Origin of the sequence: Sphingomonas sp. QA11 (assembly GCF_028473665.1) — a bacterium.
In the GTDB taxonomy this organism is placed as follows: Bacteria; Pseudomonadota; Alphaproteobacteria; order Sphingomonadales; family Sphingomonadaceae; genus Sphingomonas; species Sphingomonas phytovorans.
Map to the genome: position 1 here is coordinate 2444366 of NZ_CP098774.1, position 57671 is coordinate 2502036.

A 57671-nucleotide genomic window follows, 5' to 3' on the forward strand; every position below is an offset into this window, starting at 1 on the left:
TGGAGCAGGACATAGGCGCTGCCCGGCGTATCGACGCTGGCATAGTTGCCGACCACGGCATCGAAGCCGAACGCGGCCTTGACGTACTCGTCCTCGTACCAACTATCGAGGAAGTCGCGCGCGGACTTGACGAACAGGTCCATCACATCGCGCTGCGCCTCGATCGACATGCCGGCGAGGCGCTTGCCCTGTGCCGCAGCCGCCAGCAGCGCGCGGATGCCACCACCGGCATTCGGCGGGGTCTTGAGCGCCATGTCACGCAGCACTTCGGCGACGCGTTCCAGCGCTTCTTCATATTTCGGGAAGGTGTCCGCATCCTTTTGCGAATAACGGGCAAACTCCGCCCGGGTGCGATCCTCGCCTCCGCCAAGCTTGAGATAGCCGTTCTCGTTCGGGAAGAAGTTGGAGATCGTCCGCTCGATGATCCTCCAGCCGCGCTCGTGGAGGCGCATGTCCCTGATCACTTTCGGGCGAAGCAGGCTGACGGTGTAACTCGCGGTCGAGTTACGGAAACCGGGGTGGAACTCCTCGGTAACGGCCGCGCCGCCAACGATGTCGCGGCGTTCCAGCACACGGACCTTCAATCCGGCGCGCGCGAGGTAGAAGGCGCAGACAAGGCCATTATGGCCACCGCCGATGATGAGCGCGTCGTATTTCTGGGTCATTCAGCCAACCATTCGTTTCGAGCGAAGTCGAGAAACCGCGCCGGGCGCGCCCGTGGCCGTGTCTCGACTTCGCTCGACACGAACGGGGTGGGTCGGGGCTATTCCACGACTCTCGGCCGCCGGCTCCATCCAGGTGCCGGCGCGCGAGGCAACCGGGCCTCGGGAATCAGGCCCCGGATCTTCTTCGCAAAACTCCGCAGGCACACCTCGCTCGCCCCGATCGGCCCGACAGTGTAACTTTGAGACGCCATGCCCTGCTGCACACGGGTGATCAGCCAGGTATCCTCGGCATTCACCGTCCGGTTGATCCGCCAGTTGGCGTAGCGCACCAGCTTCATCTCACGCCGCTCATCAGGCAGCGCGAAGGCCATCTCGCGTAGCACGCAGGTGGTCGGCGACAGCGGCAGCCACTGCATGAAATCGACCTGGTCCGGATAAATGTCGAACGCCATGTTCGGCCACAGCTTGTAATAGAGCCACAGCTTCTGCTGCGCTTCGGGCAGATGCTCGGCACGCGGCAGATAGGCCTGGTACAACCGCTCCCACCGGTCGTTCGATGGCTTGTCGGCGAGATAACCCGACATCTTGTCGACCCAGGGCTTCGCCTCGATCGCATAGCTCTTGCCGAACAGACGAGTCAGCCCGGCATGGGCGACCGGGATGTGCAGGTTGTCGGAATAATTGTCGCCGACATTCTTCCAGTTCACCGCCCGCTCGCGCAGCCGCACCGGGCTGAGCGTCCGCATCTCCTCGAACCGATACGGCTCGATCTCCTCCTCATAGGGAGTCATCATGTCAGCGACCGATGGACCACCATTGTCCTCGAGCCGGACAAAGACGAAACCGCGCCAGATCTCGATATCGACCGCCGCCAGGCCGTTCCTGGTCATGTCGAGCGCCGGATAGTCGCCCTTCATCGGCACGCCGGTCAGCCGGCCGTCAAGCTCATAGGCCCAGGCATGGTACGGACAGACCAGCTTCCTGGCGCACCCCGCCGGCCCTTCGACCAGCCGCATCGCGCGGTGGCGGCAGACATTGGCGAACGCGCGCACCGTGCCGTCCTCGCCGCGCACCGTGATCACGCTCTCACCGATATAATCGAGCGTATGATAATCGCCGGGCTTCGGGATGTCGCTGACATGGCAGACGATCTGCCACGACGGCCGGATCACCCGAGCCACCTCGACGTCGAAATATTCGGGATCGGTATAGAGCCAGCCCGGCAGACTGAAGTCGGCGTCAGGATCATGAGACTCGGCCTTCAAGGCTCCTTCGCCCGTGTTCGCGTAGCGATGCGCCATGCCGGCCTCCTCTGCTTGTTGGACGATCGTATAACAACGCTGCGCAAGACGCAACCACCGTTCGTTTCGGATGAGTCGAGAAATTAGGACCAGCTCAGCGCAATTGTTTCTCGACTTCGCCTGGCACGAACGGGAGAAGGGGCGCGTGCACAAACCCGCCTTCACCCGCGCCGAACCCGATGCGCGCCGCCTCAGCCTGATCGAAGCGACGGCGCGCGTGCTCGCGAGCCACGGCGCGGCCGGCGTGTCGGTACGGACGATCTCCGCGGAGGCCGGCGTCTCGTCCGGCCTGCTTGGTCATTATTTCGACGGCATCGATGCGCTGATCGCCGCAACCTATGCCCATGTCGATGCGCAGGTCTCCGCTGCCTTCGAAGGCGCCATGGCGGCCGCCGGAACGGAACCCCGCTCTCGCCTGCTCGCCCATGTCACCACCAGCTTCACGCCCCCAATCGCCGATCCGGGGCTGCTCTCGACCTGGATCGCCTTCTGGAGCCTGGTGAAGAGCAACGCCGACATCGCCGGCCTCCACCGCGATCTCTACGCGGCGTACCGGCGCGACCTCGAAAGCCTGCTCGCCGCCTGCGGCGTTCCCGAACCCGACCGCCGCCTTGCCGCGATCGGCATCAGCGCGATCGTCGACGGGTTATGGCTTGAACTCTGCCTCGCGCCCGACGCCTTCACGCCCGCCGAGGCAAGCGCGATCGCTGAGCGGCACATCGACGCGCTGCTTCAGATCCGGCGATGAGAAAGAGGCGAGAGCCGGTTTCCCGTCACTACCATCGCGTCGATAGACTGCGTTGTGCAGCGATTGAATCGAAGCCCCTGACACGTCGCGCCTGTTGGAAATGTCAGGAGGGTCACTGACATTTTGCCTTATTTCCAGCAAACTAAAATTCAATATTTACTTTATTTTCAAATAGATAATTGAATTTCGTTCACATGGCGGCCGACGAAAATGTCAGCCGCCATGTGACACACCACGCGATCCCGTCGGCGAGCGAGCGTTTCCGTTCGGCCGTCTCGAGGCACCTCAGGCGAGACGGATCGACAATTCGACATCGTCAGTAAACGGCATCGACCAATAGCCGTTCTCGGCCGAGCTGACTCGCTCAAGATAGTCGGGGCAATAATCGGTATTGTCGGCGATGATCACCGCACCCGGCCGCAGGCGGCTTTCGACCAGTGCCAGCACATCCATGTACAGCGACTTGGCGCCGTCGAGCAGCAGCAGGTCGACCGTCTCGGGCAGATCGGACGCCAGCGTCTCCAGCGCGTCGCCTTCGCGAAACTCGACAAGGTCCGACAGGCCACCAGCGGCGAGGTTCTCCCTGGCCCTGGCCAGCTTCGACGGTTCGAATTCGGAGGTGATGAGCCGCCCGCCGCCATTGTCCCGCAGCGCAGCCGCGAGGTGAAGCGTCGACAGGCCGAACGAGGTGCCGAACTCGACGATCGATCGGGCATTGCCCGCGCGGGCCAGCATGTAGAGAAGCTTGCCGGTCTCGCGCGAAACGGGGAGCGCGAACTCCTTCAACTGGCCGTAAAGCTCTCGATAGCCAGTCTTGCTCGCCATGAGCCGGCGGCGCTCCTCGCCCGACAGGGAAGCGAAGGCAGGGCTCGCCATTGGAGAGGCGGCCTCGGCCTCGGCGAACAGGCGATCGAGCAGCGGCGCCACAGGCGCGCTGGTGAGGATAGTCATAGATTTTCTCCAGTTTCGAGCAGGTGTTTGCTCGCCCGAATAAATACGACTAGTTCGTCATGTTTCCTATTCGCATTGGTCAAGCCGCACATGACGACCCGACAAAGCGCCCGCGTCTCCTCGCGCAAGCAGCCCAAACAGGCCCGCTCGAACGACCTCGTCGCGGCGGTGCTCGATGCCGCTGTTCAGGTTTTGGCAACCGAGGGCGCGCAGCGATTCACCACCGCTCGGGTGGCGGAGCGCGCTGGTGTGAGCGTCGGATCGCTCTACCAATATTTTCCCAACAAGGCCGCGATCCTGTTCCGACTGCAAAGCGACGAGTGGCGCACGACCAGCAACATGCTGCGCACTATCCTGGAGGACGCCTCGAATCCGCCGCTCGAACGCCTGCGCATCCTGGTACATGCCTTCCTCCGCTCGGAATGCGAGGAGGCGCAGATCCGCGGTGCGCTCAACGACGCGGCACCGCTCTATCGCGATGCGCCCGAGGCGATCGACACCCGCGCGGCCAGCGCCCAGATCTTCCAGTCGTTTCTGCACGAGGTGCTGCCGGATGCCACCGAGGACGCGCGATCACTGGCGGGCGATCTCATCGAGACGACACTGAGCGAGGTGGGCAGCAGCTTTTCAGCGACACCACGCACGACGGCAGAGATCGACGCCTATGCGGGTGCGCTGGCTGATATGTTGTGCGCATATGTGGAGCGGTTGATCAGCGCCTGAGGTCATGCCCCTCAGCGAACGTTCTGCGGCGCATATATTCAACGCTCGCTCGCTGCATCAATCTCAGCCTCCATTGGCGCGCCAGCGACCGATGACGGAGAGCCCTCCATCGCAATCAACATCTGACCAAAAGCATGGGCAGCTTGCGACTTGCCACCGTTGCTCCAGATCAGCATGAAATCAGCGTCGGGTAGTGCCGGCAGGCCATATTCACCATCGATGACCCTCATTCCCGGCTCGAGATCCTCCCGCATCAGTATCGCGGTGGCGAGACCGGATCGCACCGCCGCCCGCAGCCCCTGCTCGCTGGGCGACGTGAAGGCGATATGCCACGGGATCGGCGCGCTCTCCAGCGCAGCAACGCCCACCTGCCGGTTGATGCAATGTGGCGGGTGGAAAGCGAGCGGTAGGGACGCGCCGCGCGGAAGCGCGAATGTATCGGCTGCCACCCAGGCGAATTGCGTCCGGCGCAGCCTGATACCCCCCTCACCGCCCGCGATCGACAACGCAACGGCGAGGTCCAGTTCTCCGGCGGCAACCATCGTCGCCAGATCCAGGTAACAGCTTACATGAACATCGAGCCTTACCGCGGGAAAGGCCCGGGCGAATTGGCACAGGAGCGTCGGCAGCCGTTCTCCCATGAACGTCTCGGGGGCGCCGAAACGCACTATCCCCGAAACGGAGGATTGGCGAAAACGCAGCGCCAGCGCGTCATGGCCCGCCAGAATCTGACGCGCATGATGGAGCAGGTCCTGGCCGTCCTCGGTCAGCCTCAACTGACGCGTCGTGCGGGACATCAGCGGTCGCCCGACCTGTTCCTCCAATCGCCTGATTTGATGACTGACCGCTGACTGGGTGAGGTTCAGTCGCCGTGCGGCACGGGTAAAGCCGCCAGCTTCGGTGACCGCAACAAAAGCGCGCAACAGAACCGGCTCGATATCCATCGCTCCGCATTAATGAGAGATCGTAATAATTCCCAGAAAATAAAATCATTTCCATCATGGGTTATGCACCGCCAGATACCAGGCCGAATTTCCCAGTCCCGGAAGGCCAATCGTGACCGCCCTATCCCACCGCAACGATATGACCGCCCTGGTCGCCATCTGTCTTGGCGCACTGATGTTCGGCCTGGAGATCACCAGCGTCCCGGTGATCCTGCCGACGCTCGAGCGGCTGCTGCATAGCGACTTCACCGCCATGCAATGGGTGATGAACGCCTATACCATCGCCTGCACGACAGTCTTGATGGCCACTGGAACGCTGGCGGACCGTTTTGGCCGCCGGCGCATCTTTCTCGTCAGCGTCGCCTCGTTCGCCCTGACATCGATGATGTGTGGGCTGGCCACCGATATGCCCCTGCTGATTGCCAGCCGATTTCTGCAGGGCATGGCCGGTGGCGCGATGTTCATCTGCTCGATCGCCCTGCTCTCGCATCAGTTCGAAAATCCGCACGAGCGAAGCAGGGCGTTCGCCGCCTGGGGCATCGTGGCCGGCGTCGGCCTCGGCTTCGGCCCGCTCATCGGCGCCGCGATCACCGCTCAGCTAAGCTGGCACTGGATCTTCCTCGTGCACGTTCCCCTTGCCGTCGTGACACTGGCGCTGGCCGCCAAGTCGGTGTCGGAATCGCGAGATCCGCAGGCACAGCGACTGGACCTGGCCGGCGTCGTCACCTTGTCGCTTGCCGTGTTTGGCCTCACATTTTTCATCACCCAGGGGCCCTCGCTAGGACTCGCGAGCCCCGGCGCTCTCGCTATCCTTGCCGCCTCGGCGGCATGTGCAGTCGCGTTCATTGTCGCCGAGCGGCGACAGTCACGTCCCATGTTCGATTTTTCCGTCTTTCGTATCCGCCCATTTACCGGGGCGATCCTCGGCTGCGTGGGCATGAACTTCAGCTACTGGCCCCTGATGATCTACTTGCCGATCTATTTTCAGATCGGCCTGGGCTACGGCACGATGGCCGCCGGCCTCTGCCTGCTGGCCTATACGCTGCCCACCCTGCTGTTTCCGCCCCTGGGTGAGCGCCTCGCTCTTCGTTATGGAGCCGGGCGCATCATTCCCACCAGTCTGTTCACGATCGGCTTCGGCTTCATGGTCATGAAGCTCGGCATCGCTGCGGATCAGCCAAGCTGGCTGACGATGCTTCCCGGCCTGCTCATCGCCGGAATCGGGCTCGGCATGACCAACACGCCGGTGACCAATACGACGACCTCCTCGGTCCCGTCCGATCGAGCCGGAATGGCGTCCGGTATCGATGTCAGCGCTCGATTGATCACCCTGGCGGTGAACATCGCCCTGATGGGCTTCATCCTGATCGAAGGAATCACTTCCGCGCTCGACCGCGCCTGGGTCGGGCCCGTCAATGCCAGCCAACTATGCGCCCTGGCCGAGACAATAGCGGCGGGAGATGCCGCTTCCATTGCGGGAGGGGCACACGGAATATCTCGTGAGATCATCCGGGCGGCGATCGCCCAGGGATTTGGCGCCGTCCTGCTCTACGGCGGCCTGGGTGTCTGGGTCCTGGCCGGCCTGAGCTTCGCCTTCTTTCGTGCAGAGAGAACGCCGGCGATGCTTCAGACAAGGGAAGACGTCCGATAGACCGCCGCTGATTTCCGGGCGTTCAAGCTCGATCACCCGCCGTATCGGTTAGTCGCATCGGGCCCTGCCCATCGGCCCGAGATCGCCCGGCGCATGCCGCATCACGTGAAAAATCTTTGTCCGGATCGTCTCGGTTTCCCGTCTTCTCCTGTGAGGGCGCGCGGGACCGATGGCCAGCGACCGTGAAAGGTTTTTCGAACTCGACTTCCGCGCCGTTCCGAATGCGGAAGTGAGTGAGTGAGTGAGTGCGTAGATCACCTTCTGCAACGGGAGTTTGTATGAAAAGCCTATTTCAAACGGCATGTGGATCGCATGATGACAGGTCGCGAACGAGTATCGCCGCCTCCCCGGTTCGGGCGTGGTCAGGCGCTACCCTCGCGGCGCTCATGCTGCTGAACGCCGGATCGGCAATGGCGCAGGGATGGCCAGCGCCGGTCACGCCGCTGCCGGAACTGGCGACCGCGCTGGACAAGCGGTTCCAGCCCGCGGTCGACTTCGACACCGACGTCTGCTTCAACGTCTCCGCCGTCAATGCGTCGGGCGGTATCAGCGCGGGTGCCTCCACCTATGCCACCCGGCCGCCAGCCTCGTGCCGCAACCCCAATTATCTCGCGCAGAGCAACGTCTATTCGCGGAGCCGCTGCAACAACGGCTATTGCGCACGCGTCTACAGCTATTTCTGGCAGTCGGATTTCTCGCACGCCTATGACTGGGAATCGATCATCGTCTGGACCACCGACCAGGGCACCAGCAGTACCGTGGTAGGCGTCACGCGCGGCGATCATGGCAATTGGGACACCCGTGCCACGAGCGGGGGCCAGTTGCGCTTCCTCAGCGATTCGACCGGGCAGCACGTCAAGATGGTCTATCACTACGAGACATGGGGCTTCTCCCATCTGTGGCGCTTCTCCAAGACCGACAATGGCGACGAGCCGCCCGAGAACGGCACGGGCGGCTGGGTGATCCAGCCGCTGGTGAGCTGGAACGGCTATCCGTCGGTCAGCGTTCGCAACACGGTGTCGAACTATAATTTCGCCGGCACGAACTTCGACAACAAGGATGCCCGCTTCTCCAGCGTGCTGACGGCTGCCTTGAACACCAGCATCACGCCGGGGTTCAATCCCAACCTCGATTCCGGCGCCAATTCCCCGGGCTGCCCGTCCGGATCGACCATCTGCTGACTTAATATCCGCCCCGCGTCGCCTGATCCGGCGCGGGGCGGACTTCACGGTCCTGCCCGCTCTTTCCACGGAGATCGCATGCCAGAGAATTCGAAGCGAGCGTCGTCGCCTGGATATGTGCTGATCGCGGTCGTGGTCGCAACACTGGCCGTCTGGTCAGTTCGGCAGACATTCGAGACCAGCCGGGCGCCCGCCGCAGATGGTGCCGTCGTGGTTCAGGTACCGACTCCCGCCCCCAGCATTACCGCACCGTCCGCAACGGCAATTCAAGCGCCGTCGGCAAACCTTCCCGTCGCACCCGACATCGCGGTCGCGCATGTCCGCCGGGCCTATCCCAGGCTGATGGAAGTGGCCCTGGCCTGCGACGTCAACGAGTGCGCCCTGACGGCAACGATCCCGCCGCCGACCGGGGACGACGATGTGAAGAAGCGGGAGGAACTGCTGCTCGGCGGGCTTGCCGCAACGCTCGGTGCCGACGGATACAGGATGCTCGCGCCGGTTCAGATGAAGGAGATCGACGACAATAAATTCCGCATCCGCGCGTCGATACCGCGCGAACGGAAACCGCCCGCGCAAATCGGAGAAGGCTCGCGATTCTAACAGCGGCGCGCGGGGCTATCCCCGCGAGCTCTACTCCAGGAACGAGCCGAAGAGCCTACCGCCCTGACGGAGACAGCACGTGCGTCGCGGGAAGGAAGGCGGATGCAGCAAGCGTGCATCCGCCGACGCTGGCCCTATTTCGACAGATCCGTGAACAGCGACAGATAATAGCTGATCCCCGGGGCGATGTTCGACACCTGGGCGCGCTCGTTCAGGCCGTGGCTGAAATCGTCCGAATCCTTGCTGAAGGTTGGGCTCGCGCCATAGCTTGCCACGTTGCGCGAGCGGAACCACATGCTGTCGCTGGCCCCCGAGGACATGGACGGGAACACAGGCACACCGGGATAGGTCGCCTTCATCGCCTTGTTCACCGCGGCGATGAAATCGGGCCGCATCGGTGACGCGTCGTTGGGGATCGAGCCTTCGGTGACGTCCTTGAAGGTCACCGCTGGCTCGGCCGCGACCTTCTGCAACTCCGCCATGATGTCGGCCGGCTTGTGGCCGGGGAAGATCCGGCAATTGATGTTCGCGGTCGCCTTTTGCGGCAACGCATTGAGCGCATGGCCGCCACTGACCATGGTCGACACGCAGGTCGTCCCGATCTTGCCGATCGTCGCCGGATTGGCGGTCAGCGTGGCGATCGCCGCCTTGTCGGCCGGGTCGGCGGCAAAGGCGCGCATCGCCGCCCCGGTTTCCGGATTCTCATATTTCGCCGCCTCGACGAAATAGGCGCGGGTCAGGTCGCTGACCTCCGGCTTGAACTGATACGCACCGATCCGTGCCAGCGCCGCCGAAAGCTGGTTGATCGCATTAGCCTTGCGTGGCGCCGAGCTGTGGCCGCCCGGATTGGTCACGGTCAGTTCGAAATCGGCATAGGTCTTCTCGGCACCCTGCCAGGTCCACAGCACGGGCTTGCCAGTCTTCTCGTCGAGCAGCCCGCCACCCCCGTCGATGTTGAGCACGATATCGGCATTGGACAGCTTGTCGGCGATGATGCCGGAGGTTTTCATCGTCGTTTCCTCGTCGCCCGAGAATTCGATGATGATGTCGCGCCTGGGCTTGTAGCCCGAGCGCTTCAGTTCGATCAGCGCCGCGATCGCCGTGGTCCCATCAAGCTTCATGTCGCTCGCCCCGCGCCCGAACAGATAGCCATTCTCGACGACGGGGGTGAACGGATCGCGCTGCCAGTCGGACGGCTTGGCCTCGACCACGTCCATATGGCCGGAAATGACCAGCGGCTTCGCCTTGGGATCGGATCCGCGCCAGCGCCCGATCAGATAGGCGGTATCATCGACCGGCGTGATCTCGACATCGCCATCGGCGAACCCGCCCTCGACCAGCGCAGCCTTGTAGAGCGCGGCGACCTTGGCCGTCTCATTGCCCGGCCCGCGCACCGATCGAAGCGCGATCGCTTTCTTGGCGAGATCGAGCGCCTGCGCCTCCGCCTGGGGATGGCCGGTCGTCTTTGCCTGGACCGGGCCGGTGGTCGCCAGAATCGTGAGTGCCGCAAGCGCGATATGCCGCATCGAAAAACCTCCCTGAGTTGCGGGGCGAGGCTAGGAGCCCCGCCGCCGTACCGCAATGGCCGATCGATGCGCCCGCGATCCGATCAATAACGGGCGCGGATGCTTGCGTAGAAGCTGCGGCCGGGCTCCGGGAAGCCGTCGACCAAAGTGTAATTCTGGTCGAACAGATTGCGGGCGCCCACACCGATATCCACGCCTTCGCGCACCGTCACGTCGACCCGCAGGCCGGCATTGGCGTAGCTGCCGGTGCGATAATAGACGATCGGTGCGATGTCGGTAACGGTCCAGCGGTCGGACGCGATATCGACGCTCGGCACGATATGCACCGCGCTGACCGGGGACCAATCGGCATAGAGGAACGCCTTGTGGGTCGGCACGTCGGTTGGCCGGAACGCACTATTGGATGGGTCCCGCAAAGTGCGGTGAGTCCAGGTGTAGTTGCCACCGACGGAGAGGTTTGGACCGAACCGCGCATCGATCGACAGTTCCGCACCGTAGTAGTCGCCCGAACCCAGGTTGCGGCTCTGCACGAGGCTCACCTGGGTGCAGCCGGGCACCGGTGCGGGCGGCGGCGTGGTCGTGCCGGTACAGCTATAGGCGAGAGTCGGATAGGACACGATCGCATCGTCGATATGCGAATAGAAGGCCGCGCCCGACGCGCGGACAATGCCGAAGCGGCGCGACGCGCCGATCTCGTAATTGGTCGCCCGTTCCGGATTCAGCTCGGGGTTGGGAATCGAGGTACCGAAGCGCTGGCTGAACCGTTCGAAGATCGTCGGAAAGCGCGCGCGCGACGAAACGCTAGCGTGAAACCGCGTATCGGCATCGGCCTGCCAGGCCATCTGCCCCTGGAGGCTCCACGCCCCGGTGTTGCGCAGCGGATAGGAGAAGATACGGCTTGGCGTCGTCGCCGGATTGGAACCGAGCGGAGCGCCATATTCCTCCGCCTTGATCAGGTTTCGCCAGTCATAGCCGGCACCCAGCGTCAGGATCAGCCCCGGCGCAAGCGTCAGCCGGTTCTCCGCGCCGAGGCTGTAGGTTTCCTCAAGGCTCTGCTGGTCGGGCTCGGTGGTGCCGTTAGGCAGGGTCGCCGGAGAAAAGCTCTGCTGCGCCTCGATATGCTTGTCGCGGCGATATTGCGCGGCAAGGCTGAACAGGTCGGCCCCAGTGAGCTGGACCGCGAGTTCGGCCGACCCGCCGATCGCATCGTCATGATAGGGGCTGTTGAACGCCTTGGGCGTGACCTGGGTGTTTTCCGCCGCGGTGCTGAACGATCGAAGCAGATTGTAGAAGCTGTTGCGATAGACCCGCGTCTTCAGCGTCGCCTTGTCGCCCAGCGCGGTGGTCGACAGGAAATAGACGCTGTCGATGTTCCAGGCCGGCCAGGTCCAGTAGCGCTGGCCCGCGATCGGATCGGTGATATGCAGCGGGGCCGCCTTCGATCCTTCCTGGCGCGTATAGCTGATCGAATATTCGTCGGTGGCGTTCGGGGTGAAGCCAAGCTTGACGTTCCCGCGCCAGTCCATCGTGCGCGAAAGGCCGCGATGCCCGCCATCCTCAACGACGGTCGGCTTGTAGCCGCCGGCAAGGTCCCAGTGATCCTGGAAATTGCGGGTATAACTCGCCTGGGCATACCAATTGTCATGACGCGTGCCGACCAGCCCGAACAGATTGTAGCCGGTATATTCGGCGTCATGCCCGAGCGACAACGTGCCGCGTACCTCGACGTCGAGCGCCTTGCTCGGCTTTCGCGTGACGAGGTTCACCGCGCCGCCCATGCCGTCCGGCCCGTTCAACACCGACACATAGCCCTTGGCGACCTGAATCTCGGCGATATCGGGGGTGAGGAAGCGGCCGTAATCGAGCCGGTTGTCGGCCGGCAGATAGACACGGATGCCGTCGATGGTCAGCGGCACCTGGAAGCGATTGAAGCCCCGTACGAAGATCAGCCGCTCGTTGCGCGATCCGCCGCTATTGCCCGACGACACGCCGGGGATCAGGTTCGCCGCATCATCCAGCGTCGCGCGATTGAAGGTGTAGATCGCCTGCGAGGACAGGGTCGACTCGCCGATCGTCGCGTCGCTGTCCTTGTGGCCGGTGACGACGATCTCGCCCAATCCAAAAGCCTGGTCGTTCCTGCCCGTGTCGGCCGGCGCAGTCTGCGCCCAGGCCGAAGGTATCGTCAGAAAGGCGGCGGTGCCGGCCAGAATCCCTAGCTTGCGCATTGATCTTCGTTCCCCGTTCCACGATCATCCAGCGACCATGCTATATCCGTCCGTATATAGCGAAAGTCGGGCAGGAGAAGTCGTTTGAAATCCATCGTCATGACGGGCCTGTTTGCCCTCGCCGCCGCGACCGGCGCCGCCGCCCAGCAGGCTCCCCAGCAGCCAGCGGCGCGGATGCCGATGGCCGAGGCCCAGCCGGTCTGCCCGCGCGACGCCGCCCCGGTCCCGGCCGAGTTCGCCGGCTGGCCAAGCCGCAAGCCGATGGCCGCCGCGGTCGATTCGGCCTCGCTCGCGAATACGACGCTGGCACCGGGCGCCGCGGTCGATCTCGCCCTCGCCCCCACACCCGCCGTCACTTATGCGCTCCGCCCGTCACGCCCTGGCGGATCGGTCAGCCATGGCGGCATGGCAACCGTGACCATCAGTGAAGCCGGCACCTATCGCGTCGCGATCGGTTCGGCGGCCTGGCTCGATATCGTCAGGGACGGCGCGTCGCTCGAATCGGTCGGGCACGGCCATGGTCCGGCGTGCAGCGGCATCCGGAAGATGGTGGACTTCACGCTCAAGCCGGGCAGCTATGTCCTGCAGATCGTTGGGAACGGCGCGACGACACTACCGCTGACGATCGTCAAGCTGCCCTGATTGCTCCGCTACGCCTCGCCGCGCTGGCTATGGCCGCGCTGATGCTGGCCAGGGCGGCCGCGCCTTGGCGCTGGGCGTTGCCGATCGGGCAGTCCGCGCCGCGCGTTCCCGCCGACAATGCGATGAGCCCCGCCAAGATCGAGCTTGGCCGGCGCCTGTTCTACGATGCAGACCTGTCGATCGACGGGAGCATGTCCTGCGCGACGTGCCATGAGCAGCACCGCGCCTTTGCCGATGGCAACGCGACTCATGCCGGCGTCCATGGCGACCCCGGCCGCCGCAATGTGCCTGGCCTCGCCAATGTGGCCTGGGCGAAGAGCCTGACCTGGGGCGATACGCGGATCAGGACGCTTGAGGCACAGGCGATGGTGCCGATCGCCGGCCTCCGCCCCGTGGAGATGGGCATGGCCGGGCAGGAAGCGGAGATCGCGCGGCGGCTCGGGCGGGACGGCTGCTATGCCGACATGTTCAGCGCTGCCTTTCCGGAAGCAAAAGGCCGGATCGATGTCGCGCAGGTCGCGAAGGCGCTGGCGGCGTTCGAACGCACCTTGATATCGTTCGACTCGCCTTATGACAGGTGGCAGCACGGCGATGCCACCGCCATGCCGGCACAGGCCGCGGCCGGCCGCAGGCTGTTCGTCGCGAATTGCGCCGCTTGCCATTCAGGCCCTTTGCTGAGCGACGGCGCCTTTCACCGCATCATCCCCCCTGCCCCGGGCGATTCCGGCCTGGGCGAGACCAATGGGCGCGGCGCGGACAATGGACGGTTCCGCACCCCGAGCCTGCGCAACGTTGCCCTGACCGCGCCCTATTTCCACGACGGGTCCGCGCCAACGATCGAGGCGGCGATACGCCGGCATCCGGGCATGGCGGCTACGGCCGATGGTAACCTGCTATCCCTGACCGCCTTTCTGTCGATGCTGACCGATCGGCATTTCGTCACCGACAAGGCCTTTGCCCTGCCCGATGTGGCGTGCGGCAAAGCGTTATAGGGCGGCCTTCAGCGGCACATCGCGAAGCAACCGGTCAAGCCGGGCCAGCGGATCACCCGCGCTCGCCTTTGCGAGCGCATGTTCGAGATCGCGATAGGCCTGAAGCACCGAATGCCCGGCCCCGGTAAGCCGCGCGCCCCTGCCGCGACCGCCTCCAGGAGTGGCCTCGACCAGCTTCTCGCGGAAGCAGCGATTCATCTCGTCGACCAATATCCAGGTCCGCCGATAACTCATGCCCAAGTCCCGCCCGGCAGCGGAGATCGAGCCCTCGCGCCCGATCGCCTCGAGCAGGTCCGCCTTGCCGGGACCCATCGCCGCTTCATCGCCGCAGAAGAGCTGCGCCTTCACCTTGAGGGGACCGACCCGCATCTACCTTCTCCTGTCGACCGAGCCTATCAGGTCGCGGCCGGATTTCGAGGGTGTCGCTTTGGCAAGGAAACCCCGCTAAGCGCTTGACCCATGGCGAAGGCACATCCTTTCCACTCGATCCACAGCCATGAGCTGATCCGTGCCGGCGCGTGCACGCCCCGCGCAACCGTCGGCGATCCGGCGGCCAATGCCGCCGCGACGATCGCGCTGGCGAAGGACGGGCACAAGCGCGGTGCCGACCTGCTGGTCTTCCCCGAGCTCAACATCAGTTCCTACGCAATCGACGACCTGCACCTGCAGGATGCTCTGCAGCGCGCCACGCACGACGCGCTGGCCGCCGTCGTCGCGGCGAGTGCGAAACTGCGACCGGTCCTGCTGGTCGGCGCGGCGCTGCCGCGCAACGGACGGCTTTACAATTGCGCCGTCGTCATCGCGCGCGGCCGGGTGCTGGGCGTGGTGCCCAAGACTTTCCTGCCCAACTACCGCGAATATTATGAGAAGCGCTGGTTCGCGAGCGGCGCGGGCCAGAGCGGCGAGATCGAGGTCGCCGGCCAGGCCGTGCCCTTCGGCACCGACATGATCTTCGCGGCAAGCGACCTGCCGCACTTCATCTTCCATGCAGAGATCTGCGAGGATTATTGGGCCCCTACCCCGCCGTCGACCATGGGCGCGCTGGCGGGGGCGCTGGTCTGCTGCAACCTCTCGGCGTCGAACATCGTGGTCGGCAAGGCGCGCGAGCGGGCGCTGCTCTGCGCCTCGCAAAGTGCGCGTGCCCTGTGTGCCTATGTCTTCTCCGCCGCCGGGCCGGGCGAGAGCACGACCGATCTTTCCTGGGACGGCCAGGGTATGATCCACGAGCTTGGCGACCTGCTCGCCGAATCCGAACGCTTCCCGCAAAAGCCCGGCATCCTCGTCGCCGATGTAGATTGCGGGCGCTTGCGGCAGGAACGGATGCGTAACGGCACGTTCAACGATTCAGCCGCGCTCGCCGGCCATCCGGAGACTCGCTTCCGCCGCATCGCCTTCGCGCACAAGCCCGATTTCGCCGATATCGGGCTGGCGCGCGACGTCCGCCGTTTCCCCTTCGTGCCCAATACGCCCGAAAAGCTCGATGCCGACTGCTACGAGGCATTCAACATCCAGGTCGAGGGGCTGCTCAAGCGCTTCGAAGCGGCGAAGGCCGAAAAGCTGGTGATCGGCGTCTCGGGCGGGCTGGATTCAACCCATGCGCTGATCGTCGCTGCCAAGGCGATGGACCGGCTCGGCCTGCCCCGCGACAATATCCTTGCCTTCACCATGCCCGGCTTCGCCACCAGCGAGCATACCAAGAGCAATGCCTGGGCGCTGATGCGTGCGCTTGGCGCCGATGGCGACGAGATCGACATTCGTCCCGCCGCCAAGCAGATGCTGGCCGATATGGGCCATCCGTTCGGCCGTGGCGAACCGGTCTATGACGTGACCTTCGAGAACGTCCAGGCGGGCCTGCGCACCGACTATCTCTTCCGCCTCGCCAACCAGCGCGGCGGGCTGGTGGTCGGGACCGGCGACCTGTCGGAACTGGCGCTTGGCTGGTGCACTTACGGCGTCGGCGACCAGATGAGCCATTATGCCGTCAATGCCGGCGTGCCCAAGACGCTGATCCAGTTCCTGATCCGCTGGTGCATCCGTACCGACCAATATGACCGCGATACCGACTCGATTCTCGAGGCGATCCTGTCGACCGAGATCTCGCCCGAACTCGTCCCCGCCGATGCGTCGGGCGCGATGCAGAGCACCGAGGCGCGAATCGGGCCGTACGAGCTGAACGACTTCTTCCTGCATTATGTCGTGCGGCACGGGATGGCGCCGTCGAAGATCGCGTTCCTGGCGCTCAACGCCTGGCGCGACGCGACGGCCGGCCGCTGGCCCCGCGATTTTCCGCCCGCCTCGCGCCATGAATATGATCTCGCGACAATCCGGGGCTGGCTGGAGAAATCCCTCGTCCGCTTCTTCGTGACGAGCCAGTTCAAGCGCTCGGCGATCCCCAACGGACCGAAAGTCTCGGCGGGCGGGGCATTGTCCCCACGCGGCGACTGGCGTGCGCCATCGGACGGCACGGCCGCGCCGTGGCTCGACGAGCTGGCGAAGAACCTGCCCTGACCTGATGTAATCTTCCGCGGGGCTTTGCCGGGGGAAGCAACTGGAGGCGGCGGCCCTGGGGCCGCTCGCCGAAAATTACTTGCGGGCCTTGCGCGCGGCGTAGCGTGCGTCGCGCGCCGCCTTCTTCTCTGCCTCGGTCATCTGCGAGCGGGCAGCGGCCTGTTCAGCCTCGAGCCGGGCTGCCTCGGCCTTGGCGATCTTGTCGAGCTTGGCCTGCTCGATCGCCGCCTTCTTCTCGGCGCGCTTCTGCGCCTCGGCGGCTTCCTTGGCGGCGCGCGCGGCGGCGCGCTCCGCAACGACGGCCGGGTCGACCGGCGGTTTCGCCTTCAGTTTTTCGAGAGCAGCCTGCTTGGCCTGCGCGGAAAGCGCGGCCCGGTCCTTGAACGAGGGTTCTTTATACGATGCCATCGGCGCCCCTTAGAGCTTTTTCGCGCGATAGGAAATGGTCCAGCGCGCATGCCGCCACCACCGGGACAATCGCAGGAATATCGCGCTCGCCGCGGCCGTGATCGTTTTGCGCAACGCGCTGCGAAGGCGGTTCTTGCGCCCTGCCCCGCTCATCGCTCCCGAATTGAGGCCGGCGAGTCATCCTGAAAATCCTCTTTGTGGCGGCGAACCCAAGCCTCGACGCCGGTAGGCTGGAAGTCCTCCAGGCCCGGCTGGGGGACCAATGAGCCCGACAACATGGTTTCTGCCTCATCCCGGTGCGCGGCGAAGAAGCGGAACCTGGATGCGACGAGGCGCCCGGTGCCGGGGCCCATCGCCGCATCGATCTCACCCTCGAATTCGTCGAGCGACTGAGCACGATAGACAATACGCCGCCCAAGCCCGGCCGAGACTCGCAGCGCGAGTTCCTCACCGGTGACGCTTTCAGGCCCCGCGATCCGGTGGTCACCGCCATAGGCCCCGCGCTCAAGCAGGGTCAGGGCGGCCTCGGCGCAATCATCGACCGAGGTCCATGCGATCGGCTGCGACTCGGCGATCGGGGGCGCAAACACGCCGTGCCTGACGATCTCTCGCCGCGCCGAGGGCTTCAGAAGATTGTCGAGATACAGGGTCGGCCGAACGACGGCGAAGGGCATTCCGGACCGGCGGACCATATCCTCGACCATCGCGTTGGCAACGAAGCTCGGCTCAGGGCACGGCACCGGCCGGCTTGCGCTGGCAAGCCTGAGGATAAATGACCTGAGGCCGCACGCGATCGACGCTGACAGGGCATTCTCAGCCGCCGCCCGCATCTCGTCCTGGGACCCGATCGGAATCTGGAGCACGGCATGGGCAACGCCGGCACTGGCCATGCGGAGCGATGAGGAATCGCGAAGATCGCCTTCGACAATGTCGACTCCGGGCACCGCCAGCGCCCGGGCGCGCTCCCGGTCCCGGACAAGCGCCCTGACCTTCAAGCCCCGCCGAAGCGCGGCACGGACGACGGCGCCACCCTGCACGCCATTGGCAAGATAGACGAGGATCGGCGAGGATGAGTTGATAGCTGACATAATACTGCTTTCTTCGAACTGAGTCAGCCGCAGGAGCATCGTCGAGATGGCTACCGGACAGACCCAAAGCGCGCGCGGCGCGGGGACTGTCGGGGGATCCACGCGGCGCGCAGACCAGAGCTTCTCCGGCAAGGAGAAGGGCCTGGGCCTACCGAGACCAGACCAGCCATTTTCGACGCCGGAAAAATAAGCCGCGCTTATCGCAGGTGTCAATCATACGCGAAGCCAGCGGCACCGGACGCTGCTTCCGGTCCAGCGCGGCGGGGCGCCCCGTGGCCATCACCCGGCGACGAATATCTTTCCGGGATTGAATATCCCGCGGGGGTCAAGCGCGCGCTTTATCTCGCACATGATATCGACGCTGTCGCCGAGTTCATCCACCAGGGCTTCTCGCTTGCCCAGGCCAACACCGTGCTCGCCGGTGCAGGTTCCATCGATCGCCAGTGCCCGGGCGATCAGGCGGGCGTTGATCGCACCGGCCTCCTCCATTTCATGGGGCGCGGCAGGATCGAGTGAAAAGATCACGTGGAAATTCCCGTCGCCGACATGGCCGAGGATTGCCGCGGGAATCGACGCCGCTTCCAGATCTCGCTTCGTGTCAGCGATACACTCCGGGAGCCGGCTGATCGGAACGCAAACGTCGGTCGACCAGCCGACCGCGCCGGGACGCAGATTGACCGCCGCATAATAGGCTTCGTGCCGGGCCTTCCATAGCCTGGCCCGTTCCTCGGGAAGATTGGACCACTGGAAACCGCCGCCGCCGTTTCCATCCGCGAGTTGCTTCACCGTCTCGACCTGTTCCGTGACGGCGGATTGCGACCCGTGGAACTCGAAGAACAAGGTCGTCTTCTCAGGATAGTCGAGCTTCGCCCAGCGATTGACCGCCCCCATCGCGACGTCGTCCAGTATTTCAGCACGAGCAAGCGGCACCCCGCACTGGATCGCCTGGATCACGGTCGCCGCCGCGCCTTCCAGCGTTTCGAAACTGCAGACCGCCGATAAAATCACCTCGGGAATGGGATGAAGGCGCAAGGTCACCTCGGTGATGATGCCGAGCGTGCCTTCGGCGCCGACGAACAAGTGTGTGAGGTCGTAGCCGGCAGCGGATTTGCGCGCCCGGCGTGCCGTGCGGATTTCCCGGCCATCGGCCGTGACGACACGCAGGCCGAGCACTGCCTCGCGCATCGTCCCGTATCGGACTGCATTGGTCCCCGAGGCACGGGTCGAAGCCATGCCGCCGATCGTCGCGTCGGCGCCAGGGTCGACAGGAAAGAACAAACCTCGATCGCGCAGATGATTGTTGAGTGCGTTACGCGTCACGCCCGGTTCGACGACAACGTCGAAATCCTCTGCATTGACGCGGAGGATGCGATTCATCCGGCTCATGTCGAGCGATATGCCGCCATCGAGCGGTATCGCGTTGCCCTCCATCGACGTTCCGGCGCCATAGGCAGTCAGTTTGACATCATGCGCCGAACAGAGCCGGACAACGAAGACCACATCCTCCCCATTCTCGGCGAAGACCACGGCGTCCGGCAGTCGCGCGGCATGATGAGCCTCGCTCTGGCCGTGCTGCGACCGGATCGCCTCCGAATAGCTTACACGATCGCCAAAACGTTCGTCGAGTGAGGCCCTCGCCTGCGCCGGCAAGCCACTTGTCGAAGCCTCTGCCAAACCACTCATCTTTCCTCTTTTCCTTTGGAATCAATCCAGACGGTTCTTTACGATCTCGCCGGCGCGCATGATAAGATCAAGCTTGCGACCGTCAGCCGCAAGCAACCCGATATCCTTCAGCGGATCGCCATCGACGACGATGAGATCGGCATGGGCACCGGGTTTCACGCAGCCGAGCTTGCCCTCCTGCATCAGGATTTCGGCGCCCAGCGACGTCGCCTGGCGCAGCATCTCGAGCGGCGTGAACACCTCGCGACGGAACTCGAATTCCCGGCACTGCTGATCATAGGTCGATCCGAGCAGATCAGTGCCGAAGCCCATCTTCACTCCGGCATCGCGCATGTGCTGGAGGCCTTCGATCGCCGCATCCGCCGCAACCTTCAGCTTGGCCATGCCATCGGCGGTCATGCCAAGCGCGGCACCGACTTCCATGGTCACAAAGATCACCGACATCGTCGGCACGACGAAGGCCCCACGCTCGGCGACAAACTGCGCCGTCTCCGCATCGATGAGCGTTGCGTGCTCGATGCAGCGGACGCCGAACTCGATCGAGCGGCGGATCGAGCTGACCGGATGGCAATGGGCCGAGACGTAAGTCCGGCGCTCGGTACATTCGTTGACGATCGCGCGGGTTTCGTCCTCGCGAAACTGGTTCATCCACATCGGATCGCTCGGCGACATCACGCCGCCGGAGGCGACGATCTTGATGCAATGCGCGCCGCGGCGCAGTTCCTCCCGCGCCGCCTTGATGCATTCGTCCACGCCGTCGACCACGACGCCGCCCCAGTTCATCGATCCGCACGAGCAATAGCCATGGGTATGATATTTCTCGTTGGGTGTCCTGTAGTCGACGTGACCGCCGGTCATCGACAGGACCTTGCCGGCATAGAAGAATCGGGGGCCCCTGATCAGCTTGTCCTCGATGGCCGAAGCCAGCGAATAGTCACCGCCGCCGATGTCGCGGACGGTGGTGAAGCCGCAGTCGAGCGCATGTCCGAGCTTCCTGACCGCATGGGCCGTACGGTATGGCGCGTCCCGGCTGTCAACGAGCTTCGCGTTGAGATCCGAAAAATAGGCGTGGACGTGAAGGTCGATCAGTCCCGGCATAAGGGTCTTGCCGCCGACATCGATGCGCCGGACATCCGCAGCCCTGATCGGGCGGTCCGAGACTTCGCGAATGAAGCCGTCTTTCACCAGTACGGACATGCCCTCGGCGCAGTCCGCCGAATGACCATCAAATATTCGTGCATTTTCCAGAACAACGTCAGTCATGTTTTTCCTGCCGACTTCTTTTTCTACAATGTTGTCGCGTTCATTCGGGATGGAGGCATGGCTGGGCTCGGCGCTGTCAGAGCGAAATGCCAAGCCAGGACTTTCTCACCGCCGGCCCTGCTAACCGCGCCGATAGCAGGCGCGCAGAAAGCTGAACCACGCCGGGACGCCCCCGCTCAGATGGCTTTCCAGGGGAATAACCTCGCTTGAGACTTCAAGGCCGGGCAAGGGGTGATGCGAGGTCTCGGCGAGCAGCCGGCTCGTGCCGAGGGCGGTGAGCCACTGATAGATACCCGGTTCCGTCAGTTCGCGGCCACCGAGGGTGATGTGCAACTGGCGGCCGGAGTAATCCTGCTTCGAGGCGACCGCCTCGCGGTACAACTCGAAAATCCGGCTGTCTTCCCCGACGATGCCCGGACTGCTGGCACCGATGCGCTTGAACAGGTCCGATCGCCGGATCGCCACATAGGCCGAAAACAGGCCGCCATAGGAGACACCCCAGAGCCCGACATTGTCCGCGTCGATCCGAAAGGATTTCGCCAGTTGCGGATGCAGCTCCTCCTCCAGAAAACCGAGGAATTTGTCGGCCGCCGGATTGGCGAACATCTCGATATATCGATCGCCTTCGTCCCGCGGCAGGAGTCCGGCCTGCACGCTCAATTCCACCGCCTGAAGCATGACCTCCGGAACCGATTCACCTGGCGGGAGCAGATCGCGAACGCGCAGCCATGGCCATGCATGGCTCTCACGCTCGCTATAACCGACGGATACGAGGATGAAGGGAATCTGCGGCGACATGCTGTCGCTCTGCCCCGCCTGATGAAGGGGCGCCGTCGTCGGGAAGAACAAATTCCCGTCGACCTGGTAGACTATCGGATAGGACTTTGCCTGGTCGGCATCATATTGCGCCGGCGGCGTGACCCACACGCCGAAGCGCGCACCGGCAATTTTGGAGTCGACCTCGAAATAGCGGGTGGACGGGAAAAGGGCGCCGAACGAAGGCGCCGTCTCGGTGAGTCCGATGGATACGGCCGTGGCCGGCGCGCCGATGCCGTCCGTTCCATCCACCGCAGAGCTCGCAGGCATGTTCATGAATAATCCTTCTTTGTCGTATGGAGAGGCAGATAAACATGACTGACCACCCTCGGCGCAGCAGCGCAGGCAGCCGACGAGGCCAACGCTAGAACGTGGTGCTGACCGAAACCGTGAAGCTGCGCGGCCGCATCAGATATGAGAATGACGGGACGCCGGGCGTGTAGTTCGCGATCCCGCGGCGATTGGTGACATTCTCGGCCCGGAACTGCAGCTGGTAGGTGTGGTAGCTCAGCCCGGCGCGCAGGTCGAAAGTGGTGCGCCCCGGCAGGCGGAGGTTCGGATCGGTGACACTGCCGGGGAAGGAGGTGAACCGGTCCGACTGATAGCGGAATGTCGCGCCGACCTGGCCCTGCAGGTCGCCGCCAAGCGGTACCAGCTGATCGAGCGTAGCGGAGGCAGTCCAGCGGGGTGTCTGGGGAATGGAGTCGCCCACGACCGCGCCGATGTAAGCGGTCACGCCGGGATCGACTTTGGTCAGCCGCGAATTGGTATATCCGAGATTGGCGGTGACGGTGAGCGTCTTGGTCGGCCGTGCGGCCATTTGTGCTTCGAAGCCGTCCACCTTCGCCTTGCCGGCATTGGCCAGCAACTGCGAGCTGTTGAAGATGGTGTAAAGCTGGATGTTGTTCCAGTCGATGTGGTAGACAGAGGCTTCGAGGCTGAGCTTCCTGTCGAGAAAATCACCCTTGAACCCAACCTCGTAGTTCCAGACCGTGTCAGGGTTGATCCTTGTCTGGGCGCCGGGAGGCACGATGGCGGCCACCTGCGGGCCGCCCGGGCGATAACCGCTCGCCGCGCGCGCGAAGAAGCTGAGGGTCGGGGTCGCTCGCCAGCGCAGTGTCGCGAGATACGTCAGCTGGTCATGGCTCGAGTGGACGGGTGGCAGCTTTACCGGCCCGCCCAGAAACGCCGTATAATATACGCCGCCATAGGAGGTGTTGAAGTCCTCGGTGCTGTGCGCGAAACGCAGGCCGCCGGTAACATCGAGATTGTCCGCCAGATAGACAGTCAGATTGCCGAAGGTGGAAACCTCTTCATACGTGTCGTTGACCGGAATCGATATGATCGTGCCCAGGGGCTCGGGCAGTTGGGCATTTGTCGCCTTGTCGCGCGCAACGATATCGGTTGGCGAGGCAATGCGCTCATGCGTGTAGAAGCCGCCCGCGACAAACTCGATGCCGCCCAGCCGCCTGGACACGAACCGCAGCTCCCCGGTCTTCTTGACCGCGGGGATGGTCGATATGACCGCGGTGCCGGTGTTTGCCGGATAAACATACCCTGCCGAGGCAAACACGGGAAAAAAGGCCGAATAGGTCGAGGTCACGTCGACCTCGGTCTGCAATTTGCTCTCGAGGTAAGCGCCGGTCGCGATGATCTGGCCAAGGTCGGTGTTGTATCTGCCGGTGACCGAGGCCAGCCGATAGCGAACCCGGGTCGGCGCGTCGAAGAAATTGCTGTATCGGCGGGCACCGTCCAACGGCGTGAGCGTGCCAGCTACATCAGTCTCGAGCGCCGGGCCGCGCGTATCGATATCCTGGAGCTGGCCGACGACGTCGACGCTCAATCGGTCGGTCGGCGTCCAGCGAAGAGCAAGGCGACCGCCCTGGTGACGGCTTCGGTTGACGTTATTGGTGCCCGTGCCGACATTGTCGACATAGCCGGGCGCTTCCCGGGAGAAGCCGGTCGCACGAAGGGCCAGCCGGTCGGTTACGAGCGGCACATTCAGCGTCGCACTGGCCGAATAGCCGACACCGCCCCCGTCGATCGCTGTAATCTCGGCCCGGGCACTACCTGAAAATCCCGAGGGATCGGGGCTATTCGATACGAGCCGAATGACGCCGCCAAGACTGGAAGCGCCGTAAAGCGTCCCCTGCGGCCCCTTCAGCACTTCGATTCGCGCGATATCGGTCAGTTCGGGGTCAGGCGCGATGAAAGCGCCTCCGCCGTTGGCCGAGCTCGCGGTGAAAGGTACATCATCGATATAATAGACCGTCGTCGCGGACTGCTGGAGGCCGCCGGTGGTCAGACCGCGAATGAAGATCTTGCCATAACCGGGGCTGGCACTGTCCTGTACAGTGAGTCCCGGCGTCAGCGTCGCATAGTCGCGGACCGACTGGACACCCAGATTCACGAGCGTGTCGCCGCCGAGAACCGTGATCGCCGACGGCACGTCGCGCAGCTTCTGCTCGCGCTTGCTCGCGGTTACCACGATTTCGCCCTGGCTCGCCTCGACCGAATCCGCTTCCGGCGCTGCCGCCGACTGCGAGGATGCTTCCGACTGCGCCGCGGCCCCCGTCGCCATGAAGCATAAGGCCAGCAAGCTCGCCGACATAAGGCAGATCGATTTGGCCCGTATGCGCATTGATCTTCACCTCTCCCTTGTTCATCAGCACTTTTCCCGTGCCGACATTCGCTATCCCTCTCCTTGGCCAGCTACAGGCCCGGGAACGATGCGTTGACTGGCAACCTAATCGATGGCCGGCGGCATAGCTTTTCCGAACCGCCAAAAGAGCTTCGAGCGCCGCCAGATCGCTCGCGGTCGTTGCGGGAGGCGATATCCCTTGCCAACATGGCAATACCGACGGTCGGGCAAGCAGCACGAACGAGAAGGGAATCGGCAATGGGACGATCAACATGCTGGCGCAGGAAGATATGACCCGTCGCCTTGACGCGGACGGCCAGCGTGCACAGACTTCTGCGATGGCCGTATTTCCTGACAGTGGCATTCGGCCGCGTTCGCACGCGGTTCCGATGCGGCGTTTTCCGCGTCCGGCGAAGGACGCCGCACAGATGTCGGTGCGATATGCTGTCGCGGATTACGCTGTCGACCAGATCCAGGATCTCAATCAGCTGGTCTCTGCGTTCGAGCCACTGAGCGACAGTCACTACCGCTGGCACATGAAAGAACCGTTCGGAAGCGGCCGCTACGAATTTTGCGCCTTGGCCGACGGGTTCTTCGTCACCTTTGCGGAGACGGAATATCAAACGCCCCAGGCGACATATTTCTCTTCGCCCGATAGCCTTCACATCTATCTCGCCAGCAGTGGCGACGGCGAATATGTGCCCGTCGATGGCGAGCCCTTGAGCTTCGAGGCGCCAAGCACGGTTTTCATCGTCGAGCCCGCCCACCAGCCTCTCGCCGAGGTCACGCTCGCGGGCGTCACGCGCTATATCTACATCGTGGTGCATCGCGAGGTGCTCAAGACGCTTTACGCGGGGAGCGCGCACGAGTTGCCCCCGCTGCTGCAAGCGTTCCTGGACGGCGATCTGCAGCGGACGTCAGGGCGCGCCTTACCTCTGAGCGCGGCGATGCTGCGCTGCCTTGAGGATGTTCAGACCTGCCCCGTCGACGGGCGTCGTCGCCGCCTGTTCCTGCAATCGAAAGCGCTGGAGATCATCTGCCAGGCGCTTGAAGCATTCGACCAGAGCGAGTGCTTCAGGTCGGCCGAGACAACGAAGCTGATCGCACGGGGCGTGGTGAAAGCGCAGCGGTTTCTAGAGGCAAACTATGTCACGCCACCTTCGCTCGATGAACTCGCGGTTGAAGTGGGGCTTAGCCGCAGCGCCTTGTGCACCGGTTTTCGCCAGATCCTGGGCCAGTCGGTTTTCGACTATGTTCAGGACCTGCGCATGCAGCGCGCGCTTGCGCTCCTCAGCAAGGGTGATGATCCCATCACCCAGATTGCATATGCCGTCGGGTATAATCGTTCTTCGAGCTTCTCGGTCGCGGTGAATCGCCATTTCGGCACAACGCCATCCAAGCTCCGTCAGCGGGGCACCTCCTTCCATCCCCGATAGGGCCTCGGCGTGTACGCTTTCACCGCCCGCTTCAGCCGCTGTCGAATGACGCGACCGGGCGCTTTTCCGCCGGGTGGCCTGAGCCAGCGTGGCGGACAGCGGACGCTCAGCGAAACGTTACAGGCAGCTACCGCTTCTCCCTGGATTTCCGCTTGGCATCAGGTGCGAACGGGTCCCTGGGTATCTGGTCGGAACGTCCCTTTTCTCGCGCACCAGCCACGGCCTTGGCCGCGTACATGCCGACACAACGGCGCAGCTCGGCAACCGCCGCGCCACTCCCCTCCAGGCTCAACTGCTCTACCGGCACGTCGCCCCGAGAGATATGGAGAGCCTTGGATGCTGCGAAATAGTCGGGGAATTTTGTTTCGAAATTCGTGACGAAGCCCTTTTTTCCGTCGGACTCAATTCCGACCACCTGCTGCCTGGAATAGCCGCCACTGGAGAGCCGAAAATTCAATTTCAGCCGGTCCATCCGTTTGATCGACCAGTTGTCATTCAGAACCGAGAGACGGTTGCTGCCATCGATATCGAGGCCGAGAAGGAGGGTCGTTCCCCCCGCTCCTTCATACGTCCTGGTCAGGAAGCAGCCTCTTTTGTCTTTGCTCGCCGCCACCGTCCAGCCTTCGACATCCCGCATGGCATATGCCTGGGCGGACGCAGGGGCGCTCGCGAGCAGCCCTGCGGAGAGAGCGACCGAAATGAATGTCCACCGGACAGCTCCCCGAACCCCAGCATGGACCAGTTCACGCATTCGGCACCTGATTCTCCACGGGGACTTCGTCCGACAGCGGCCATTTGGCCAGGAACGCGACACGACGGCGGAGGCTCCGCAGCCGATTGGACAATGACTGCTTCGGGTCGAGTCAGCAACTGACCCGAACGACGAAAATTGGCGCGCGCAGTCGCCCGTCGGTTAGCGAACCTGGCTTCTGCCATCATGCCGTCTATGGTGACGGGCTGGTCAGTTTGGAGCGAGTGATGAGCAATCCGTCAAAGGCGTGGGATGGAGAACTGGTCCGAAAATGGCTGGAGCGTCGGTTCACCGCGTCGAAGCTGGACCAGGCGGCGGCGGACAGGCGCGGATACGAGGCACAGGATGAGTATGACAAGGCCGCTGCCGAGGAATGGGTTTGCCGCGCGCTTCAGGCGGCGGATTGCACAAACGAGCAGGTCACATTCGCCAGGCGCATCAAGGAACTGATCGGCCTGGAAGAATATCGGGTGACGGGTATCCATGACGATACGCGTTTCGAGCGGCATGTTCGCGGGCAACTCAGGAAACTGGCCAAGATGACCAAGGCGAACGAGGGGTTCGAGAAGACGCTGCGCTATCAGTGACAAGGCGCAGCTGAGCGTATCGGCTTCGACCGGCCATCTCCACCAACCGCCAAGTTTGACCCCATATTGGCGGCACGACCGAACGTCAGTTTTCGGGATTTCCGAGATCCGTTGCTGACGGTCGTGAAAGCGCGCGCAACGCCAGACCAGCCCACGGGAAAGACGCCGACGTCAGGTCAGCGGGCAAGCCTAGCGGAAAACGAGATAGGCGATGCCGCTGATCGACAGAGCGACCGCGCTGGCCAAACAAAGAAGGCCAAACCCACAGCGTTGCAGCGCCGGATCGTAGCGCTCCATGACCTCTCCTCCAGCAGCTTTGGACGCTGCCGATGCGGAAAGGCTATCACACTGTCCCGATCGCGCAAGAGTCTGTCTCGTCCACCTCTTCGCTATCGACTGACGAGGACAGCCGATCGAGCAAATCGTCCAACGATTTCCGCTCTTCGTCGCTCAGGACGCCAAATATCCGCTCAGTCAATTCGAGTCGAAGCGGCTCGGTCGCCTTGATCGCACGCGTTCCCGTTTCGGTGAGCGACACGATCTTGGCACGGCGATCGCTTGGATCGGGATCGCGGCGCACCAGCCCGTCGCGCTCCAGCCCGTCGAGCCCCTCAGTCACGGTGCGCGGTGCAAGCCCCAGCAAATCGGCGATATCGGTCGCGCGCGAAGGGCCTTCCTTTTGCAGATATAACAGGAACTTGGTCCGCGCGAGCGACGCCCCGCACTCGGCCATGCGCCGGTCTAGCAAGCGATGCATGCGAAAGAACAGCTTACCGAATTTGGAAGCGAGGGCGTCTAGGTCGGGCATTTAGTGAGGGTCCTCAAAATATGGTATTGCCTTATGCTGCAGCCGCGAGCAAAGGCAAGGCGCGATTTGCTTGTACGAGGATGAGAGAGTCGATGTCCGCCGACGAAACGCCCCAATCAGCCGAAGACAAGGACAGGGCCGAGCGGCCATCACCGCTGCGCAATCCCCGCACCCGCATGATCCTGATCGTCATCGTCGTTGCAGTCCTGCTAGCCGGTGGCCTGTGGTATTGGCGCTATGAAACCCATGGCAGATATATGCAGAGCACCAACGATGCCTATGTCCAGGCCGACGCGGTGGTGGTTTCGCCCAAGGTCGGTGGCTATGTCGCCGAGTTGTTCGTTGCCAACAATCAGCAAGTGAAAGTCGGCCAGCCGCTGCTCCGCATCGACTCGCGCGACTATCAGGCGCAGACCGCGCAATATCAGGCGCAGATCGACGTCGCGACGGCCAATGCCCAGGGCGTGCGCGCGCAGATCAGCGAGCAGCACGCAGGGATCGACCAGGCACGCGCCCAGCTCGCCCAGGCGAAAAGCGCGTGGCAGTTCGCCCATGGCCAGGTCGCGCGCTACGCCCCCCTCGCCAGCACCGGCGCTGAAACGGGCGAGAAGCTCGCCCAGTTGCGCGATCAGGAAAAGCAGGCGGGGGCGCAGGTCGCCTCCGCGCAGGCCGCATTGACCAGCGCACAGCGGCGGATCGGGACCTTGCAGAGCCAGATCGGCCAGGCGTTGTCGCAAGGCAAGGCCGCCGAGGCACAACTCGACGCTGCCAAGGTCAATCTCGGCGCGACGGTCATCCGCGCTAGCATCGACGGCCGGGTGGGCGACAAATCGGTACAGCTCGGCCAGTTCGTCCAGCCGGGCGTGCGCCTGATGTCAGTGGTGCCGGTCGACAAACTCTATGTCGAGGCCAACTTCAAGGAGACTCAGGTCGGGCTGATACGCGTTGGCCAGCCGGTCAAGGTCAAGGTCGATGCGCTGTCGGGGGTCGAGATCATCGGCCATGTCGAGAGCTTCTCGCCCGGCACCGGCGCGCAATTCTCGCTGATCCCGCCGCAGAACGCGACCGGCAACTTCACCAAGATCGTCCAGCGGGTTCCCGTCCGCATCGCGATCGACGCCGGGCCGGAGACGCGCAAGCTGCTGTTGCCGGGCATGTCGGTCGATGTCGAGGTCGATACCGTGTCGGCCAAGGGCGCGCGCCAGCAGATCGAGCGCGAACAGGACGCCTTCAACCGGCGGCAGGGCAAATGACCGCGGCGACCGCCGACGCCCTGCCCGCGCCCCAGGCATCGCCCGCGCCGGAGCGCGCCGATCTGGGCGCGTGGCTGGCGGTGGCGGCGGGCAGCCTGGGCGCGCTGATGGCGACGCTCGACATCTCGATCGTCAATTCGTCGCTCCCCACCATCCAGGGCGAGATCGGCGCGAGCAGCACCGAGGGGACCTGGATCGCGACGTCCTACCTCGTCGCGGAGATCGTCATCATCCCGCTCAGCGCCTGGCTTGAGCGCGTGCTGGGCCTGCGCACCTTCCTGCTGATCGCGACGACGCTGTTCATTGCCTTCTCCATGATGTGCGGCGTGTCGACCAACCTGACCATGATGATCCTCGGCCGCGCCGGACAGGGTTTCACCGGTGGTGCCCTGATCCCGACCGCGATGACGATCATCGCGACGCGCCTGCCGCCATCGCAGCAGCCGATCGGCACGGCGATGTTCGGGGTCACCGCGATCCTCGGGCCGGTGCTGGGGCCATTGGTCGGCGGCTGGCTGACCGAGAATATCAGCTGGCACTATGCCTTCTTCATCAACCTGCCGGTCGGTGCCGTGCTGATCTCGTTGCTGATCGTCGGCCTGCCGCACCAGAAGGCACAGCTCAGCCAGTTCCGTGAGGCCGACTGGCTGGGGATCGCCGGGCTCGCGCTCGGGCTCGGCGGGCTGACCGTCGTGCTGGAGGAAGGACAGCGCGAGCAATGGTTCGAATCCGCGCTGATCATCAAGCTGACCGGAGTGGCGATCCTTGGGTTCCTGCTCTTGCTGGCGGGGCAGATATTTGCGCGGCGGCCGGTCATCCGATTGCAACTCCTGCTCGATCGCCAGTTCGGCAGCGTCGCGCTGATGGGCATGGTGCTCGGCATGGTGCTGTACGGCACTTCCTACGCGATCCCGCAATTCGTGGCGGTGGTGGCGAACTACAACGCGCTGCAGGCCGGCCATGTCGTGCTGCTGGCCGGTATCCCCAGCCTGATCCTGATGCCCTTCACACCGTTGCTGATGAAATATATCGACATCCGAATCGCGGTGACTTTCGGCATGCTGGTCATGGCCTATAGTTGCTGGAACGATTCCGATCTCACCGCGCTCTCGGTGGGCGGCGCCTTCACCGTGGGGCAGCTTCTGCGCGGTGTGGGCACGATCTTCGTGATGCTGTTCCTCAACCAGGCGGCGATCCGGTCCGTACCGCCCGCATTCGCCGGCGATGCTTCCGGCCTGTTCAACGCGGCACGCAATATCGGCGGGTCGGTCGGGCTGGCGATGCTGGCGACCATCCAGGACCAGCGGCTCTGGTTCCATTCGCGCCGGCTTGAGGAAACGCTGTCGGCCAATTCGCTCGCGGTGCAGGATTGGGTTGCCGGCACCGCCCGGTCGATGGGCGGCACCAGTGCCGCGATCCGGTCGATCGAGAGCAATGTCCAGCTCCAGGCGCTGGTCATGACCTATAATGACATCTTCTGGCTGCTGGCACTCGGCATCCTGATCGTCACCCCGCTCGTCCTGTTCCTGCGTCCGTTGCCCAAGGGCGCGCCGATGGCGGCGGCTCACTAGAGGTGATCATGCGTTATCCTGCCCTGCTCCCCCTGGTCGCGCTGGTCAGCGCCTGCACCGTCGGTCCGAATTATGCCGGGCCGCCCAAGGTCGGCGCCGCGACCGCCCCTTCCAGCACGTTCGCGCGCAGCAGCACGGCAGTGACCCCGGCAGCGCCAGCGCTGGCGCGCTGGTGGGAGTCGCTGGGCGATCCGACCCTCGACGCGATCGAGGAGCGCGCCCTGGCCGACAATCCGAATGCCGCGATCATGGTGGCGCGCGTGCGTCAGGCCCGCGGCACGCTGCGGCAGGAACGCGCGAAGCTGTTGCCCAACGGTTCGGCGAGCGCCTCCTATGTTCATGCGCAGTTACCCGGCATCGACCTCGGTGGCGAAAACAGCAGCAGTGGCAACAGCACCTCGCTCGACTTCTACAATGCCGGGTTCGACGCGAGCTGGGAGGTCGATCTGTTCGGTGGACAGCGGCGATCGACGCAAGCGGCGGGCGCGACGTTGCAGGCCGCCGAAGCGAACGTCGCCGACGCGCAGGTCCAGCTGACCGCCGACGTCGCACAATCCTATATCGCGCTGCGCGATACGCAGGCGCGGCTTGCGCTGGTAAGCCGCACCGCCGACCTGCAGCGCCAGATGCTCGATCTTACGCGGCAGCGCCAAGGGCGCGGCGTGGCCTCCGCGCTCGATGTCGAGCGGCTCGAGGGGCAGTTCCGCGCGACCCAGGCCCAGATCGCGCCGATGGAAGCCGATGCCGAGGCCTACATGAACGCGCTTGCCGTGCTGGCCGGACAGCGCCCGGGGGCACTCGACGATCTGGTCAAGCAGCCGAATCCACTTCCGCTGCCCCCGGCCAGCGTTGCGGTGGGCGACCCGGCCGACCTGCTCCAGCGCCGCCCGGATATCCGCGCGGCAGAGCGCCAACTCGCGGCAGCGACCGCCAAGATCGGCGTCGCCGAAGCGGCACGCTTTCCCAAGGTAAGTTTCATGGGACTGATCGGGATCGGCGGCACCAAGCCGGGCGACCTTACCAACCTCAATGACATCAGCGCGCTGGTGATGCCGCAGATCCAGTGGAATTTCCTCGATTTCGGGCGAAACGCGGCGCAGGTCGATCAGGCGAAAGGCGTGCGCGATGAAGCAGAGGCGCGCTATCGCCAGGCGGTGTTGGGCGCACTCAAGGACGCCGAGGACGCGTTGACCCGGTTCGGTCACCAGCGCCAGACGCTGGTCGCCCTGGCCCAGGCCAAAGCGTCAGCGGAGCGGGCGGCGATCCTGATGCAGCAGCGTTATCATGCCGGCACCGCGACGCTGATCGATGTGCTCGACGCCGAGCGCCAACGGGCCTCGGCAGAACAGAATCTGGCGGCAGGAACGGCGGAGCTGTCGAACGACTATATCGCCTTGCAGAAGGCGCTTGGCCTGGGCTGGCAGCCGTCGAGCAGTTGAGCTCTCGCTCGCTCGCACCACCGCGGTGCGACGGGCGACAGTTCGTATTGAGAGGGCAATTCCCTTGCTGGATCAGGAGAGGAACCGCCCCGGTCGAATTTTACTTCGACCAGGTCCACTCCGAAGGCGATTTCCGACAGCCGCCTCCGGGGGCACCTGTCCAGGCCCGGCCGCGAACCACCCGCCCCGTTGCGCCGCCGGTCGGCTTTCCATTCCTGAGCGCGAACGCGCCATTGACGAGCACGTCATCGACGCCAGTCGCGAGTTGCGCCGCGTCGGCAAACGTCGCGTGATCGCTGATCGTTTTGGGATCGAACACCACGATGTCGGCAAAATAGCCCTTCTTCAGGCGCCCCCGGTCCTTGAGGGACAGATTGTCAGCTGGCAGGCTCGTCAGTCGACGGATCGCCTCGGTCAGCGAAATGACCTGTTTCTCGCGAACATAATGTCCAAGCAACCGCGCGAAATTCCCATAGGCACGGGGATGATTGTGCGCGAGCAGGAACACGCCTTCGGGTGCGGGAGCCGCCTCGTCCGAGCCGAAGCTCATCCATGGCAGTGCGATCGCCCGTTGCACGTTTTCTTCGCTCATCAGGAAATATGCGACTCCGACACGGGTGCCGTCTTCGACGACGAGATCCATGGCGGTCTCTTCGGGACTCTTGCCGCGCATCCTGGCAACCTCAGCAAGGGTCTTGCCCGCCAGCGGTTTCAGCGCAGGGTTTTTGAAGGCCAGCAAGAGTGTCCCCTCGGCGCCGGCTCCCGCGTACAAATTCTCCCAGGTGCCAGGATGGGGATTCCGCATTTCGGACGCTACCCGGGCTCGGATCGCTGGATCCTTGAGGCGCGCGATCCAATCTTCGAGGCCCCCGGATTGCACCCAGGACGGCATCGCAGCGTCGAAGCCGGTCGCTCCGGCGGTGTAGGTGTACATGTCAGCCGTAACGCGGACACCCTTTGCCCGTTCGGCTTCGATCATCCGGACCACGGTATCGAACTTGCCCCAATTGTCGCGGCCGGCCTGTTTGAAATGATAAATCTCGGCCGGTGCACCGGACGCCCTCGCGATATCGAAGGTCTCCTGAACGGCCTGTTCGAGACGATCACCCTCGCTTCGAATATGGGCGATGTACATGCCGCCGCATTGTGCGGAGACCTTGGCCAGCGCGATCAATTCCGGCGTTTTCGCATAGGTATTCGGAGAATAAATGAGAGCGTCGCTCAGTCCGAGCGCCCCGCCCTCCATCTGTTCGCGCACCAGTTGCTGCATGGCCGAAACCTGCTCGGGCGTCGGCTGGACGTCCCCCTCGCCAAGAACGTAATTCCGGACCGTCCCGGCCCCCACGAAGGAAGCAACGTTGGGAGCAATACCCTTATGCTCGAGCATCTCGAGATATTCGCTGAGCGTATTCCAGTTGATAGGGTATTTTATATCGCCTTGCCGGGCTGGCATCAGCGCCTTCATGCGCGCGTTCACCGGCCCCATTGAATCCTCACCCAGAACTTCAAGCGTGACGCCCTGCCTCAGATCGGACAGCGCTCGGCCGTCGGCGATGAGACTTTCCTCCGGGTGCGCCAGCATGTTGATGAAGCCTGGTGCCACGGCTTTGCCCCGTGCATCGATCTCGACTTTTGCCGACCCCGATATGTGATCGGCGATTGCGACGATGCGATCACCGTGGACGGCGATGTCCGCAACGCGTGACTTGGCCCCGCTGCCGTCGAACAGCTCACCATTCCTGATGATGACGTCGTAAACCGGCGCGGGGCTTCCTGCCCGGACCTGAGGCAGAAAGCTCAAGGCACTGGCGGTCAGCAAAAGGCTCCCGACAATCAGCCGTTTCCGCACGCGCCGTAGTCCGAAGCGATCCGAAGATGGTTCGACGATCATCGGCTCGAATATTTCTACCGATGCGCCAGTCGGACAATTCGTATCCTGGATCATAACCGCCCTCCTCAGGAATTTCTGTTCTTTATTACAAGCTTCTAAGCCCGGTTTAGACAAGCCGCCGTCGGCTGGCTTGCCCTTATCGCCATAGTCATCGAGTTCGGCGTCGAATCCGCGCGACGACGGACATGGGCCTGGGCAGCGGGCATCACGGCAAGAGTCATACCAGGAGCTGATACCCGCCCCAGCTATGCCAGCCATAGCCCTCAGCGGCCATGGCAAGCTGGGTCCGGCGCAACGCTTCGGCTGGCGCCACACCGGTCGCAAGCTGCCAATGGAACCGCGTCGCGACTTCGCGCGCCACCGCATCGGCGACGGGATAGATCGTTGCCACGACCATCGCCGCGCCCGCCCGGACCAGGCTCTGCGCAAGGCCGAACGCCGCCTCCCCGCCGACGGCGCGTGCCGATGCGCCTCCGCACAGCGAGAGAAAGACGAGCCTAGTGCCGCTAAGGTCGAGTTGCCGGATATCCTGCCCGGACAACAGCCGGGGCGATCCATCAGCCGCACGGCCGCCAGCTACCAGCGCCGCCGCGTCCATCGCCGCCTCCGCCTCGCTGAGAAAGGTAACCGGATCCCTCGCCGCAAGCGCGCGATCGAGGTGGCGCAGGGTTCCGCGGACAAGGCCGTGCGTCGCGATGTGCACCAGCGCATGTTGCTCGAGCATGCGGGCCGTCGTCACCGGGTCCGCCGAATCGTCCCGCAGATGCGTGCAGTTCCAAAGCTGGGCGATCGCTTCTCCTTCACCAGCAGCGTCAGGCAGCGCCGCCGTGCTGCCGTCCGGGGCCTGTTCCGCGACGCTGATCACCACGGCCGAGGCGAAACCGCCGCCCCGATCGTCGGCAAACGGCCTGCCGGTCGCGTTCAGCGGCATCACGATGGCGGAACGCTCCGCCAGGCGCGTACCGTCGCGAAGCCCGAGCGCCGCGAACGGAAACAAAGCGCTCGGTCCTTCCGCGATGATGACGATCTGCTCGCCATCGCGCGGCTCCTGGTCTCCTTCGGGCCGCAAGCGCTGCGAAAGCCCGAAGAGCTGGTTGGCCGCCTCATGGCCAGCCTCGCCCCCGGTCACGGCAGCATCGAAGGCAGCCATCAGGGCCAGTTGATGAATATCGCCGTAGATCGCGCCGGCCGGCCCGCAATTCCATCCCTGGACGTCGAGCGTCCCGTCACCACGAGGCCGGACCGCCAGACAGAACAAGATACTCTCGCCCGATTGCTGACGGGCATCCTCGGACAAGGGCTGCGCTTCGAGATAATGGTAGAGGATGGCAGACCCGGCACCGAGCAACGACTCTGCCGGATCGCGGAAAACCAGATCGAGCAGCGCCAGTTCAGACGACGTCGCGACCGCCTCCAGATAGTTCAGGCCGTTCAGGATATAGGCGTGCGGCGTATCCTCGGTATAGCGATAGACCGAGTTTCCGACGCCCTGGTCGGTGATCGCTCTCTTGCCCGCTTCGAAATCGAACCCGAAATTGGTATAGGGCAGCCGGTCGACCTGATCGAGAAGGTCGGGATCGGGCGCGGTCCGCAGGATGCTGACAGCATTCGAGAGCCCCGCCACATAGCGATAGAAATAGCCGAGAAGGATCCTCGGGATCGAGCTTATCCCCAGCAGCGCCATCGATCGCAGATCGTAAAGCTCCTTGGAATAATAGGCGATTTCCGCGTCGGAGAGCTTGTCCCGCTCGCGATGGATTCTGATCAGGGTCAGGAAGATCGCGACCTGGATCTGGTCCATCAGGAGGAAGAGATTGCCATCCCGGACGAGCGCCTGGGCGTGGAATTTCGCATCCTGCAGCTGCCGATCCAGCTCATACCAGTCGCCATCCGGCGCGCGCGACGCCTCCTTTTCTTCCGGAAGGTAGATACCCATGACGTCGCACTGCTTCTCCAGTGCCGCGATCACCTCGCCAAACGTCCCCGAGCCATAGCCATCCGGATCTGGTTCGATCGACCGGAAGCGGGATCGGGAGGCGTTGAGCGCACGCCATAGTCTCCCTGCGTAACAGGCCGGCGCTTCGGCCTCGTCGGGTCCGGGCGCGAGGTCGATCGCCTCGAGAAACCGCACCGCCTGCATCTCGTCCTCGCCGACATTGTGGCCAGTGCGGCCGTCGGTCCAATAGGGGTCAGCCATGTGCTCGGAGGCGACCCGGCGCTGACGGTCGAGTTCGGCCACCAGGAATGCACCGAGAGCGCCGACATGTTGCCCCGGCGATTGGTCCAGCCCATGCGCATCAGGATCGGGCGTGCCGGGCAGCGACAGGTCCCCGGGATTGCGGGTCCGCAATCCAAGGCCCCGACGCAGCGCGCCGACCAGGCTCTTCACGGTTTTGCCTGGAGCTGCTTCATCGTCCTGGCGAGAGTCTCGATATTCTCGGCGGTGCCCGATCCCTCGACAAAGGTCTCGCCACCATCGACCGAGAATTTGAACTTGATGTATTTCTGCTCGCGCAGCTTGCTCAGAAAGTCAGTGATGGGCGCGGTAAGCGCGGGCAGCGCGTTCAGCACGCCGAGGATGAAGGCTGCAGACACGAGTTCCCCAGCCGTCCGCGTCGTTGCCTGCTCAATCGGAGCCACGCTCGATTCCACCCCCAGCAGCCCGGCCAGCTGCGCCGCATCAGCATCGGAAAGTCCGGTGATGTCGAGCCTGTATCGATCCAATTGCCCTCTCCCCTTCGATGTCGCCCGACGCGAAATCCCGGCCTCCATCCGATCCTCTTTGATTCGGGTGACCACCGGACGAGCATGTTGCGCCCATCCGCGCCGATTGAGCAACCATCTCCCGCGCCTTCCGGCGGACGATCCATGCGCCATTCGATTGCTCGGTCGCTTGTGCTGCCCTGTTGCTGCTAATGCTCGCCGGTATCGATGTTGCGCGAGCCAGGATATTTCCTGGCCTCGGGCATCGCCACTTCATCGTGCCGCGGCTGGTAGGGCCATCCTGCAACTCAAGCAGGCCACCCACAAAGGCTGTCCGCACCACCCTGCGCAGCCCGCTGAAACGGTCACAATGAACAACCTCTGGAGATGATGCCCTGACCAAGTGGAGCAAGGGCTCTTAACGCTTCAAGGGGCTCGTTCAGCCTGCTCACCATCCCCTGGCGGTCGGTTTCTGCGGACCCCATGACCAGTCTTCAAGAAGCCCGCACGGACCGTTCTGTCGCCTCGCGTCGCTACGACGCCAGCCCACCCAGGCAGAGATATTTTATCTCCAGATAGTCCTCAATTCCGTAGCGAGAACCTTCCCGGCCGGTACCCGATTCCTTCACCCCGCCGAAAGGTGCAACCTCAGTCGAGATGATGCCGGTGTTGATACCGACCATGCCATATTCGAGCGCTTCCGCCACACGCCACACGCGCCCCAGATCCCGTGCGTAGAAATACGCCGCGAGGCCGAAGCGAGTATTGTTGGCCTGCGCGATGACCTCGCCCTCGTCCTCGAACCGGAACACCGGGGCAAGCGGCCCGAACGTCTCCTCCTGTGACACAGCCATCGCCGCGGTGACACCGGTCAGCAACGTCGGCTCGAAGAAAGTGCCGCCGAGCGCCGAACGCGCGCCGCCACAGACAGTGGTTGCCCCCTTGCCGACCGCATCCGCGATGTGGCGCTCGATCTTGTCGAGCGCTGCCGCATCGATCAGCGGCCCGATGTCAGTGCCCTCAACCGCGCCGTCACCCACCTTCAGCGCGCACACGGCATCGGCCAGTCGCGTAACGAAGGCGTCGTGAATTCCCGTCTGCACATATAGACGATTGGCACAGACGCAGGTCTGCCCGGCATTGCGGTATTTCGACGCCATCGCGCCCGCGACCGCCTGATCCAGATCGGCGTCGTCGAAAACGATGAAGGGCGCGTTCCCGCCCAGTTCCAGACCGAGCTTCTTCACCGTATCGGCGGATTGCCGGAACAAGAGCTTGCCGACCTCGGTCGATCCCGTGAACGAAAGTTTGCGCACCACCGGGCTGGCAGTCATCTCACCGCCCATCGTACGCGCATCGGTGGTGGGAAGGATGCTCAGCAACCCGGCAGGCAGCCCCGCTTCCTCCGCCAGCACCGCGAGCGCCAGCGCCGACAGCGGCGTCTGCTCGGCGGGTTTGACGACGATGGCACAGCCCGCCGCCAACGCGGGCGCGACCTTACGCGTGATCATCGCCGCCGGGAAATTCCATGGCGTGATTGCCGCGACCACCCCAACGGGCTGCTTCAGCACCAGAATACGCTGATCGGCATTGTGCGTGGGAATGATATCGCCATAAGCGCGCTTGCCCTCCTCAGCGAACCATTCGAGGAAAGACGCGGCATAAGCGATCTCGCCTCGACTTTCGGCGATTGGCTTGCCCTGTTCGGCGGTCATCAGGATCGCGAGATCCTCCTGATGCGCCATCATCAGCTCGAACCAGCGTCGCAGGATTACCGCGCGCGCCTTTGCTGTGGTCGCCGCCCACGCCGGCATAGCGGCGGCCGCCTGCGCTATCGCCGCGCGCGTTTCGGCGAGGCCCATATCGGCCACTTCCGCCAACTGCGCGCCGTTCGCCGGGTTGGTGACGGCAAAACGTCGCTCGGCGCCGGTCCAGCGGCCACCCAGAAATGCATCCGCGCGCAGCAGATCGGGGCGGCTCAAACGAACGGGAGAGGAAACTGCATTGTTGCTCATCATGAAATCCGCACCTGCTTGGGAAAGACCTTTATGCGCGTCTCCAATGGCGGAAAGGAGTGGCCATACGGGAAAGAAACGACGCGCCGGCTCAACCCAGATGTCTCCTGTCGCGGCCAGCGCGACCTTCCCCGGGTCACTCACCCTTGCCAAAGCCGCGAGATAAACATAACATGTTAAGCGAATGGAGACAATTCGCATGAGTGAAGCAGCAGAGGGTAGTGCAGTGGAAATGACCGGCGGTCAGGCGCTGGTTGCGCAATTGATCGCGGAAGGCGCGAAGGACATTTTTGCGATCCCGGGCATCCAGCTCGATTGGGCGGTGGACGCGATCCGCCAGCGCTCGGACGAATTGCGTATGATCGTCCCGCGTCACGAGCAAGCCACCTCCTATATGGCGGATGGCTATGCGCGAACCACGGGCCGCGAGGCGGTGTGCATGGTCGTGCCGGGTCCCGGCATGCTCAATGCGCTCTCGGGCATCGCGACCGCTTATGCCTGCAACGCACCGGTGCTGTTCCTCGTCGGCCAGATCCCCAGCAGCACGATCGGTGCCGGCCATGGCATGTTGCACGAAATCCCGGACCAGAGCGGCGTGCTCAAGTCGATGACCAAGTGGCACGGCATCGCCAGAACCCCGGCGGAGATTCCCGGGCTCGTCCATGAGGCGTTCGTCCAGTTGCGTTCGGGCACGCCGCGCCCGGTCGCGCTGGAAGTACCGCCCGACGTGCTTCAGGCGACTGGCATGGTGTCGCTGCTGCCCCGCGCAGAACGCGTTCGCAGGGCTCCGGCCGCCGACGCGATCGCACGCGCAGCACAAGCCCTGGCTGCGGCGCGCCATCCGGTGATCTGTGCCGGCGGCGGCGCGGTGGCGAGCGGCGCCACCGCCGAAATTCAGGCGCTCGCGGAGCGGTTGCAGGCGCCGGTGGTAATGAGCGAGGCCGGTCGTGGCCTGATCGATGATCGCCACCCGCTCGCGTTGATCGCGCTGGGCGGCCGTGCGGTATTGCCGCATGCCGATGTCGTGCTGGTCGCCGGCAGCCGCTTCCTCGACGGCACCGCGCAACCGACCGACAAGCGCGACGGGGTGACCTACATCTATCTCAACGCCAGCCCCAACCACATGGGCGCGCCGCGCGCCGAGGGGATACTGCTTGAGGGCGATGTGCAGGAGGGCGCCCGCGCGCTGCTCGGCGCGATCGGTGCGGGGCAAGCCCCATCGGCGACCGATCGTATCGCCAAGGTCAAACAATGGGTCGCGCAACAGGTCAGCGCGATCCGGCCGCAGCATGACTATGTGCAGGCGTTGCGTGAGACGATGGCCGATGACGATATCCTCGTCAGCGAACTCACTCAGGTCGGTTACTACTCGAACATCGGCTTTCCCGTATACGGCCCGCACTCCTTCATCACGCCGGGTTATCAGGGCACGCTGGGTTACGGCTTCAATACCGCGCTGGGCGCCGCGCACGGCAATCCCGATCGGCGCGTCGTCTCGCTCAACGGCGACGGTGGCTTCAGTTGGGGAATGCAGGAACTGGCGACGCTTGCGCGCGACGGCCTCAATGCGTCGATCGTCGTGTTCGTCGACGGCAAGTTCGGCAATGTCCAGCGCATCCAGCGCCGCGTGTTCGGTGCCGAGTTCGGCACCGACGTCGCAAGCCCGGATTTCGAGCTGCTCGGCCGCGCTTACGGCCTGCCGACGGTGATCGCGGATTCGCCCGATAGCCTCCGCGACGCGCTGCGCGCGGCGAAGGAGCGTGGTGGCCCTGCCCTGATTGCGGTGAAGGTCGGCGAAATGCCCAGCCCGTGGGCGCTGATCCACCCGTTCGTGCCGTCGCCAGTGCCAGTGCCGCCCAACCCGCTGGGCGATCCTGCCTGACGAAGCGGTAACGCATTCCTCTGTGAAGCCCGGTTCGGCCCAGCCGCACCGGGCTTTCTTTGTTGGAAAGCGGATCATGCCGTTAGGTGCGGGATGCACGGCGCGAAGGCGACAGGCGCTATTGATGCCCCGCCCGGCACGCCGCCACGCTCGACCGGCCCACCTATCATCGGGCGTACCGCACGATGATAGGTGGGCCGGGCTGGCCCCACCCTTCCAGGCCGCAATCGAGCCCTTGCCCCGGCCGCGCCCCGAAACCGCGTCCTCAGCAGCGGGAAGCTATGCCATCTGCGCGGCGAAGAAGCGCCGGCGCGCGCGCATCAGCATCGCACTCAGCAGCAACGAGAGGACCATGATGACCGGATAGCAGGCGACGATCGCCCAGACGATGCCGAGTGGACCACCGATCACTCGCTCACCGATGAAGGCAAAGACGCTCGACCCGATCGTCTGGCCGAGGAAATTCTGCGCGAGGTTGAACAGGGCAATGATCTTGCCGATGTGGTAGCCCGGCGTGATTTCGGTGATGATCGCGAAGGCAGCGATCGGCATTGATCCGATCAGCAGATTGGCCAGCGCGAGGCAGATCCACACGCCTGTCGTCCCCTGCACCATGAACATGCCGATCACCGGCACGATCTGCAGCGCCTGCAGCGCAATCGATATCTTGAGGATGGCGTCGCGGTCCCCCGCCAGCGATCGGCGATCGATCAGAAACCCAGCTCCCAGCGATCCGATGGCTGAGCAGATAAGGGCGATCGTCCCGGCCGTTGGCCCGACCACTTCCGGCGGCAAATGATGCTGGCGCTCGATCGCCGGGGCAAGCCACGCGCTCCACCCGGTATTGGCCAGTGACCACAGGACCGCCGCGCCGAACACCAGGAAGTAAAGCTTCGCGTTGCCGCGCATATGGCGCAGCGAATCTTTCATCCCCGGCCCGCTTCCGGCGGTGACGTCGACATCGACGCGGCGCGGCTCGCGGAAGAGGAAGATCAGGCAGCCAAGGCACAGCCCGACAAGGCCAGGGATGACCATCGCAAACTGCCATGGCTCAATGCTACCGAGAATAGGGATACCGCGCGCGCCTCCGGATTTCGCAAACCCGTAAAGCGCACCGCCGATGACCAGCGCCAGCGCTGAGCCGACCAGGGGCGCGGTCGTATAGATCGCCAGCGGCCACGCCCGCCGGCGCGGCGGAAAACTGTCCCGGATCATCGACATGGCGCACGGCTGGAGCGCGGCCTCCCCGATACCCAGCCCCATCCGGCTGGCGAACAGCATCCGGTAGGAGGAGGCGAAGCCCGACAACATCGTCATGCCCGACCAGCCGACCACCGCGACGCCCAGCAACGAACGCCGGCTGAAGCGATCCGCGGCGAAGCCCATCGGGATGCACGCCAGACTGTAGAGTACCGCAAAGGCGGCACCCTCCAGCAAACTGATCTGCACATCACTGATGCCCAGCGAAGCACGGATCGGATCGACCATTGATCGCATCATGTTGCGATCGATGAACGACAGGGCGAACAGCAACGTCAAATAGGACAGCAACAGCCACGGCCGCACGCCGCGCGGATAGGCCGCCGCCTCTCGTGCGGCATCGCCACCGTCGATCGCGCTACCAGTCATCAACCTCTCCTGCTTTCTCTATCGCCCGGCGCATCATCGCTAAAACTGGTCGCGACAATCGGCACGCAATACGAAACTTAGTATCGTAATACGATACAATTCTGATTCTGGTGACGCAATCAATATCCCTGTTTCAGCACGTCAATCGGCAAACGAATCCGGTGATCCGCGACGCATATCGCGGACGCCCGGGAAAGCCTCGCATCCCGCTTCTCGTCCTTGAAAAATGCGATGTCCGCGCGAAAATCCGCAGAAACCTGGTCAGCCCTTGCCTCGTCCGGCAGCGGCGGATTGCTCGCGATTCTGTTCGTCGGGCGCGAATTGCTGAAGCGCCGCGTGGAACGCGGAGAGTTCCTTCATCAGCAGCCCGAGACGTTCCTTGCCGAACGCTTCCTGATAACCCTGGACCAACAGGCGCGTGTGTTCCGCTGTCCTGGACACCAGCGCCCGTCCGACATCGGTGATCGCGATGATCGAGCGGCGCTTGTCCTGCGGGTCAACGTCGCGTGCGATCAGATCGCGCTCGCCCAGTTCCTTCAGAATGCGCGTGACGCTCGGACCATGCAGCATCGCGCTGGTGGCCAGCGTTGCGATATCCAGTGGCCCTTCGTCACTCAGCACGCGCAGCACGCGCCATTGCTGCTCGGTCACGTCCGCCGCGCGCAACTCCGGCCGGATCGGCGCCATGGTTGCTTCACGCGCCGCAAGCAGCAAGCCGGCGATCGAATGCCGATAGGGCGGCAGGCCACTAATCTCATCAGACATCATGTTCGACATCGCACAAACTGGGGCCATGGCAAATAGTACAACAGCACCGGCCGGTCAGCCGGCATGGCCTTTCAGCCGGTTGCGCAGAACGCCGATGCCCTCGACCTCCAGTTCGACCACGTCGCCATCGTCGAGAAAGGTCAGGCTTTCATAGCCACACCCGTCGCCCACGGTGCCCAGCGCGATCAGATCCCCCGGATGGAGCGTTTCGTCGCGCGAGATATAGGCGATCGTATCGACGATCGAATGCTGCCCGCCACCCGAAGTAGTGCGGACGCGCTCCTCGCCGTTGACTCGGGCAATCATGGTCAGCGCTTCGGGATCGGCTATCTCGTCGGCAGTGACGATGCAGGGGCCGATCGCGTTGCCGGTATCGAAATCCTTGCCCTTGGCCGGGCCGAAACGAAATTGCGTTTCGCGCGACTGAATGTCGCGGGCCGAGAAATCATTGAAGATCGTATAGCCGAACACAGCGTCGAGCGCGTTTTCAGGCGTCAGATCACGCGCCGGGCCACCGATGACGATCGCCAGTTCGAGCTCATAGTCCATCAGCCTCGCGGTGCGCGGCCGGATCACCTCGGCGTCCGGCCCGATGACGGTCATCGGGTTACCTTTGTAGTAGAGCGGCTGCTCGAACCACACCGGCGGAATCTCGAACAGGCCGGCGGCGCGGAATTTCTCCAGCGTCGCGGCCGGATCAGGGGTTGCGTTGGCGCGAAGCTGCATCGCAGCGGCGATCGCCTGACGGACATGCTTTTCGTAATTGCCGCAATCGCGAATCTGCGTCGGTCGGGGAAGCGGCGCGAGAAGCTGAACCTCGTCGAGCGCGATCGTCTCACCGCTCTCCATCAACCTCGCGATCCGCGCCAGGCCGGCGCGACCGGCGGTGATCACCGCGATCATATCGCCCAGCATCTCGCCGCCGTCGCACGCCGTGGCAGCGGCAATGTCAAACACACGCCCATCGCCGGTCAGTGCACCGGGGCGAGCATGTCCCTGCCGATTGCGAAAAGTCACCAGTTTCATGGGTCGCTCCCTATGCCGCCGCGCCGCGCAACCGGTCCACCAGCGCCGCGACGTCGTCAGGCAGCGCGTCCCCCCGCCACCCGACATGCAGGTCCGGCCGGGAAAGCAGCAGATTGTGGCGATAGACACCGGTGCGCTCGTCGTCAGCGACATCGATCACCGTCAGCGGCATCCCGACGGTAGCTGCCGCCGTCTCAAGCGCGGCCACGTCGACCGACGGATCGAACCGCAGCACCGTATAGTCGTGCCCGAAATCGTCATAGGCGGAGTTGCCGTTGCGCCGCCAGAAATGCGGCGTGCGGCATCCTGGCACGGTCGATTGCTCGAAATGGGCCATCGAATAGGCCGGTTGAGCTTCCCCATCATAGGAGATGATCGGAGAATCCGGATAGAAATAGCCGAAATTGAGTCCGCCGCAGCAATATTGCTGAACGTTCAACGCATAGACCTGCTGCCCCAGCGCCGCGCGCGCTGCTTCGCCTTCGGGGCCATCAAGTTCGACCGCTTCCGGCACGGCACGTCGATGCGCGATCGCACTCAGCGCGTGGTTCATCGCGAAATGCGACACCTGCTCGGTAATCGGCAGCCGCTCGCCCTCATAAGCGTCGAGCAGATGCTCCCCGCCCCAGCCGTTCAGCGTCGCCGCGAGCAGCCACGTCAGGTTCATCGCATCGGCGATCCCGGCGTTCATGCCGAAGCCGGCATAGGGCACCCACAGATGCGCGCTGTCACCACAGATGAAGATGCGGCGATCGCGGAACTTGTCGGCCACCAGCCGGCGACCGATCCAGTCCTCCTTGCTGATCACCTCAAAGTCGAAATCGTCGTCCACGCCGAGGATGGTGCGGATCGACGCATCGCGATCGATCGCATCGAAATCTTCTTCGTGCTCATAGAGATAGTTGTGGATCAGCCAGGTCTCGCGCCCGTCGATCGCCACCGTATTGCCGGAACGGCGCGCATTCAGCGACAGGTTCATCCAGCCCGGCCGGCCTCGCATCATCTCCAGAAGACGCGGGGCGCGGATATAGGTCGATTGCACGCGCTGGACGACCGCATCGCCCGACAGTTCCGCACCGATGATCGAGCGCACGCGCGAGCGTCCGCCGTCGCAACCGACCAGATAAAGCGCGGTCAGCGTTTCGATGGTGCCGCTGGCCAGATCACGCACCGTGACGGTGACGCAGTCCGCATCCTGCGTCGCATCGAGCAGTTCGGTTTCGGTGCGGATCGTGATCAGCGGGCTGGCGGCCGCCTGCGCGAAGATCAGCGGCTCCAGAAAAATCTGATTGATCCGATGCGGGGGCTCCGGCGTTGGCCACCCTGTGTCCGGCCCGGTGAAATCGGTCCAGCGCTCGGCCCGTGCGGGGATCGGAATCCGGGTGATCTCATGTCCCTGCGTCACGCTGGTGCGATAGACGCAGTCATTGGGATAGTCGGACGGCAGGCCGGCATCCCGCACCACATCGGCAAAGCCGAGCCGGCGAAACGCCTCCATCGTGCGTGCTGCCACATGGTTGCATTTCACGCTCGGCGGCTGACCCGCCTTGCGGGTCTCGACAATGATCGAGCGCACGCCGCGCCGCGCGAGATCCAGTGCCACCACCAACCCGACGGGGCCGGCGCCGCTGATCACCACCTGGGCATTGCTCGCCGCCATCGTCATTGCCACGTCACGAAAGCACAGGACGATCCGGTGCCGCCTTCGGTGCGGTAAAGCGTCTGGTAGTCGATCTCGCGCATCTTCAACCCGGCGTGCCGCATCGCCGCCGAGGTGGCGATCCAGCTCTTGCACTCCGACGTGCCGGCCATCAGCTCATTCTGTGGAATGGCTGACAAGACAGCCTCGTCGTCATTCGCCAGCGCGTTCAAAAAGCGGCGATCCCATTCCGGATCGACCACGAAGTGTGTCAGGCCGCCCGTGGTGAGGACCGCGACACGCGCATCGCTATCCCATGCCGCGATCGCGCGGGCGACCGCGCCACCGAACGCGTAGCAGCGCGCGGCGGAGGGGCTATTGTCGAAATACCAGCAATTCACGTCGACCGGCACGTTCGGCTTCATGTGATCGCGGATCACGTTCTTGTAGAGGAAACCGTAGGCATGCGGCAGGCCGAACATCAGCGACCTGTCGTTCAGTACGGTCGGCTTTTCATGGCACAGTGTCACATCAAACGCGCTCTCGCGCACCAGATGCCGTGCGATATGCTGGCCAAGCGCGCGGTTGCCAGGGAACGCGACACGGGCGTCGGGCAAATGGCCGTGATCGGAAAGCTCGATGCCGATCGGCAGCCGCGCGTTCTGCTCGGCCGTGCGTGGCAGGTTGGGCAGTTCGTCGGCGGCGATCACGGCAAAGGCCGGCACGATCTCCGAAAAGAATTCGTGCTGGTCGTTGCCGATCATCACCACCACGTCGGGGTCGACCTCCCGGAACAGGGCGTGAAGCGTGTCCATTGCCGCAAACGATGCGTCGAGCGCCGCGCGGCGCGTTTCGATCGCAAGCCGCTCGCCCAGTTTCTCATCCGCGCGCTCCGCCGCCAGTTCGGCATAGGTCATCTTCTTGCCGTGGAACCACAAGGGCACGCCGTCCTTGCGATCGCGGTCCCCGCGAAGATCCCAATCCTCCGCCTGCGTATGAAGCTGCGGCGTATGCGCGCAGCCGATTCCGAGCACGATCCTGGCCATAATTCCCCTGCGCGCAGATGTTTGAAGAAAGCGGTGGTTCAGGAACCAACCGAGATGCGGTTCGACAGGCGACCGAGCCCGTCGATCTCCACATCGGTCAACTTGCCGTCATAGAGATTGAGGTAGGTGCCGATATTGCCGCGAGGGTGCTTTTCGGTGCCCTTCGACGCGGTGCCGGTGTGCAGGCAATCGCCCACCTCCATCGTGAACCACTTGCTCGCTTCGGAAATCACGCGCTCCACCGGGAAGAAATAATTGGCGGTGCTGTCGTCGGCATAGCATTCGCCGTCGATATAGCCGCGCACGCGCAGCGCGTTGGGATCGGAAATCTCGTCCTTGGTCGTCAGCCACGGCCCCATCGCCGCGAAGGTGTCAGCCCCCTTCGACTTGCTGTGGTAGATGAACAGCAGATAGGTATCCTCGCCGCCCTCGAACTTTGGGCGCCACGCCAGATGGTGCGGCTTGATCACTTCGGGACGCTGCTTGAGCGCGATCGAATCCTGCGAGAACTTCACCCCGCTTGCGGTGACGTCGTTGGTCAGCGTGTAGCCGAACACATAGTCCAGCGCCTTTTCAGGCGGCACGTTCTTCGCCGTCTTGCCGAACACGATCACCGGCTCCGGCTCGGGGATCGACTGGCCGTGATCCTTGAGCAGTTCGATCGACTTGTTGTGGCCGGTGAGCGCCGAACGCCCCTTGGTGAAGAACATCGGCGCGGTCATCGGCTTGACCGCATATTGGTTGAGATTGTTGTTGTTGACCGCGCAACCGAGAATCTTCGACGGGCGCGGGTTGGGCGCCATCCAGTCGGCATCGGCAAGGCCGATGATCGGCAGGCGCCCGGCAAGGGCCGCCTCGATCGCGGCGGCGGCGTTGTCCAGCCCGGCATTGCCGGCCTCGATCAGATCCTCCATCCACGCATATTCGAGCGCGACCGCCTGATCATCCGCGACGCGTGCGATCACCGTTGGCTTGCCGTTGATCCTGATGGTGCCCAGCTTCATGTTACTCTCCTGCTTTTTTGCAAACGCCCGCGCGGGAGCGGTCAGATCGTGTGTTCCGCGTCCTCGGCGATCATCCCCATCGCGAGTTGAAATTCGCGTTTTATTTCCTCGGGTTGGCCCACCTGATGCGGGTAATCCGGCTGGTTGAAGCGATAGGCGAGCTTGCGCCCCAACTCCCAGCTTTCCTCCAGCGTCATCGAGGTGGTGAAGATCTCGCGATGCTTGATCGGAAGCTCGACGCATTTGTTGCGATCGGGATCGCGGATCAGCCCCTTGGGATCGCGGCCCTCCGCCACGGCCTTCATATTCTCATCGAAGGAACGCCGCAGCATGATGATGCCGAGATCGCTCTGCCCCAGATGCTCTTCGGTGCGATCGGCGATCGCGCCCTGCCCGGCCCAGGCGACGATGTCCTGATTGAGCACGTGGCTGGTGATCCACTCGCCCCGCTCGTCCTTCACCGGGCCCCGCCAGTAAGGCACGCGCTGCTGGACATACGGTTCCTGCGCGACGGGCACGCGATGGAACATCCAGGTGATGCTCAGCGTGTTCTCGTCATCGACCGGCACGCGCCATTCGATATGATCGCCAAGGAAGAAGGCGTTCGGCCACAAGGCGGTCGAACCGACCGTCCAATGCTGGCTGTCCTTGTCGGTATCCTCGCGGACGCGGCGATAGATGTGGCCGAACTCGAATTCGTCGAACTTCAACTCAAGGTGCTTCGGCCCGTAGCTACCGTCGCCCGACAGGCGGGATGACCAGTTCCGGTGCATCCATTCGAAATGCACCGGGTCCAGGCTGTTTTCCTGGCACTGGAACCAGTTGCACGGCACATCGGCATAGACCACCTGGCGGAAGCCGTTGTCCCAGGTAAACGGCTCCCAATTGGGCACCAGCGGCGGCTGGCCGGGGCCCATATAGGCCCATAGCATCCCGGCCTTTTCCTCAACGGGATAGGCCTTGGTGCGGATCTTGTCGCGGAAGCGCGCCTTGGGGTTGGCGACATCCTCATAGGGCTGCTGGAGGCACTTGCCATCGGTGGCGAAACACCAGCCATGATAGCTGCAGCGTAGCCCGTCTTCCTCGATGATGCCGAACACCATGTCCGCGCGGCGATGCGGACATTGACGGTCGATAAGCCCGTAGCTGCCGTCACCCGCGCGGAAAGCAACGAGCGATTCGCCCAGCAGCTTGACCGGCTTTACCCCGAGTTCGTCGATTTCGGCGGTCGCCGCGAAGGGATGCCAGTAACGGCGCAGCAACTCACCCATCGGCGTTCCCGGGCCGACGCGCGTCAGTCGTTCATTCTGTGCCGGACTGGCCATCTTCCTCCTCCCCCGAAACGTCATAAATTGTTGGGTCGGAGCTATAACGCGGTATCGACACGCGCAACAAAATGATCTATTTGTTGCGCATGTCGCAACAGACTTTGCCCGAAAGCAATGACCGCGATCCGCGCCGACAAGCGCCAACGGAGGGGCTCGGCAAGATCGAGGCAGTCGCAACCGCGACCGCGATCATCGACTTTCTCGCCGAACGCGGCCGCAAGGTCAGCGTTCAGGACGTGGCGACTATGTTAGGCATCACCAAATCACGCGCTTCACGCCACCTCGCCAATCTCGAGTTGCTCGGGCTGGTCGGACGGCAGGGCAGCCGCGGCTACGAGCTTGGCTGGCGCCTGGTGCGCTGGGGCCATATCGCCGCCGGAAGGCTCGATCTCGTCACGCTACTCGATGAACATATCGTGGCGCTCGCGCGCGATATCGGGTTGACGGTGTTGCTGTGCACCGATGCCGGCGGTGACGCGGTCGTGGTGCGATCGATCCCCGCGCCGCAGGCAATTCATATCGACGTGAAGCCGGGATTGGTGCTGAGCCTGCCGCATTCGCCTTCGGCCCGGATTGCCTTCGCCTTCCAGTCGCGAGAGCGACGGGAGAAATTGCTCGGCCATCTGTGCGCGCGCGAGCCGAACTTCCGCATTGCCGACCGCAATGAGTTCATGGTCCAAATCGCGGATATCCAGCGCCACTATGTTTGCTGGACGCGCGACAAGTTCAATCTCGGCCACGGCGCGGTCGCCGCGCCGGTGTTCGATCAGGACGAACAATTGCGCGCGGTGGTGACGGTGATGATCCCCAGTTCGGAACTCGGCGAACGAGGCCCGCCGCGCCCGCTGATCGATGCGTTGCTGCGTTGCTGCAGCCTGTGCTCGCGACGGCTCAACTCGCGCTTCCAGTTCCCCGTGGGATAGCAACACGAAATCCCCCGTCGACCTGCGACGAGGGCTTCCGGCTTCGCAGCGGCACCGGGCGACCGCAACGGCCGCCCGACAACACCTCAGGTCAGAACTTGGTACCGAATTGCACGCCGATCGTGCGCGGCTGCGCGATAAGCGTCTGGTATGGCGTCACCGAGTCGGCGATCGAGTTGATCTGCGCCCGCTTGTCGAACAGGTTCCGCGCGAACAACGACGCGGTCCAATCCTTCTTGTGGGCGAAGGTCAGCGCCGCGTTGACCAGGGTGAACGCCTGCGGTGCCATCAGGTTGTAGGCGGGGCGATAGTCCATGAAGGCATATTTGCCGCGATGCTGCGCATCTACCCGGAATTCCAGCGAACTGTCGCCCGCGATCGCCCAGCTATACGACGCTGAGCCGTTGAGCGTGAACGTCGGGGTATTGGCGAACTGCGTGCCGGCCACCGGCGAGCCGGAGATCGCCGGCTGATCCTTCAGCCACTTCGCCTTGAACACGGTGCCGCTGGCGGTCAGCTCAAGCCCGTGCACTGGCCGCGCGGTGAGATCGAACTCGACACCCTGCGACCGGGCGCACAGCCCTGAGCAATTGAGCACGCCCGAGAACGACCCGTTGAAGAAATCGCCCGAGATCTGCGTATTGTACCAGTTGATCCGATACAGCGCGATGTTCGCCTGCAGCGCGCGGTTGAACCAGTCGGTCTTGGCGCCAGCCTCGAAGTTCCAGGTATAGTCCGGGCCATAGGACGCCGGCAGCTCCGGCACGACCCTGACGATAGTACCGCCGGCGCGATAACCCTGCGACGCCGAGGCGTAGAGCATGACATCGTTGGTCGGCTTATAGTCCGCCTCGAACTTGTAAATCGCCTTGCTTTCCTTGCTCCGCACATCGTCCGGCGCGCCGTTCGAGCCGAGCCGCAGGAACGGCACGATCGAGGTCGCGATATCATGGCGGGTATTCGAGAACACACGCACGCCGCCAAGGACCGAGAATTTATCGGAAAGCTTCAGCGTCGTCTCACCGAAACCAGCCCACTGGTCGAGCTTGAAATCGCCTGCGCGCCGATACCACAGGGGGTCGGATGGAATAGAGTAACCGGTACGCAGGTTGACGTCGACAAAGCTGTTGTCGATCTGGGTCCGGCGGTTCTGGTAGATGCCGCCGACGATGAAGTTGAACGGGCCGTCGAAGCTCGTCGCCAACCGCAATTCTGAATTCCACATCGTCAATTTCTGCGCCGAGCGGAAGGTGATCGCTGTCGGCAACGTGATCTGCGGGAAGGCACCAATGCTCTGGAGGAAGCCGAAGAACAGCGGCAGCCCCTGCTGATCGGTATAGCTCTCGTTCCGGCGGCGCTGATAGGATTGGGTAAATGTCAGCGTCATGTTCGAGAAACGATGCTCGAGCGTCAGGCCAGCGAGGATCGAGCGATCGTGGTACGGCTCGCGGCTCTGCGTCCTGGATTGAAGATCGCCCGCCGCCGGCAGCGCGACGCCGCCGATCACCGACGGACGCGCCCATTCATAGGGCTGTCCGTTGGACTTCAGGTCCTGCAGGTAAAACTGCGTGGTAGCGGTCGTATCCGCACCAAGCTCATAGATACCGTTCCAGCGGAAACCCCAGCTATTCGCGCTGTTGATGTTGTCCTTGCCGAACGCCTTGTTGTCGATGAAGCCCGGCGTGTGGACGCCGTAGCCGACGATGCGGAACGCGACGGAATCGCCGAGCGGCACGTTGACCATGCCCTTGGCCGAATAGCCCGCCCCACCATGCTCGACCTGCGAGCCTTCGACGTCGACGCGTCCCTCCATCACACCCAGCTTCGCCGGGTTGGACAGCACGCGCACCACACCGGCCAGCGCCGACGAGCCGTAGAGCGTGCTCTGCGGACCGCGCAGCACCTCGACGCGCTGCACGTCATAGACGAGGAAGTCGGTCTGGCGACCGGCGGCGCTGGTCGCGCTGTCACCGGTGCCGGCGGTGGGCATGTTGTCGTAGTAGAGACCGACGGTGGATTCGCCGGCGCCAACCAGGCCGCGGATCATCAGGGTGTTCTGCCCCGGCCCGGCATTGATGACGTTGAGGCCCGCAACGTTGCGCGTGACCTGCTCGATATTCGTCACCTGGCGCTTGGTCAGATCTTCGGCGGTGATCACGCCGATGCTGCTCGGGGTTTCCTGAAGCCGCTGTTCGCGCTTGTTGGCGGTGACGACGATATCGGGAATGCCGCTATCGTCGGCGGGTTTCGCGGTGTCGGTATCAGCCGCGGGCACGGCTTCGGCAGCCCGTGCAACGGCTGGCGTCGCTACCAGCGCTACAGCCATCGCCACGGAGGATGCCGCCATCATAACTGTCTGTTTCATCTTACCCACCTTTCCCCTCCCAACACATCGTCCGGACCGGGTTGCTGAACCCATCTCCAGATCGAATTAGATAACATGTTATTTTTATCCACACTGGATGCAACGCGCTTGATGATTTGTTGCGCGCAGCGAAACAACAAACCGCGACACGAAGCTGCAACAGTGACGCAATAGGGCTCAGGCTGGGCCACTTCCCTCGTGCTGCATCGCCATCAGGCAGGCGCGGAACTGTTTCAGACCGACCGACAACAATAGTGTCGCAACCGGGCCGACGATCGCCGCCGCAAGAGCGAGCGACAGATTCAGCGCTTTTTCGTCATGCAGGATATAATCCCCGATCAGGGCCGGCAGGACCGGACCAAGCGTCACCGCGAGAATACCCACGGTAAGGCCAAACACCGCGCTCAACTGCGCACGCATATTGCCGGGCGCGATCATCTGGATGGCGGATGGAATGAGGACCGGCACGAAGCCGCCGAGGAATTTGATCGGCCAGAGCATCGCCGCCATTGTCGTCGCATCCGGCATCAAAGGCATCGCGGTGGCGAAGACGCTCAGCCCGATCGCCGCATACAGCGCGAGCCGAAGACAGGCGTCGCTTCGCCCACGCGCGATCATCCGGCTGGACAGCCAGCCCGCCGACAACATGCCAATCGGCCCGGCGGAAAGCGATGCGAGACCATTGACATGCCCCGTCTGCGCCGCGTTCCACTGGAACGTCCGGATGAACAGTTCAGGATACCAGGCGTCCATGTAGCTCATGATCGCCAGCATCGCCGATCCGAGAAACAGCGAGACCGACATTGCCGGCCAGGTCGCCAGAAAGCGCCCGATGCGCACCAGCGAAAAGGATCTCCCGGTCTCCACCGCCGCATGATCGATATCCCGCGCCGGTTCACGCAGCGTGGAGATCCATAGCGCGACGAGCAGGCCCGGCGGCCCGATCACCAGAAAGACGGCGTGCCACGACCGGACCGTCCCGATCAGCGGCAAATGCATCTCCGGCGACCGTGCGACCAGTTCCACGACCGAGCCCCCCAGGATCAGCGCGAGCCCGGCACCGATATAGATGCCGACCGAATAGACGCTCATCGCGCGGGGCAATCGCGACTTGTCAAAACTGTTGCTGAGCAGCGAATAAGCGGACGGTGACAGCGTCGCCTCTCCCACCCCGACGCCGATCCGCGCCGCCATCAGCATCGGAAAGGAGCGTGCGAACGCGCAGCAGGTCGTGGCAAGGCTCCACAACGCCACACCGCAGGCGATGATCCGCGTGCGCGGATAGCGATCGGCCAGCCAACCGATCGGCAGGCCCATCACCGTGTAGAAAATACCGAACGCGCCGCCGGTAAGCAGGGCGAACTGAGTATCCGTCAGATGAAGGTCCACCTTGATCGGCCCGACCATCAGATTGAGAATCTGGCGATCGAGGAACGAAAAGGTGTAGGCGACCATCAGGACTGCGGCCGTATACCAGCTATAGGCATAGCTTTTTTGCTCGGGCCGGCCGGACGAATGCGTGATTCCCGCCACCGCCGTTCAGCTCGCCGCGACGATCGCGATACCCGCCGCGAGACGGACAAGCGGATCGGCACCCTCGAACCGGGTGCCGATGGGGTTGTCGCCCGCCGCGACGCGTTCGATCTGCCGGCGATAATATCTGCGCAACAGCCCGATCCCCTTGTCGGAGGTGACGAGATGTTCCTCGGAGTGAAAGGTGATCGCGCCCTGCCCGACCTGCGCCTCATAATCGCCTGGCAGTGTGCGATGCTCTTCCTCGGTCAGTTCGTGCCACAGCTTGCCGTTGAAGTGCGATCGGATCCTGGCCAGCGCGCCCTTCTCCGTCACGCGCCCGGCGGAATAGATACGAAAGCTGGTGTCGTCGATCGGCAGTACCCAGCCGAGCAACGAACATGGTCCCATATTCTCGGCGCGGGGATTTGCCACCGCGCGGATCGTGGGCAGCACTGCCTCAGTGATCCGGCGATGGACTTTGCCTTCGCCGAGATCGCGGACCTGCGTGCTCTGGATACCACGCTCGGTTTCCTCGAACAGCACTTCCGGCATCAGCGCCATCTGCGCGACAAACTGGTTGCCGCTGAAACTGCCATGCAGGATCGGCACATGGAACGGGTCCATGACATTCTCGAAATGCTGCAACCAGTTGCACGGTACGATTGCGGGGCCGCCGCTGCCCAGGCTGGTGTCGTCCGCCTCGATGAACTCGCCCGGGGCCAGTTCCTCCAGTACGTCATAGCGCGGCAGAACGGGCGTGTTCTCAGGCGGCCCCATATAGGCGAAGATAAGGCCATAGAGTTCCTGCACCGGATAGCCCGGCTGGCGCACCCGACCCGCCGTCCGCGCTCCACCCGCAGGCTCACACGGTTGTTCGACGCACTTGCCGTCCACATCGAACAGCCAGCCGTGATAGCAGCAGCGGATGCCGCGCCCATCGACCTTGCCGTAATACAGCGACGTGCCGCGATGCGCGCAGCGTTCATGGAGCAGCCCCGGTCGTCCCTCGCCATCGCGGAACAACACCAGGCGCTCGCCCAGCGCGGTGACGATGCGCGGCGTCTCGCACGCGTCGGCGCTCACCGCCACCGGGTGCCAGTAGCGACGCAGCAATTCGCCCATCGGCGTGCCGCGCCCCACCTGCGTCAGTCCCGCATCAAATGTCGGGGTGGGCAAGGTATAGGCACTGAACATTTCCATATCCGCTCCCTTATTTCGGGGCGTCGTACCGCGCCCTCTTTCACGACAGGGGTCAGGCCTCGACGCCCAGCCGCTGGATCTTGTGGTTGCCGGTAGCGAGCGCGACGTTCTTCGTCTCCATGTAGAAGTCGAAGCTCCAATCGCCGCCGTCGCGCCCGATGCCGCTGGCCTTCATCCCGCCGAATGGCGCGGGCAGGTGACGGACATTCTCGCTGTTGACCCAGACCATGCCCGCTTCGACCGCGTTCGACACGCGCAGCGCGCGGCTCAGGTCGCGAGTCCAGATATAGGCAGCCAGACCGTAATCCACCGCATTGGCCTTGGCGATCGCGTCCGCCTCGTCCTCGAACGGGATGACGGTGAGCACCGGGCCGAAAATCTCCTCCCGTGCGATCCGCATCCCGATATCGGCATTGGTGTAGAGTGTCGGCGAATAGAAATAGCCGTCGCCGTCGAGCCGCTTGCCTCCCACCGCGATCGTCGCGCCATCGGCCGTCGCGACATCGGCGTAGCCCGACACCTTGGCGAGATGGCGCTCGTGGATCAGCGGCCCGACCTCGGTTGCCGAGTCGAACGGATCGCCGACCTTCAACTGGCGCACCCGCTCCGCCAGGCGCGCGACGAACCTATCGTGGATCGAGCGCTGGACGAGGAAGCGCGACGACGACGTGCAGCGCTGGCCGTTCAGCGAGTAGATCATGAACACCACCGCATCGAGCGCGCGATCGAGATCGGCGTCGTCGAACACCACCACCGGGTTCTTGCCGCCCAGTTCGAAATGGACTCGCTTCAACGTATCCGCGCCCTGCTTCATGATCGCGCTGCCGGTTTTCGATTCGCCCACGAACGCCACCGCCTTGATATCGGGGTGTTCGGTCAGGCGGCGGCCAGTTGTCTCGCCCAGCCCGTTGATCGAGTTGAATACGCCGGCGGGCAGGCCCGCTTCGTGCGCGATCTCAACCAGCAGGCGCGCGGAATAAGGCGACCATTCCGCCGGCTTGTGAACGACCGTGCACCCTGCCGCCAGCGCCGGCGCGATCTTCCAGGTCGAGAGCATGAAGGGCGTGTTCCACGGCGTGATCACCGCGACCGGGCCGATCGGATGGCGTGTGGTGAAGTTGAGATGCTCAGCCGTCGGGAGCGACTGGCCGTCGGCGGCGGCCGGCGCGCGATCGGCGAAGAAGCGGAAGTTCTCAGCGCCGCGCAGCGCTGCCTTGGACATGAAGCGCCACGCCTGGCCAGCGTCGAGACATTCGACCGCCGCGATTTCCTCCGCGCGTGCCTCGATCAGATCGGCCACGCGGTGCAGGATCGCCTTGCGCTTCTCCCCGGAGGTTCCGGCCCAGCCGGGGAAAGCGCGCTTCGCCGCCGCGACCGCGCCGTTCAATTCCGCCTCGCTCGCGTCGCGCGCTTCGCCCAGCAGTGCGCCGGTCGATGGGTCGGTGATCGGGAACGGTGCTCCTTCGCCCATGACCGACGCGCCATCGACGAAGTGGCCGAGCGGCTGGTTGGTGAAAGGGGCGACGGCCCCCATGGCGATCTTCCGACGATCCGGCTGCATGACAACTCCGCAATTGATTATCGTGTTAAGTATATAGCCAAACCGCCGTCGTCAAACCGATTTGACGTAACGCCCCCGGATGGCGTGGCTTGACGCTTATCATGTTAAATATTACGCCTGCCGACCATGAGGGATGAGAGGAAAGCATGATCGGCGGAACCGCCTATGGCGTGGCATTGAACGATCGCGCCCACCTAGCAGAGCTGGCCGGGGCGCTGACGCAAGCGCCCTACGGCAAGCCGCCCGTGGCGCCGATTCTCTATGTGAAGCCGCGCAATTGTTTTGCCGCCAACCGATCGGTGGTGACGATACCGGCCGATGTTGCGGAAGTTGCAGTAGGCGCAACTATCGCAATCGAGCGGGCGATGACCGGCGCATCGGTCGCCCGGCTGGCGATCGACCTGTTCGCGCCGCACGCCAGCTTCTATCGCCCGGCGATCGCCGAGCGTTGCCGAGACGGCTTCCTGCCGCTCGGCCCGGCGGTCGCGATGCCTTCCAATCTCGCCACGATCGAGATCATAACCTACATCGGCGGCGTTGAGCGGCATCGGTGGAACCTGTCGCGGCTGGTGCGCGATCCCGTGACGCTCGATCGCGACGTTTCGAGCTTCATGACGCTGATGCCCGGCGATATTCTGCTGTCCGGCATCGCCGGTGACGCCCCCTTCGCGCGCGCGGGTGAGATTATCGAGGTCGCCGCCGAGGGATTTCCAGCGCTCACCGTCGCGCTCATCGCGGAGCAGCAAGCATGAAGCGCATCCGACTGATCCATGCC

General features: G+C 63.8%; 47 protein-coding genes (2 of these 47 running past the window's edge). 17 read left to right on the forward strand and 30 right to left on the reverse strand.

Annotated elements, in window-relative coordinates; translation table 11 throughout:
* Window positions 1–665 carry the 5' end (the start) of a phytoene desaturase family protein gene (locus NDN01_RS11410; RefSeq protein ID WP_272627492.1) on the reverse strand. 949 nt of this gene lie to the left of the window's left edge, so the window shows 665 of its 1614 coding nt (coding positions 1–665); its start codon is at window positions 663–665; its stop codon lies beyond the left edge, outside the window.
* Window positions 666–763: 98 nt separating this feature from the next.
* Window positions 764–1966 (reverse strand): aromatic ring-hydroxylating oxygenase subunit alpha, encoded by a 1203-nt coding sequence (locus NDN01_RS11415; RefSeq protein ID WP_272627493.1) that lies wholly within the window; start codon window positions 1964–1966, stop codon window positions 764–766.
* A gap of 145 nt (window positions 1967–2111) precedes the next feature.
* Here NDN01_RS11415 and NDN01_RS11420 point away from each other — a divergent pair, with 145 nt between their 5' ends.
* On the forward strand, window positions 2112–2714 hold the full coding sequence (locus tag NDN01_RS11420) for a TetR family transcriptional regulator C-terminal domain-containing protein (protein WP_272627494.1): 603 nt from the start codon (window positions 2112–2114) through the stop codon (window positions 2712–2714).
* Between the two features lie 285 nt (window positions 2715–2999).
* On the opposite strand, the gene NDN01_RS11425 is transcribed toward NDN01_RS11420, so the two are convergent.
* Window positions 3000–3665, reverse strand: coding sequence for an O-methyltransferase (locus tag NDN01_RS11425; protein WP_272627495.1), 666 nt, complete (start codon window positions 3663–3665; stop codon window positions 3000–3002).
* 90 nt (window positions 3666–3755) lie between these two features.
* Between NDN01_RS11425 and NDN01_RS11430 the strand changes: the two genes are divergently transcribed.
* On the forward strand, window positions 3756–4388 hold the full coding sequence (locus tag NDN01_RS11430) for a TetR family transcriptional regulator (protein WP_272627496.1): 633 nt from the start codon (window positions 3756–3758) through the stop codon (window positions 4386–4388).
* Between the two features lie 38 nt (window positions 4389–4426).
* Here NDN01_RS11430 and NDN01_RS11435 read toward each other — a convergent pair whose 3' ends face one another.
* Window positions 4427–5311 (reverse strand): LysR family transcriptional regulator, encoded by an 885-nt coding sequence (locus tag NDN01_RS11435; RefSeq protein WP_272627497.1) that lies wholly within the window; start codon window positions 5309–5311, stop codon window positions 4427–4429.
* A gap of 160 nt (window positions 5312–5471) precedes the next feature.
* On the opposite strand from NDN01_RS11435, the gene NDN01_RS11440 reads away from it, so the two are divergent.
* The 3 genes from NDN01_RS11440 (at window position 5472) to NDN01_RS11450 (ending at window position 8764) form a co-directional block, all read left to right on the forward strand.
* The gene (locus NDN01_RS11440; protein ID WP_272627498.1) at window positions 5472–6983 is read left to right on the forward strand and encodes an MFS transporter; all 1512 of its coding nucleotides are present in this window, start codon (window positions 5472–5474) and stop codon (window positions 6981–6983) included.
* Window positions 6984–7369: 386 nt separating this feature from the next.
* Window positions 7370–8164, forward strand: coding sequence for an NPP1 family protein (locus NDN01_RS11445; protein WP_272627499.1), 795 nt, complete (start codon window positions 7370–7372; stop codon window positions 8162–8164).
* Between the two features lie 117 nt (window positions 8165–8281).
* Complete coding sequence (locus NDN01_RS11450) at window positions 8282–8764, forward strand: hypothetical protein (protein ID WP_272627500.1); 483 nt, start codon at window positions 8282–8284, stop codon at window positions 8762–8764.
* 134 nt (window positions 8765–8898) lie between these two features.
* On the opposite strand, the gene NDN01_RS11455 is transcribed toward NDN01_RS11450, so the two are convergent.
* Both NDN01_RS11455 and NDN01_RS11460 read right to left on the reverse strand, forming a co-directional pair.
* Entirely contained in the window at window positions 8899–10290 is a 1392-nt protein-coding gene (locus NDN01_RS11455; protein ID WP_272627501.1) for a M20/M25/M40 family metallo-hydrolase, read from the reverse strand.
* An 83-nt stretch (window positions 10291–10373) separates the two neighbouring features.
* On the reverse strand, window positions 10374–12515 hold the full coding sequence (locus NDN01_RS11460; protein WP_272627502.1) for a TonB-dependent receptor plug domain-containing protein: 2142 nt from the start codon (window positions 12513–12515) through the stop codon (window positions 10374–10376).
* 84 nt (window positions 12516–12599) lie between these two features.
* Between NDN01_RS11460 and NDN01_RS11465 the strand changes: the two genes are divergently transcribed.
* Together NDN01_RS11465 and NDN01_RS11470 are read left to right on the forward strand one after the other, a co-directional pair.
* Entirely contained in the window at window positions 12600–13157 is a 558-nt protein-coding gene (locus NDN01_RS11465; protein WP_272627503.1) for a homogentisate 1,2-dioxygenase, read from the forward strand.
* A 41-nt stretch (window positions 13158–13198) separates the two neighbouring features.
* On the forward strand, window positions 13199–14149 hold the full coding sequence (locus NDN01_RS11470; RefSeq protein WP_272627504.1) for a cytochrome-c peroxidase: 951 nt from the start codon (window positions 13199–13201) through the stop codon (window positions 14147–14149).
* Here the strand turns inward: NDN01_RS11470 and NDN01_RS11475 are convergent.
* Window positions 14144–14518 (reverse strand): winged helix-turn-helix domain-containing protein, encoded by a 375-nt coding sequence (locus NDN01_RS11475; RefSeq protein ID WP_272627505.1) that lies wholly within the window; start codon window positions 14516–14518, stop codon window positions 14144–14146. The genes NDN01_RS11470 and NDN01_RS11475 overlap by 6 nt on opposite strands.
* A 90-nt stretch (window positions 14519–14608) precedes the next feature.
* Between NDN01_RS11475 and NDN01_RS11480 the strand changes: the two genes are divergently transcribed.
* Window positions 14609–16657 carry an NAD(+) synthase gene (locus NDN01_RS11480; RefSeq protein ID WP_272627506.1) on the forward strand — a complete coding sequence of 683 codons (2049 nt, stop codon included), beginning with the start codon at window positions 14609–14611 and terminating at the stop codon, window positions 16655–16657.
* A 75-nt stretch (window positions 16658–16732) separates the two neighbouring features.
* On the opposite strand, the gene NDN01_RS11485 is transcribed toward NDN01_RS11480, so the two are convergent.
* The 6 genes from NDN01_RS11485 to NDN01_RS11510 all read right to left on the reverse strand — a co-directional run bounded on the left by NDN01_RS11485 (window position 16733) and on the right by NDN01_RS11510 (window position 24496).
* Window positions 16733–17065, reverse strand: coding sequence for a DUF6481 family protein (locus NDN01_RS11485; RefSeq protein WP_272627507.1), 333 nt, complete (start codon window positions 17063–17065; stop codon window positions 16733–16735).
* A gap of 149 nt (window positions 17066–17214) precedes the next feature.
* Entirely contained in the window at window positions 17215–18153 is a 939-nt protein-coding gene (locus tag NDN01_RS11490) for an SDR family oxidoreductase (protein WP_272627508.1), read from the reverse strand.
* A 279-nt stretch (window positions 18154–18432) separates the two neighbouring features.
* The gene (locus NDN01_RS11495) at window positions 18433–19836 is read right to left on the reverse strand and encodes an FAD-binding oxidoreductase (protein ID WP_272627509.1); all 1404 of its coding nucleotides are present in this window, start codon (window positions 19834–19836) and stop codon (window positions 18433–18435) included.
* 21 nt (window positions 19837–19857) lie between these two features.
* Entirely contained in the window at window positions 19858–21099 is a 1242-nt protein-coding gene (locus NDN01_RS11500; protein WP_272627510.1) for a metal-dependent hydrolase family protein, read from the reverse strand.
* Window positions 21100–21219: 120 nt separating this feature from the next.
* The gene (locus tag NDN01_RS11505) at window positions 21220–22191 is read right to left on the reverse strand and encodes an alpha/beta hydrolase (protein ID WP_272627511.1); all 972 of its coding nucleotides are present in this window, start codon (window positions 22189–22191) and stop codon (window positions 21220–21222) included.
* An 88-nt stretch (window positions 22192–22279) separates the two neighbouring features.
* Window positions 22280–24496 (reverse strand): TonB-dependent receptor, encoded by a 2217-nt coding sequence (locus tag NDN01_RS11510; RefSeq protein WP_272627512.1) that lies wholly within the window; start codon window positions 24494–24496, stop codon window positions 22280–22282.
* A 332-nt stretch (window positions 24497–24828) separates the two neighbouring features.
* On the opposite strand from NDN01_RS11510, the gene NDN01_RS11515 reads away from it, so the two are divergent.
* A complete protein-coding gene (locus NDN01_RS11515) occupies window positions 24829–25992 on the forward strand; it encodes a helix-turn-helix transcriptional regulator (protein ID WP_272627513.1) in 1164 nt (387 codons plus the stop codon).
* 127 nt (window positions 25993–26119) lie between these two features.
* Here the strand turns inward: NDN01_RS11515 and NDN01_RS11520 are convergent, their stop codons facing one another.
* Entirely contained in the window at window positions 26120–26743 is a 624-nt protein-coding gene (locus tag NDN01_RS11520; protein WP_272627514.1) for a hypothetical protein, read from the reverse strand.
* 227 nt (window positions 26744–26970) lie between these two features.
* Here NDN01_RS11520 and NDN01_RS11525 point away from each other — a divergent pair, with 227 nt between their 5' ends.
* Window positions 26971–27330, forward strand: coding sequence for a hypothetical protein (locus NDN01_RS11525; RefSeq protein WP_272627515.1), 360 nt, complete (start codon window positions 26971–26973; stop codon window positions 27328–27330).
* 343 nt (window positions 27331–27673) lie between these two features.
* Here the strand turns inward: NDN01_RS11525 and NDN01_RS11530 are convergent, their stop codons facing one another.
* A complete protein-coding gene (locus NDN01_RS11530) occupies window positions 27674–28087 on the reverse strand; it encodes a MarR family winged helix-turn-helix transcriptional regulator (protein ID WP_272627516.1) in 414 nt (137 codons plus the stop codon).
* 143 nt (window positions 28088–28230) lie between these two features.
* Here NDN01_RS11530 and NDN01_RS11535 point away from each other — a divergent pair, with 143 nt between their 5' ends.
* The 3 genes from NDN01_RS11535 to NDN01_RS11545 are packed head-to-tail and all read left to right on the forward strand — an operon-like array spanning window position 28231 to window position 32401.
* Entirely contained in the window at window positions 28231–29391 is a 1161-nt protein-coding gene (locus tag NDN01_RS11535; RefSeq protein WP_272627518.1) for an HlyD family secretion protein, read from the forward strand.
* Entirely contained in the window at window positions 29388–30962 is a 1575-nt protein-coding gene (locus NDN01_RS11540; protein ID WP_272627520.1) for an MDR family MFS transporter, read from the forward strand. Before NDN01_RS11535 ends, NDN01_RS11540 begins: the two co-directional genes overlap by 4 nt.
* An 8-nt stretch (window positions 30963–30970) precedes the next feature.
* A complete protein-coding gene (locus tag NDN01_RS11545; protein ID WP_272627521.1) occupies window positions 30971–32401 on the forward strand; it encodes an efflux transporter outer membrane subunit in 1431 nt (476 codons plus the stop codon).
* Window positions 32402–32501: 100 nt separating this feature from the next.
* Here the strand turns inward: NDN01_RS11545 and NDN01_RS11550 are convergent, their stop codons facing one another.
* The 4 genes from NDN01_RS11550 to NDN01_RS11565 all read right to left on the reverse strand — a co-directional run bounded on the left by NDN01_RS11550 (window position 32502) and on the right by NDN01_RS11565 (window position 39010).
* Window positions 32502–34346 carry an N-acyl-D-amino-acid deacylase family protein gene (locus NDN01_RS11550; RefSeq protein WP_272627523.1) on the reverse strand — a complete coding sequence of 615 codons (1845 nt, stop codon included), beginning with the start codon at window positions 34344–34346 and terminating at the stop codon, window positions 32502–32504.
* Between the two features lie 163 nt (window positions 34347–34509).
* Window positions 34510–36681 (reverse strand): CHAT domain-containing protein, encoded by a 2172-nt coding sequence (locus tag NDN01_RS11555; protein WP_272627525.1) that lies wholly within the window; start codon window positions 36679–36681, stop codon window positions 34510–34512.
* Window positions 36678–37016, reverse strand: coding sequence for a hypothetical protein (locus NDN01_RS11560; RefSeq protein WP_272627527.1), 339 nt, complete (start codon window positions 37014–37016; stop codon window positions 36678–36680). Before NDN01_RS11560 ends, NDN01_RS11555 begins: the two co-directional genes overlap by 4 nt.
* A 512-nt stretch (window positions 37017–37528) precedes the next feature.
* Window positions 37529–39010: an NAD-dependent succinate-semialdehyde dehydrogenase gene (locus NDN01_RS11565; RefSeq protein ID WP_272628174.1), complete on the reverse strand. Its 1482-nt coding sequence runs from the start codon at window positions 39008–39010 to the stop codon at window positions 37529–37531.
* A gap of 199 nt (window positions 39011–39209) precedes the next feature.
* On the opposite strand from NDN01_RS11565, the gene NDN01_RS11570 reads away from it, so the two are divergent.
* Window positions 39210–40892 (forward strand): thiamine pyrophosphate-binding protein, encoded by a 1683-nt coding sequence (locus NDN01_RS11570; RefSeq protein WP_272627528.1) that lies wholly within the window; start codon window positions 39210–39212, stop codon window positions 40890–40892.
* A gap of 279 nt (window positions 40893–41171) precedes the next feature.
* On the opposite strand, the gene NDN01_RS11575 is transcribed toward NDN01_RS11570, so the two are convergent.
* From NDN01_RS11575 to NDN01_RS11605, 7 genes are all read right to left on the reverse strand, one after another.
* On the reverse strand, window positions 41172–42521 hold the full coding sequence (locus NDN01_RS11575) for an MFS transporter (RefSeq protein ID WP_272627530.1): 1350 nt from the start codon (window positions 42519–42521) through the stop codon (window positions 41172–41174).
* Window positions 42522–42782: 261 nt separating this feature from the next.
* Window positions 42783–43289: a MarR family transcriptional regulator gene (locus NDN01_RS11580; RefSeq protein WP_272627532.1), complete on the reverse strand. Its 507-nt coding sequence runs from the start codon at window positions 43287–43289 to the stop codon at window positions 42783–42785.
* Window positions 43290–43343: 54 nt separating this feature from the next.
* The gene (locus NDN01_RS11585; protein WP_272627533.1) at window positions 43344–44315 is read right to left on the reverse strand and encodes a fumarylacetoacetate hydrolase family protein; all 972 of its coding nucleotides are present in this window, start codon (window positions 44313–44315) and stop codon (window positions 43344–43346) included.
* A 10-nt stretch (window positions 44316–44325) separates the two neighbouring features.
* Complete coding sequence (locus NDN01_RS11590; RefSeq protein WP_272628176.1) at window positions 44326–45981, reverse strand: FAD-dependent oxidoreductase; 1656 nt, start codon at window positions 45979–45981, stop codon at window positions 44326–44328.
* A complete protein-coding gene (locus NDN01_RS11595) occupies window positions 45978–47000 on the reverse strand; it encodes a protocatechuate 3,4-dioxygenase (protein WP_272627535.1) in 1023 nt (340 codons plus the stop codon). Before NDN01_RS11595 ends, NDN01_RS11590 begins: the two co-directional genes overlap by 4 nt.
* 38 nt (window positions 47001–47038) lie before the next feature.
* The gene (locus NDN01_RS11600; protein ID WP_272627537.1) at window positions 47039–48004 is read right to left on the reverse strand and encodes a fumarylacetoacetate hydrolase family protein; all 966 of its coding nucleotides are present in this window, start codon (window positions 48002–48004) and stop codon (window positions 47039–47041) included.
* A gap of 41 nt (window positions 48005–48045) precedes the next feature.
* Window positions 48046–49329, reverse strand: a complete 1284-nt coding sequence (locus NDN01_RS11605; protein WP_272627538.1) for an aromatic ring-hydroxylating dioxygenase subunit alpha — start codon at window positions 49327–49329, stop codon at window positions 48046–48048.
* Window positions 49330–49400: 71 nt separating this feature from the next.
* Between NDN01_RS11605 and NDN01_RS11610 the strand changes: the two genes are divergently transcribed.
* A complete protein-coding gene (locus NDN01_RS11610; protein ID WP_272627540.1) occupies window positions 49401–50255 on the forward strand; it encodes an IclR family transcriptional regulator in 855 nt (284 codons plus the stop codon).
* A 91-nt stretch (window positions 50256–50346) separates the two neighbouring features.
* On the opposite strand, the gene NDN01_RS11615 is transcribed toward NDN01_RS11610, so the two are convergent.
* The 4 genes from NDN01_RS11615 to hpaE form a co-directional block, all read right to left on the reverse strand.
* Entirely contained in the window at window positions 50347–52620 is a 2274-nt protein-coding gene (locus NDN01_RS11615) for a TonB-dependent receptor (RefSeq protein WP_272627542.1), read from the reverse strand.
* 177 nt (window positions 52621–52797) lie between these two features.
* A complete protein-coding gene (locus tag NDN01_RS11620) occupies window positions 52798–54153 on the reverse strand; it encodes an MFS transporter (protein WP_272627544.1) in 1356 nt (451 codons plus the stop codon).
* Window positions 54154–54159: 6 nt separating this feature from the next.
* Complete coding sequence (locus NDN01_RS11625; protein ID WP_272627545.1) at window positions 54160–55335, reverse strand: aromatic ring-hydroxylating dioxygenase subunit alpha; 1176 nt, start codon at window positions 55333–55335, stop codon at window positions 54160–54162.
* A 52-nt stretch (window positions 55336–55387) separates the two neighbouring features.
* Complete coding sequence (gene hpaE / locus NDN01_RS11630; RefSeq protein ID WP_272627546.1) at window positions 55388–56896, reverse strand: 5-carboxymethyl-2-hydroxymuconate semialdehyde dehydrogenase; 1509 nt, start codon at window positions 56894–56896, stop codon at window positions 55388–55390.
* Window positions 56897–57042: 146 nt separating this feature from the next.
* Between hpaE and NDN01_RS11635 the strand changes: the two genes are divergently transcribed.
* Both NDN01_RS11635 and NDN01_RS11640 read left to right on the forward strand, forming a co-directional pair.
* Entirely contained in the window at window positions 57043–57648 is a 606-nt protein-coding gene (locus NDN01_RS11635; protein ID WP_272627548.1) for a fumarylacetoacetate hydrolase family protein, read from the forward strand.
* Window positions 57645–57671: the 5' end (the start) of a fumarylacetoacetate hydrolase family protein gene (locus NDN01_RS11640; protein ID WP_272627551.1), read on the forward strand. The gene runs 726 nt beyond the window's last position; the window shows 27 of its 753 coding nt (coding positions 1–27); its start codon is at window positions 57645–57647; the stop codon falls past the right edge of the window. Before NDN01_RS11635 ends, NDN01_RS11640 begins: the two co-directional genes overlap by 4 nt.

What these genes read in the sequence shown, in the direction of transcription:
- NDN01_RS11415 (WP_272627493.1), bottom strand. Translation starts at nt 1,966, where the DNA reads ATGGCGCATCGCTACGCGAACACGGGCGAAGGAGCCTTGAAGGCCGAG.
- NDN01_RS11425 (WP_272627495.1), bottom strand. Translation starts at nt 3,665, where the DNA reads ATGACTATCCTCACCAGCGCGCCTGTGGCGCCGCTGCTCGATCGCCTG.
- NDN01_RS11430 (WP_272627496.1), top strand. Translation starts at nt 3,756, where the DNA reads ATGACGACCCGACAAAGCGCCCGCGTCTCCTCGCGCAAGCAGCCCAAA.
- NDN01_RS11440 (WP_272627498.1), top strand. Translation starts at nt 5,472, where the DNA reads ATGACCGCCCTGGTCGCCATCTGTCTTGGCGCACTGATGTTCGGCCTG.
- NDN01_RS11445 (WP_272627499.1), top strand. Translation starts at nt 7,370, where the DNA reads ATGCTGCTGAACGCCGGATCGGCAATGGCGCAGGGATGGCCAGCGCCG.
- NDN01_RS11455 (WP_272627501.1), bottom strand. Translation starts at nt 10,290, where the DNA reads ATGCGGCATATCGCGCTTGCGGCACTCACGATTCTGGCGACCACCGGC.
- NDN01_RS11460 (WP_272627502.1), bottom strand. Translation starts at nt 12,515, where the DNA reads ATGCGCAAGCTAGGGATTCTGGCCGGCACCGCCGCCTTTCTGACGATA.
- NDN01_RS11470 (WP_272627504.1), top strand. Translation starts at nt 13,199, where the DNA reads ATGCTGGCCAGGGCGGCCGCGCCTTGGCGCTGGGCGTTGCCGATCGGG.
- NDN01_RS11475 (WP_272627505.1), bottom strand. Translation starts at nt 14,518, where the DNA reads ATGCGGGTCGGTCCCCTCAAGGTGAAGGCGCAGCTCTTCTGCGGCGAT.
- NDN01_RS11480 (WP_272627506.1), top strand. Translation starts at nt 14,609, where the DNA reads ATGGCGAAGGCACATCCTTTCCACTCGATCCACAGCCATGAGCTGATC.
- NDN01_RS11485 (WP_272627507.1), bottom strand. Translation starts at nt 17,065, where the DNA reads ATGGCATCGTATAAAGAACCCTCGTTCAAGGACCGGGCCGCGCTTTCC.
- NDN01_RS11490 (WP_272627508.1), bottom strand. Translation starts at nt 18,153, where the DNA reads ATGTCAGCTATCAACTCATCCTCGCCGATCCTCGTCTATCTTGCCAAT.
- NDN01_RS11495 (WP_272627509.1), bottom strand. Translation starts at nt 19,836, where the DNA reads ATGAGTGGTTTGGCAGAGGCTTCGACAAGTGGCTTGCCGGCGCAGGCG.
- NDN01_RS11500 (WP_272627510.1), bottom strand. Translation starts at nt 21,099, where the DNA reads ATGACTGACGTTGTTCTGGAAAATGCACGAATATTTGATGGTCATTCG.
- NDN01_RS11505 (WP_272627511.1), bottom strand. Translation starts at nt 22,191, where the DNA reads ATGAACATGCCTGCGAGCTCTGCGGTGGATGGAACGGACGGCATCGGC.
- NDN01_RS11510 (WP_272627512.1), bottom strand. Translation starts at nt 24,496, where the DNA reads ATGGCGACGGGGGCCGCGGCGCAGTCGGAAGCATCCTCGCAGTCGGCG.
- NDN01_RS11515 (WP_272627513.1), top strand. Translation starts at nt 24,829, where the DNA reads ATGCTGGCGCAGGAAGATATGACCCGTCGCCTTGACGCGGACGGCCAG.
- NDN01_RS11520 (WP_272627514.1), bottom strand. Translation starts at nt 26,743, where the DNA reads ATGCGTGAACTGGTCCATGCTGGGGTTCGGGGAGCTGTCCGGTGGACA.
- NDN01_RS11525 (WP_272627515.1), top strand. Translation starts at nt 26,971, where the DNA reads ATGAGCAATCCGTCAAAGGCGTGGGATGGAGAACTGGTCCGAAAATGG.
- NDN01_RS11530 (WP_272627516.1), bottom strand. Translation starts at nt 28,087, where the DNA reads ATGCATCGCTTGCTAGACCGGCGCATGGCCGAGTGCGGGGCGTCGCTC.
- NDN01_RS11535 (WP_272627518.1), top strand. Translation starts at nt 28,231, where the DNA reads ATGTCCGCCGACGAAACGCCCCAATCAGCCGAAGACAAGGACAGGGCC.
- NDN01_RS11540 (WP_272627520.1), top strand. Translation starts at nt 29,388, where the DNA reads ATGACCGCGGCGACCGCCGACGCCCTGCCCGCGCCCCAGGCATCGCCC.
- NDN01_RS11545 (WP_272627521.1), top strand. Translation starts at nt 30,971, where the DNA reads ATGCGTTATCCTGCCCTGCTCCCCCTGGTCGCGCTGGTCAGCGCCTGC.
- NDN01_RS11550 (WP_272627523.1), bottom strand. Translation starts at nt 34,346, where the DNA reads ATGATCCAGGATACGAATTGTCCGACTGGCGCATCGGTAGAAATATTC.
- NDN01_RS11565 (WP_272628174.1), bottom strand. Translation starts at nt 39,010, where the DNA reads ATGAGCAACAATGCAGTTTCCTCTCCCGTTCGTTTGAGCCGCCCCGAT.
- NDN01_RS11570 (WP_272627528.1), top strand. Translation starts at nt 39,210, where the DNA reads ATGAGTGAAGCAGCAGAGGGTAGTGCAGTGGAAATGACCGGCGGTCAG.
- NDN01_RS11575 (WP_272627530.1), bottom strand. Translation starts at nt 42,521, where the DNA reads ATGACTGGTAGCGCGATCGACGGTGGCGATGCCGCACGAGAGGCGGCG.
- NDN01_RS11580 (WP_272627532.1), bottom strand. Translation starts at nt 43,289, where the DNA reads ATGATGTCTGATGAGATTAGTGGCCTGCCGCCCTATCGGCATTCGATC.
- NDN01_RS11585 (WP_272627533.1), bottom strand. Translation starts at nt 44,315, where the DNA reads ATGAAACTGGTGACTTTTCGCAATCGGCAGGGACATGCTCGCCCCGGT.
- NDN01_RS11590 (WP_272628176.1), bottom strand. Translation starts at nt 45,981, where the DNA reads ATGACGATGGCGGCGAGCAATGCCCAGGTGGTGATCAGCGGCGCCGGC.
- NDN01_RS11595 (WP_272627535.1), bottom strand. Translation starts at nt 47,000, where the DNA reads ATGGCCAGGATCGTGCTCGGAATCGGCTGCGCGCATACGCCGCAGCTT.
- NDN01_RS11600 (WP_272627537.1), bottom strand. Translation starts at nt 48,004, where the DNA reads ATGAAGCTGGGCACCATCAGGATCAACGGCAAGCCAACGGTGATCGCA.
- NDN01_RS11605 (WP_272627538.1), bottom strand. Translation starts at nt 49,329, where the DNA reads ATGGCCAGTCCGGCACAGAATGAACGACTGACGCGCGTCGGCCCGGGA.
- NDN01_RS11610 (WP_272627540.1), top strand. Translation starts at nt 49,401, where the DNA reads ATGATCTATTTGTTGCGCATGTCGCAACAGACTTTGCCCGAAAGCAAT.
- NDN01_RS11615 (WP_272627542.1), bottom strand. Translation starts at nt 52,620, where the DNA reads ATGAAACAGACAGTTATGATGGCGGCATCCTCCGTGGCGATGGCTGTA.
- NDN01_RS11625 (WP_272627545.1), bottom strand. Translation starts at nt 55,335, where the DNA reads ATGGAAATGTTCAGTGCCTATACCTTGCCCACCCCGACATTTGATGCG.
- hpaE (WP_272627546.1), bottom strand. Translation starts at nt 56,896, where the DNA reads ATGCAGCCGGATCGTCGGAAGATCGCCATGGGGGCCGTCGCCCCTTTC.
- NDN01_RS11635 (WP_272627548.1), top strand. Translation starts at nt 57,043, where the DNA reads ATGATCGGCGGAACCGCCTATGGCGTGGCATTGAACGATCGCGCCCAC.